This window comes from Streptomyces sp. NBC_00663, assembly GCF_036226885.1.
Classification (GTDB): domain Bacteria; phylum Actinomycetota; class Actinomycetes; order Streptomycetales; family Streptomycetaceae; genus Streptomyces.
On the sequence record NZ_CP109027.1, the window covers coordinates 7647911 to 7704253 of the forward strand.

54 protein-coding genes (2 of these 54 only partly in view) are annotated in these 56343 nt (G+C 71.4%); 29 read left to right on the plus strand and 25 right to left on the minus strand.

The annotated features are described in order from the left end of the window. From OG866_RS34665 to OG866_RS34675, 3 genes are all read right to left on the minus strand, one after another. Nucleotides 1–1388, minus strand: the 5' portion of a protein-coding gene (locus tag OG866_RS34665) for a nickel/cobalt transporter (RefSeq protein ID WP_329340926.1). 160 nt of this gene lie to the left of the window's left edge; 1388 of the gene's 1548 nt are visible here — the first part of the coding sequence; its start codon is at nt 1386–1388; its stop codon lies off the left edge, out of view. Further along, a complete protein-coding gene (locus OG866_RS34670; RefSeq protein WP_443063671.1) occupies nt 1385–2809 on the minus strand; it encodes a tetratricopeptide repeat protein in 1425 nt (474 codons plus the stop codon). The genes OG866_RS34665 and OG866_RS34670 overlap by 4 nt, the downstream gene beginning before the upstream one ends. 107 nt (nt 2810–2916) lie before the next feature. Then, entirely contained in the window at nt 2917–4452 is a 1536-nt protein-coding gene (locus OG866_RS34675; RefSeq protein ID WP_329340929.1) for a DUF4331 domain-containing protein, read from the minus strand. Nucleotides 4453–4660: 208 nt separating this feature from the next. Between OG866_RS34675 and OG866_RS34680 the strand changes: the two genes are divergently transcribed. The 3 genes from OG866_RS34680 (at nt 4661) to OG866_RS34690 (ending at nt 6426) form a co-directional block, all read left to right on the plus strand. Next, nucleotides 4661–5203 carry a sigma-70 family RNA polymerase sigma factor gene (locus OG866_RS34680; protein ID WP_329340932.1) on the plus strand — a complete coding sequence of 181 codons (543 nt, stop codon included), beginning with the start codon at nt 4661–4663 and terminating at the stop codon, nt 5201–5203. Further along, the gene (locus OG866_RS34685) at nt 5200–6030 is read left to right on the plus strand and encodes an anti-sigma factor (RefSeq protein ID WP_329340934.1); all 831 of its coding nucleotides are present in this window, start codon (nt 5200–5202) and stop codon (nt 6028–6030) included. Before OG866_RS34680 ends, OG866_RS34685 begins: the two co-directional genes overlap by 4 nt. Before the next feature lie 126 nt (nt 6031–6156). Next, nucleotides 6157–6426 (plus strand): hypothetical protein, encoded by a 270-nt coding sequence (locus tag OG866_RS34690; protein ID WP_329340936.1) that lies wholly within the window; start codon nt 6157–6159, stop codon nt 6424–6426. Nucleotides 6427–6675: 249 nt separating this feature from the next. Here the strand turns inward: OG866_RS34690 and OG866_RS34695 are convergent, their stop codons facing one another. Beyond that, on the minus strand, nt 6676–7458 hold the full coding sequence (locus tag OG866_RS34695) for an ABC transporter permease (RefSeq protein ID WP_329340938.1): 783 nt from the start codon (nt 7456–7458) through the stop codon (nt 6676–6678). Further along, entirely contained in the window at nt 7455–8405 is a 951-nt protein-coding gene (locus tag OG866_RS34700) for an ATP-binding cassette domain-containing protein (RefSeq protein WP_329340940.1), read from the minus strand. Before OG866_RS34700 ends, OG866_RS34695 begins: the two co-directional genes overlap by 4 nt. A 63-nt stretch (nt 8406–8468) precedes the next feature. Here OG866_RS34700 and OG866_RS34705 point away from each other — a divergent pair, with 63 nt between their 5' ends. Further along, nucleotides 8469–9185, plus strand: a complete 717-nt coding sequence (locus OG866_RS34705) for a TetR/AcrR family transcriptional regulator (protein WP_329340941.1) — start codon at nt 8469–8471, stop codon at nt 9183–9185. Nucleotides 9186–9273: 88 nt separating this feature from the next. Here OG866_RS34705 and OG866_RS34710 read toward each other — a convergent pair whose 3' ends face one another. The 3 genes from OG866_RS34710 to hmgA are packed head-to-tail and all read right to left on the minus strand — an operon-like array spanning nt 9274 to nt 12552. Further along, nucleotides 9274–10425, minus strand: coding sequence for a type ISP restriction/modification enzyme (locus tag OG866_RS34710; RefSeq protein WP_329340943.1), 1152 nt, complete (start codon nt 10423–10425; stop codon nt 9274–9276). A 33-nt stretch (nt 10426–10458) separates the two neighbouring features. Then, entirely contained in the window at nt 10459–11208 is a 750-nt protein-coding gene (locus tag OG866_RS34715; protein WP_329340945.1) for a GntR family transcriptional regulator, read from the minus strand. A 27-nt stretch (nt 11209–11235) separates the two neighbouring features. Further along, nucleotides 11236–12552 (minus strand): homogentisate 1,2-dioxygenase, encoded by a 1317-nt coding sequence (gene hmgA / locus OG866_RS34720; RefSeq protein ID WP_329340947.1) that lies wholly within the window; start codon nt 12550–12552, stop codon nt 11236–11238. A 192-nt stretch (nt 12553–12744) separates the two neighbouring features. Here hmgA and OG866_RS34725 point away from each other — a divergent pair, with 192 nt between their 5' ends. From OG866_RS34725 to OG866_RS34780, 12 genes are all read left to right on the plus strand, one after another. After that, a complete protein-coding gene (locus tag OG866_RS34725) occupies nt 12745–13350 on the plus strand; it encodes a hypothetical protein (RefSeq protein ID WP_329340948.1) in 606 nt (201 codons plus the stop codon). Continuing rightward, nucleotides 13347–13976, plus strand: coding sequence for a TetR/AcrR family transcriptional regulator (locus tag OG866_RS34730; protein ID WP_329340949.1), 630 nt, complete (start codon nt 13347–13349; stop codon nt 13974–13976). The genes OG866_RS34725 and OG866_RS34730 overlap by 4 nt, the downstream gene beginning before the upstream one ends. A 75-nt stretch (nt 13977–14051) precedes the next feature. After that, complete coding sequence (locus tag OG866_RS34735; protein WP_329340951.1) at nt 14052–16283, plus strand: molybdopterin oxidoreductase family protein; 2232 nt, start codon at nt 14052–14054, stop codon at nt 16281–16283. 122 nt (nt 16284–16405) lie between these two features. Further along, nucleotides 16406–17806 (plus strand): CitMHS family transporter, encoded by a 1401-nt coding sequence (locus OG866_RS34740; RefSeq protein WP_329340953.1) that lies wholly within the window; start codon nt 16406–16408, stop codon nt 17804–17806. A 32-nt stretch (nt 17807–17838) separates the two neighbouring features. After that, on the plus strand, nt 17839–19113 hold the full coding sequence (locus OG866_RS34745; protein WP_329340955.1) for an MFS transporter: 1275 nt from the start codon (nt 17839–17841) through the stop codon (nt 19111–19113). Nucleotides 19114–19215: 102 nt separating this feature from the next. Further along, complete coding sequence (locus OG866_RS34750; protein WP_329340957.1) at nt 19216–19863, plus strand: hypothetical protein; 648 nt, start codon at nt 19216–19218, stop codon at nt 19861–19863. Between the two features lie 55 nt (nt 19864–19918). Beyond that, complete coding sequence (locus OG866_RS34755) at nt 19919–20878, plus strand: class F sortase (protein ID WP_443063598.1); 960 nt, start codon at nt 19919–19921, stop codon at nt 20876–20878. A gap of 206 nt (nt 20879–21084) precedes the next feature. Then, a complete protein-coding gene (locus tag OG866_RS34760) occupies nt 21085–22428 on the plus strand; it encodes an ABC transporter ATP-binding protein (RefSeq protein WP_329340958.1) in 1344 nt (447 codons plus the stop codon). Nucleotides 22429–22481: 53 nt separating this feature from the next. After that, on the plus strand, nt 22482–22925 hold the full coding sequence (locus tag OG866_RS34765) for a DUF3574 domain-containing protein (RefSeq protein ID WP_329340959.1): 444 nt from the start codon (nt 22482–22484) through the stop codon (nt 22923–22925). 108 nt (nt 22926–23033) lie between these two features. Beyond that, the gene (locus OG866_RS34770) at nt 23034–24422 is read left to right on the plus strand and encodes an aldehyde dehydrogenase family protein (protein WP_329340960.1); all 1389 of its coding nucleotides are present in this window, start codon (nt 23034–23036) and stop codon (nt 24420–24422) included. Nucleotides 24423–24433: 11 nt separating this feature from the next. Then, nucleotides 24434–25513 (plus strand): Zn-dependent alcohol dehydrogenase, encoded by a 1080-nt coding sequence (locus OG866_RS34775; RefSeq protein ID WP_329340962.1) that lies wholly within the window; start codon nt 24434–24436, stop codon nt 25511–25513. A gap of 203 nt (nt 25514–25716) precedes the next feature. Further along, the gene (locus OG866_RS34780) at nt 25717–27039 is read left to right on the plus strand and encodes an MFS transporter (protein WP_329340964.1); all 1323 of its coding nucleotides are present in this window, start codon (nt 25717–25719) and stop codon (nt 27037–27039) included. Here the strand turns inward: OG866_RS34780 and OG866_RS34785 are convergent. From OG866_RS34785 to OG866_RS34795, 3 genes are all read right to left on the minus strand, one after another. Then, nucleotides 27031–27948: a DMT family transporter gene (locus OG866_RS34785; protein WP_329344431.1), complete on the minus strand. Its 918-nt coding sequence runs from the start codon at nt 27946–27948 to the stop codon at nt 27031–27033. The two genes, OG866_RS34780 and OG866_RS34785, sit on opposite strands and share 9 nt — an antisense overlap. Nucleotides 27949–28087: 139 nt before the next feature. Further along, entirely contained in the window at nt 28088–28819 is a 732-nt protein-coding gene (locus OG866_RS34790; protein WP_329340966.1) for an ArsR/SmtB family transcription factor, read from the minus strand. A 34-nt stretch (nt 28820–28853) separates the two neighbouring features. Continuing rightward, complete coding sequence (locus OG866_RS34795; RefSeq protein WP_329340968.1) at nt 28854–29495, minus strand: TetR/AcrR family transcriptional regulator; 642 nt, start codon at nt 29493–29495, stop codon at nt 28854–28856. Between the two features lie 78 nt (nt 29496–29573). Here OG866_RS34795 and OG866_RS34800 point away from each other — a divergent pair, with 78 nt between their 5' ends. The 3 genes from OG866_RS34800 to OG866_RS34810 all read left to right on the plus strand — a co-directional run bounded on the left by OG866_RS34800 (nt 29574) and on the right by OG866_RS34810 (nt 31820). Further along, nucleotides 29574–30725: an acyl-CoA dehydrogenase family protein gene (locus tag OG866_RS34800; protein ID WP_329344432.1), complete on the plus strand. Its 1152-nt coding sequence runs from the start codon at nt 29574–29576 to the stop codon at nt 30723–30725. An 87-nt stretch (nt 30726–30812) separates the two neighbouring features. Beyond that, a complete protein-coding gene (locus OG866_RS34805; protein ID WP_329340969.1) occupies nt 30813–31100 on the plus strand; it encodes a YiaA/YiaB family inner membrane protein in 288 nt (95 codons plus the stop codon). Nucleotides 31101–31196: 96 nt separating this feature from the next. Further along, entirely contained in the window at nt 31197–31820 is a 624-nt protein-coding gene (locus tag OG866_RS34810; protein WP_329340971.1) for a TetR/AcrR family transcriptional regulator, read from the plus strand. 19 nt (nt 31821–31839) lie between these two features. Here OG866_RS34810 and OG866_RS34815 read toward each other — a convergent pair whose 3' ends face one another. Beyond that, entirely contained in the window at nt 31840–32301 is a 462-nt protein-coding gene (locus OG866_RS34815; RefSeq protein ID WP_329340973.1) for a MaoC family dehydratase, read from the minus strand. A gap of 95 nt (nt 32302–32396) precedes the next feature. Here OG866_RS34815 and soxR point away from each other — a divergent pair, with 95 nt between their 5' ends. Beyond that, the gene (gene soxR / locus OG866_RS34820; RefSeq protein WP_329340975.1) at nt 32397–32900 is read left to right on the plus strand and encodes a redox-sensitive transcriptional activator SoxR; all 504 of its coding nucleotides are present in this window, start codon (nt 32397–32399) and stop codon (nt 32898–32900) included. 89 nt (nt 32901–32989) lie between these two features. Here soxR and OG866_RS34825 read toward each other — a convergent pair whose 3' ends face one another. The 3 genes from OG866_RS34825 to OG866_RS34835 all read right to left on the minus strand — a co-directional run bounded on the left by OG866_RS34825 (nt 32990) and on the right by OG866_RS34835 (nt 35893). Further along, nucleotides 32990–34057, minus strand: a complete 1068-nt coding sequence (locus tag OG866_RS34825) for an RNA ligase (ATP) (protein ID WP_329340977.1) — start codon at nt 34055–34057, stop codon at nt 32990–32992. 105 nt (nt 34058–34162) lie between these two features. Further along, nucleotides 34163–34894: a 3-keto-5-aminohexanoate cleavage protein gene (locus OG866_RS34830; protein ID WP_329340978.1), complete on the minus strand. Its 732-nt coding sequence runs from the start codon at nt 34892–34894 to the stop codon at nt 34163–34165. Between the two features lie 396 nt (nt 34895–35290). Further along, complete coding sequence (locus tag OG866_RS34835; RefSeq protein ID WP_329340979.1) at nt 35291–35893, minus strand: hypothetical protein; 603 nt, start codon at nt 35891–35893, stop codon at nt 35291–35293. A 221-nt stretch (nt 35894–36114) separates the two neighbouring features. On the opposite strand from OG866_RS34835, the gene OG866_RS34840 reads away from it, so the two are divergent. Next, nucleotides 36115–38913: a penicillin acylase family protein gene (locus tag OG866_RS34840; RefSeq protein WP_329340980.1), complete on the plus strand. Its 2799-nt coding sequence runs from the start codon at nt 36115–36117 to the stop codon at nt 38911–38913. Nucleotides 38914–38956: 43 nt separating this feature from the next. Here OG866_RS34840 and OG866_RS34845 read toward each other — a convergent pair whose 3' ends face one another. Together OG866_RS34845 and OG866_RS34850 are read right to left on the minus strand one after the other, a co-directional pair. Next, entirely contained in the window at nt 38957–40276 is a 1320-nt protein-coding gene (locus tag OG866_RS34845) for a serine-threonine protein kinase (protein ID WP_329340982.1), read from the minus strand. Nucleotides 40277–40384: 108 nt separating this feature from the next. After that, nucleotides 40385–41620, minus strand: coding sequence for an exo-beta-N-acetylmuramidase NamZ family protein (locus tag OG866_RS34850; protein WP_329340984.1), 1236 nt, complete (start codon nt 41618–41620; stop codon nt 40385–40387). 164 nt (nt 41621–41784) lie between these two features. On the opposite strand from OG866_RS34850, the gene OG866_RS34855 reads away from it, so the two are divergent. Genes OG866_RS34855 through OG866_RS34865 form a run of 3 tightly spaced genes read left to right on the plus strand, consistent with a single transcriptional unit; the run spans nt 41785 to nt 44856 of the window. Continuing rightward, a complete protein-coding gene (locus OG866_RS34855) occupies nt 41785–42558 on the plus strand; it encodes an SDR family oxidoreductase (protein ID WP_329340986.1) in 774 nt (257 codons plus the stop codon). Beyond that, entirely contained in the window at nt 42555–44222 is a 1668-nt protein-coding gene (locus tag OG866_RS34860; protein ID WP_329340988.1) for a class I adenylate-forming enzyme family protein, read from the plus strand. Before OG866_RS34855 ends, OG866_RS34860 begins: the two co-directional genes overlap by 4 nt. A gap of 40 nt (nt 44223–44262) precedes the next feature. Then, nucleotides 44263–44856 (plus strand): TetR/AcrR family transcriptional regulator, encoded by a 594-nt coding sequence (locus OG866_RS34865; RefSeq protein WP_329340990.1) that lies wholly within the window; start codon nt 44263–44265, stop codon nt 44854–44856. On the opposite strand, the gene OG866_RS34870 is transcribed toward OG866_RS34865, so the two are convergent. The 4 genes from OG866_RS34870 to OG866_RS34885 form a co-directional block, all read right to left on the minus strand. Then, entirely contained in the window at nt 44792–45715 is a 924-nt protein-coding gene (locus OG866_RS34870; protein ID WP_329340992.1) for a LysR family transcriptional regulator, read from the minus strand. The two genes, OG866_RS34865 and OG866_RS34870, sit on opposite strands and share 65 nt — an antisense overlap. A gap of 182 nt (nt 45716–45897) precedes the next feature. After that, nucleotides 45898–47112 (minus strand): acyl-CoA dehydrogenase, encoded by a 1215-nt coding sequence (locus tag OG866_RS34875; RefSeq protein ID WP_329340994.1) that lies wholly within the window; start codon nt 47110–47112, stop codon nt 45898–45900. Between the two features lie 6 nt (nt 47113–47118). After that, nucleotides 47119–48141 (minus strand): phosphotransferase family protein, encoded by a 1023-nt coding sequence (locus OG866_RS34880; protein ID WP_329340995.1) that lies wholly within the window; start codon nt 48139–48141, stop codon nt 47119–47121. A 159-nt stretch (nt 48142–48300) separates the two neighbouring features. Continuing rightward, nucleotides 48301–48597 carry a hypothetical protein gene (locus OG866_RS34885; RefSeq protein ID WP_329340996.1) on the minus strand — a complete coding sequence of 99 codons (297 nt, stop codon included), beginning with the start codon at nt 48595–48597 and terminating at the stop codon, nt 48301–48303. A 119-nt stretch (nt 48598–48716) separates the two neighbouring features. Here OG866_RS34885 and OG866_RS34890 point away from each other — a divergent pair, with 119 nt between their 5' ends. Then, entirely contained in the window at nt 48717–49727 is a 1011-nt protein-coding gene (locus tag OG866_RS34890) for an NADP-dependent oxidoreductase (RefSeq protein ID WP_329340997.1), read from the plus strand. On the opposite strand, the gene OG866_RS34895 is transcribed toward OG866_RS34890, so the two are convergent. The 4 genes from OG866_RS34895 to OG866_RS34910 form a co-directional block, all read right to left on the minus strand. Then, nucleotides 49724–50050 carry a DUF202 domain-containing protein gene (locus OG866_RS34895; protein WP_329340998.1) on the minus strand — a complete coding sequence of 109 codons (327 nt, stop codon included), beginning with the start codon at nt 50048–50050 and terminating at the stop codon, nt 49724–49726. The genes OG866_RS34890 and OG866_RS34895 overlap by 4 nt on opposite strands. After that, nucleotides 50047–50439: a YidH family protein gene (locus OG866_RS34900; RefSeq protein ID WP_329340999.1), complete on the minus strand. Its 393-nt coding sequence runs from the start codon at nt 50437–50439 to the stop codon at nt 50047–50049. The genes OG866_RS34895 and OG866_RS34900 overlap by 4 nt, the downstream gene beginning before the upstream one ends. A gap of 135 nt (nt 50440–50574) precedes the next feature. Beyond that, nucleotides 50575–51090, minus strand: a complete 516-nt coding sequence (locus OG866_RS34905) for an NUDIX hydrolase (RefSeq protein ID WP_329341001.1) — start codon at nt 51088–51090, stop codon at nt 50575–50577. A gap of 47 nt (nt 51091–51137) precedes the next feature. Next, nucleotides 51138–52031: a DMT family transporter gene (locus OG866_RS34910; protein ID WP_329341003.1), complete on the minus strand. Its 894-nt coding sequence runs from the start codon at nt 52029–52031 to the stop codon at nt 51138–51140. A gap of 432 nt (nt 52032–52463) precedes the next feature. On the opposite strand from OG866_RS34910, the gene OG866_RS34915 reads away from it, so the two are divergent. From OG866_RS34915 to OG866_RS34930, 4 genes are all read left to right on the plus strand, one after another. Next, on the plus strand, nt 52464–53414 hold the full coding sequence (locus tag OG866_RS34915; RefSeq protein WP_329341005.1) for a hypothetical protein: 951 nt from the start codon (nt 52464–52466) through the stop codon (nt 53412–53414). Between the two features lie 30 nt (nt 53415–53444). Further along, complete coding sequence (locus OG866_RS34920) at nt 53445–54968, plus strand: APC family permease (protein WP_329341006.1); 1524 nt, start codon at nt 53445–53447, stop codon at nt 54966–54968. A gap of 74 nt (nt 54969–55042) precedes the next feature. Then, complete coding sequence (locus OG866_RS34925) at nt 55043–55768, plus strand: molybdopterin-dependent oxidoreductase (protein WP_329341008.1); 726 nt, start codon at nt 55043–55045, stop codon at nt 55766–55768. Then, nucleotides 55752–56343: the 5' portion of a cytochrome b/b6 domain-containing protein gene (locus OG866_RS34930; protein WP_329341010.1), read on the plus strand. 29 nt of this gene lie beyond the right edge of the window; 592 of the gene's 621 nt are visible here — the first part of the coding sequence; it begins with the start codon at nt 55752–55754; its stop codon lies off the right edge, out of view. The genes OG866_RS34925 and OG866_RS34930 overlap by 17 nt, the downstream gene beginning before the upstream one ends.

Genomic DNA, 56343 nt, shown 5'->3' on the forward strand with positions numbered 1-56343 from the left:
AGCCTGACGACGGCGAACCCCGCCGCGGTGAGCGTGAGGGCGAGCCCGACGCCGTACGCCACGACGAGCAGGAACCCGAACCACGCCTGCCCGAGCGCCATCGCGCCCACGAGCACGACGACCGCGGAGGGGCTGGGGACGAGCCCGCCCGCGAAGCCGAGGAGGATCGTGCCGCGGAGGGTGGGGGCGGTGGAGTGGGTGTGGGTGAAGCCGCCGTGCGTGTGTGCATGCGTGTGAGAGTGACCGTGGTCATGGTCATGGTCATGGGAGTGGCCGTGCTGCTGCGTGTGGGCGCCCACCAGCGCCAACTCGCGCTTGGGGGCCGTGGCGGGCACGTGCGCGTGCCCATGTCCGCGCTGGTGCCAGGCCCGCCGTACAAGGGTCACTCCCGCCCCCGTCACCAGTACGCCGCTCGCGACGCCCAGCCAGGTGATCACGGAGGGCGCCGCCCCTGAACCGGCCGTGACGAGCAGGCCCAGGGCGACCACGCCGAGGGTGTGGGTGACCGTGACCGACGCGGCCAGGGGCATGACGTCCTTGAGACGGGCCTTGCCGCCGCGGGCGGTCGCCACCGCGGCCATCAGGGTCTTGCCGTGGCCCGGGGCGAGCGCGTGGAGGGCGCCGAGGGCCACGGCGATGAGGAGGGCGAGGGCGGCGAAGCCCACGGTGAGGTCGTGGCGGGCGACCAGGGAGTCCAGCGCCCGCGTCCAGCGGTCGGCGCCGCGGGGCAGCACGGAGGCGGCCGGGGCGGCGTCGCGGTCCTCGGTGAGGGCGGGGCCGCCGGGCCGGACGCGCAGGGACGCGGTGGTGGTGTCGGCGGGGGAGGAGAGCAACTGCCCGGGGTAGGTGGTCAGTTCGTGGGAGACCGAGGTCTTCGGTACGTCCGATGCCGTCAGCGTCGTCCGGTCGGCGCGCGCGGTGATCTCCCGCCAGCCGGGGCCGGAGTCCGCACCCGCGCTGCGGAAGCCCAGGGACACGGTCGCGGCCTCGGGGAGCGGCGCCGTCAGCTCGCACTCCACGCGCAGGGTGTCGAGCCCGGCCTGACCGGGCCGTACCGCCGCCTTGCCGCTCTTGACGCTCAGGGTCGCCGCGGTGCCGTCGACCGTGACCTCGCTGCCCTGCGCCGCCTTCTCACAGCGCTGCCGGGCCCATTCGCCCATGCCCAGCTTCTCGATGTCCGGCTCGGCCTGGGTCGCCGGGATCTCGGCGAGGTCCTCGACATGGTCGACGCGGAGCTGCCCGGGGGCGGCGACGAGTCCGTCGTAGCGGTTGACGGTGAAGTTGCCGAGGGGGTGCGCGCTCGCACCGCCCGAGGGGACGAGCACGAGCGCGCACACGGCCGTCAGGACGGCCGCGCCGGAGGCGAACAGGCGACGACGGGACTTCACTTGGCCGCCTCCAGTGCCTTCAGTGCCTTACGGGCCTCGGCGGCGCCCAGGGGCGAGAAGCCGGGGTTCAGTCTCAGGGCGGCCTTGAGGTGGGTGCGGGCATCTTCGGCGTGGCCCGTGGCGCGTTCGATCATGCCGCGGTGGTAGAGGAACGCGGCGTTGCGGTAGCCGGTGGCGGTGGCCTCGCGGGCGTAGGGGAGGGCTTCGGAGTCCTTGCCGTTGGCGTGCAGTGCCCAGGCGAGGGCGTCGGCGGTGTGCACGGTGTGGCGGCGGGCCCACTCGGCGCGGGCCGCGCGCAGCGCCGCGGTCTTGTCGCCGTGGTCGGCGGCGGCGAGGGCGGTGTCGAGGTCGGCGTTGACGCCGTTGGCGCGGGCGAGGGCGGTCCAGGCGTCGACGAGGGCGTACTGATCGTCGGCTTTCGCCCGCTCGCCTTCCTGCTCGTACAGCTCGCCCAGCTCGACGAGCGGTCCCGGCAGCGGATAGCGGGCGACGACGTCCTCCATGTTCTTGACCGCGGTGGCCCGGTCGCCGCTCGCGGCCTGGGCGCGGGCCCGGCCTTCGAGGGCGGGGATGTAGTCCTCGTCGGCGGCGAGCGCGCGGGCGTAGTAGGTGAGCGCCGACTCGTAGTCGCCCTGATTCCAGGCGAGTTGACCGAGCTGGGCGGCGACGTACGCCACGTCGCCGGGGGTGGTCGCGGAGCCGAGGGCCTGCTTCAGCACCCGCTCGGCGGCCGTGACGTCACCGCGCAGCTCCCGTACGTACGCGTACCGCGTGAAGACGGGGACGCCGGGCTTGCGGGCGTCGGCCGTGTCGGCGGCCTTCGCGGCGTCGGCGTAGCGGCCGAGCTCCACGAGGGCGTCGACGCGGGAGGACAGGGCGCGCTCGTTGTAGGGGTTCTGCCGCAGCACCTGGTCGGCGTACTTCAGGGCGTCGGCGAAGTCGTGCCGGGCCGCGGCGAGGGCGGCGCGCCCGGCGAGGGCCTGTTCGTTGTCCGGCTTCAGCTTCAGCGACCGGTCCAGGGCCTTGTCGGCCTGCGGATAGCGGGAGGGGTCGCCCTTGGTGCGGGCCTGCTCGACGTAGGCGAGTCCGAGGGTGGCCCAGCCGCCGAAGTCCTTCGGCTGGGACCGGAGATGGTCCTGGAGAGAGGCGATGCTCGTGTCGAGATCACCGTTGGACAGCAGCGCCGGCGACATGGCGCTCGGCGCGGCGGCGACGGCCGTACCGCCGCCGTCCCGCAGGGCGCCGAAGGCGATGGACCCGGCGGTCAGTGCGATGGCCAACAGTACGGCGGAGCCGCCGAGTTGAACGGCCCGCCCCCACCGCCCCTCGGGCGGCCTCTCCGGCGAGTCGTCGTGCGTTTGCGAGGCCATGCCCTCTCCTAGTCGGTCGAACAGTGCGGCGCGGCCCGCGCCGTGGGGGATGAGTACGCGCGGGCCGCGCCAGTTGAGGGGACGTCAGCTGCAAGGGCCTTTAGGGGCGCGGGGAACCGCGCGCTCAGCCACAGCGCACCCGCAGCCGAAGAACCGACCTAGTACGGCCGAGTCCTCATCCGCCGCCACCACATGAGACCGGCGCCAACAAGCGCGATCCCAGCCGCACCGGCACCGGCAGACGCGGCGATCAGCGTGGTGTCGTCCATACCGCCGGACGCACCCGCGGGCTGCAAGGCATCACCGAGCTGGTTACGAACGTCGTTGCCACCGCTCGTGCCCTTGGCCAGCGCACCCCGCGAACCCGCCGTCGGGTTGGCCAGGTACGGGAAGGACTTGCCGAACTTCTTGTCGTTCTTGTCGACCGCGTCGCCCAAGTCGTTCTTGGAACCGACCAGTTCACCCTCGACGACCTGGAGCGCGGAGTCGAGCACATCGTCGGAGAGCCGGCGCCCGTTCGGGAAGCCCGCGTTGTCGCCGTCGAGAACCCCGAGCCGCTTGGGATCATGCGTCGGCTTGATGGACGTGTTGAGGCGCAGCTCCTCCGCGGGGCGTACGTGCGGCGGCTGGTTGAGCCCCTCGACGCCCTTCAGGAAGACGTCGACGAGGTCGTTGCGAGGCTCGGCGGGCGCCTTGATCTTATAGATCGCCTCGATGAGCTTCGGCAGCTCCGGGTTGGTCACGTTGTCCAGGAAGTCGGCGTCGTTCCAGGGCGCGGACGCGTTGAACTTGTCCTTGTCCTCGATGGGGTTGACGACCTCGTTCACCAGCGGGTTGCCGAGGCGGGAGACCTGCGAGTAGTAGCCCTGGGCGTTCTTGCGCTGGGTCGTCGACCAGATGCCGACGATCGGCTGCTCCGCGGACTCCGTGATCATGTCGGTGGGTACCTGGAGGGCTATGGAGTTGACGTTGTAGCCCTTGAGGGTGTCCCGGCCGACCTCGGACAGGTTCCCGCCGTACAGCAGGTCGAAGACGCGCAGGTCCAGGAAGAACGGGTCGTCGGCCTGGCCGGCGAACGTCGTGGCGCCGCTGGACAGTTCGTGGATCGCCTCCTTGCGCAGCTTGCCGTAGTCCGGCATCGACGCCTTGCCGACGTTCGACGGGGCGACGGGCACGTCGTCGGCGAGCTTCGTCTTGGAGACGACCTTCTGGTCGTGCAGCTTGAACAGCTCCAGGTCGTACGACTGCGTGACGTTCAGGTCGGGGTCGTCGAGGCTCTCGACGGCACCCGTGTTGTAGAGGAACGTCTTCTTGTTCTTCGTATGGGTCTTGAAGGTGTAGCGGAAGAGGAGTTCGCCCTGCGCGTCACCGTTGTTGTCGACGTGGATGTCGTACTGGGCGTCCTCGGCGAACGTGTAGAAGTTCGGGCCGCCCGCCGGGTCCTCGAAGGGGATCCAGTTGGCGATGATCGTCGTCGTGTCCGGCTTGTCCGGGCTGACGAAGGCGTACACGTCCGTGTTGTCGTACTGCGGGTCGCCCGAGATCAGCGGGGCCTCCCGGTGACTGGAGGCGGAGGCCGCCCCCGGTTCCAGCGTGGCCACGCCGGCGGCTGCGAGCCCCCCGGCGGCCAGCGCACCACATACGAGGGTCACAAGGCTCCTGCGCCCCGCACCGCTCCTGGAGATAGGTGTCATGCCGTCCGTCCTCAGTCCAACTTCCCTGACGCTGGGGGATTCGGAGCAGCGGGCGGGCCGGATTGGTCGAACCTGAAAACTTATTTCCTCGCAGCTCGACCCGCGTTTTCGACGTTCTGATCCGTAACCCCATCCGGAGGTGTGTTCGTTGCGAATACCTCGTGGGACGGGAAGACCCAGATGCGGGCTCGCGGGAGGGGGAGACGAGTTGGAGGCGGACGAGCTTCTGGTACTCGTGGCCGGCGGTGACCAGAAGGCATTCGAGATGCTGTACGGACTGGTGTCCGGGCCGGTGTTCGGGCTCGTACGAAGGGTCGTGCGCGATCCGGCGCAGTCCGAGGAGGTGGCCCAGGAAGTGCTGCTCGAACTCTGGCGTTCCGCCGCGCGGTTCGACCCCGGCCGGGGCAGCGCCCTGTCCTGGGTCCTCACTCTCGCCCACCGGCGGGCCGTGGACCGGGTGCGCAGCGCCCGCGCGGCCGGCGAACGCGAGCAGCGGGAGGCCCGGCGGGCCCACCACACCGCCTTCGACCATGTGACCGAGGAGGTCGAGGCGGGACTCGAACGTGAGTGGGTGCGCCGCTGCCTGGAACGGCTGACCGACCTCCAGCGCCAGTCCGTCACCCTCGCCTACTACGACGGCTACACGTACCGTGAAGTGGCCGAGCGGCTCTCGCTGCCACTGGGCACCGTCAAGACCCGGATGCGCGACGGACTGACCCGGCTGCGCGAGTGCCTGGGAGGTGTGGCGTGAGCCTGCTCGACAAAGTGCTGCGCCGCGACGACCCGCACTCGCTGGCCGCCCCCTACGCCCTGGACGCCCTGGAGCGGGCCGAGCGGACCCGTTTCGAGAAGCACTTGAGGAACTGTCCGGTCTGCGCCGCCGAGGTCCGCGCCCTGTCCGAGGACGCCGTCCGGCTGGCCTGGTCGACGGCCGCCCCGCCGCCGCCCGCGATGCGCGACCGCGTGCTGGCCGCCGTACGCACCACGGCGCAGGAGCCGGTCAGGGCGCGCGAGCCCGAGGCACGCGCCCGGGCCACGCAACTGCCGCCGCACGTCTGGGGTACGCAACCACCGCCGTCGCGCTCCCACGCGCCCCGTGCGCGCCGCCCGCTGTTCGTGCCGTTCGCCACGGCCACGGCCGCCGCCGCGCTCGTCGTCGCCTCTCTGTTCGCCGTACAGGCGAACCAGACGCAGGACCAGCTGAACGCCGAGCGCGCCCAGGCACGTGAGATCGCCCACGTTCTCGCAGCTCCGGACGCCCGGGCCAGTACGGGAAAGGACGCGGACGGCCGCAGCATCGGCGTGATCGCCTCCGCGGCGGAGGGACGGGCGGTCGTCACGTTGAGCGGATACGGGGACGTACCGAGCGGCCGCGTGAACCAGTTGTGGCTCATGCGCCCCGGCGCGCAACCGCGCTCCCTGGGGCTCTTCGAGGGCGACACGCCCTTGGTCGCGACCGGTCTCGACAAGTCCTCCACATCACTCGCTGTAACCGTCGAGCCCGACGGAGGGTCACCGCAACCCACCAGCCAGCCAGTTGTCCAACTCGCCCTGAAATCGGTTGGATTCGGAGAGTAATCAAGGAGGGGTCGTCAACACCCTTACGGGGAAGGTGAATCCTGTGACCGCGATACACGAGTGCCCCGCAGGGGCGATAGGGTTACCCTGCCCGGGCCGGGTGGACTCGTACGGGTGGGGAGTGGCATGGAACAGATAACAGTGCGCAGCAGGGCCAGGGTCCCTGCGATCACCTGCGGGAGCAGCGCGACCAGTTCGCGTCTCGACCGCCATCTCGCGGTGCTCGGGGGTCCCGTGGTGCCGCAGCAGCAGGCCGCCGAGGCCACCACGCTGATGCGTGAGCTGACAGCGCGTGAGCCCGTACGCAACCAGAGCGACCAGAAGGCGCGGGTCCGTCGGGTCTCGCTCTTCGCGCCGCTGCGCCGACTGCGTCGATCGCTGTTCGGCGGGCGCTGAGCTCCCGACTCGCGCTCGGGCGGTCGCACCGGTCCGGCACGGTGCCGCGAACCCGTCGTCCGTCATTCCCACGGCATGCGGCACCCTCCAGGTGTCACCGCCCGGCGCGAGTACGCACGTTCTCCCACCCCGCTCGACCTCACCCCGCCTGAACTCGCCGATGAGGCCCACCCGTTGACGAAGAAGCCCCGGGGTGTCCCGGGGCTCTGGCAAACCTGGCCGTTCAACTCACCTCTCGCGCGCCGGAGTTCACCCCTCGCCGCGCGCGTACCGGCGCACCCCCAGCGGCACGAACATCGCCAGCAGCACCGCGCACCAGGCCAGCGACCCGGCGATCGGATGCGCCACCGGCCACGCGGCCCCCTCCGGGACGGGCGCGTTGCCGAACAGCTCCCGCAGGGCCGTGGTGAGCGCGCTGATCGGGTTCCACTCGGCGATCACACGCAGCCAGCCCGGCAGATTGCCGGTCGGGATGTAGGCGTTGGACAGCAGCGGCAGCATGAAGGTCGCGCTGCCCAGCTGGCCGGCCGCCTCCTCGCTCCGCGTGAGCAGCCCGAGGAAGATCCCGGCCCAGGTGCACGCGAACCGGAACAGCAGCAGCAAACCCACGGCCGCGACCGCCTCGGGTGCGGACCCCTCGATCCGCCACCCCACCGCGAGCCCGACCAGTAGGAACGGCACCGTGCCCACGGCCGTGACGACCACGTCGGCCACCGCCTGGCCCACCGGCACGGCGGCCCGGCTCACCGGCAGCGTCCGCAGCCGGTCGCTCACCCCCCGGTGCACGTCCTGCGCGGCCTGGAACATCCCGGTCATGATCCCGTTGGCGGCGGTCGCCACCAGCAGCCCCGGCACCAGGAACGAGCGGTACTCCGCGCCCGGCATCGCCAGCGCGCTGCCGAAGACATAGCCGAAGAACAACAGCATGCTGATCGGCATGGTCTGGGTCAGGATCACCAGCGCCGGGTTGTTGCGGACCCGCAGCAGCTGCCGGCCCAGCATGGCCGTGCCGTCGAAGGCGAGGGTGCTCATGCGGCGACCTCCTGCTCCTGAACGGCCGTCAGACGCAGGAACACGTCGTCCAGCGTGGGCGGCTTGAGACTCGCGTCCAGCAACGGCACCCCGGCCGCGTCCAGTTCGCGCACCAGCCGGGGGAGGGTGAGCGTGCTGTCCCGGGTGACCGCGCCGACGGCCACCCGCTCATGGTCGAACGAGGGTTCCCCGCCGGTGAGCCGGTCGAGCACGCCCGCCGCCTCCACCAGCACCTCCGGGTCCGCGACGACGACCTCGACGTAGGTGCCGATGACCGCCTTGAGCTGGGCCGGCGACCCGGTGTGCGCCACCCGGCCCCGGTCCACCAGGGCGATGTCGTCGGCGAGCTGGTCCGCCTCCTCCAGGTACTGGGTGGTCAGCAGGACCGTGGTGCCGTCCTGCTTCAGCTCGCGGACCGCGTCCCAGATGGCGCCGCGGCTCGCCGGGTCGAGGCCGGTCGTCGGCTCGTCCAGGAAGAGGATCTCGGGACGGCGGACCAGGCTGGCCGCGAGGTCGAGACGGCGGCGCATCCCGCCCGAGTAGGTGGACGCGGGCCGGTCGGCGGCCTCGGCCAGCCCGAAGCGCTCCAACAGCTCGCCCGCCCGCTCGTTCGGCGCCCGCATCCGGTGCAGCCGGGCGAACAGCCGCAGGTTCTGCCGGCCGGTGAGGTCCCCGTCGACCGACGCGTACTGCCCGGTCACGCCTATGGCGCGCCGCACCGCAGCGGCCTCACGGACGAGGTCGTGCCCCGCCACTCTCGCCGACCCCGCGTCCGGGCGCAGCAGCGTCGTCAGCAGCCGTACCGCCGTCGTCTTGCCCGCCCCGTTCGGTCCGAGCACCCCGCAGACCGTGCCCCGCGGAACGGCCAGGTCCAGCCCGCGCAGGGCACGCACCTCACCGAACCGCTTCTCCAGACCCTCACTAAGTACAGCGTACGTAGTAGTCATGGGTCGACCATAGCGCACTACGTACGCTGTACGTAACTAGGATGGTGGCCGAGGTGATGATCGATGGCGGGCCGAGCGGCCGTACCCGAAGTGATCTGGGCGCGCCCCGAGCGTGCGGGGCGTGGGCCGAAGCCGGCGTACACGCGGGCCGACATCGCGGCGGCAGCGGTGCGGGTCGCCGACGCGGAGGGCCTGGACGGGGTGTCGATGCGACGCGTCGCGGCCGAGCTGGGCTGCGGGACGATGTCGCTGTACAACTACGTCCCCCGTAAGGAGGACCTGTACGAGCTGATGATCGACGCGATCGGTGCGGAGCATGACATCCGGGAGCCGTCGGGCGACTGGCGTGCGGACATGCTCCGTAACGCGATGGAGACGCGCGACATCATGCACCGCCACACCTGGGTGCCGCGGCTGATGTCAGGGTTCTACGGCTTCAGTCCCAACAGCCTGCGCTATCTGGAGCACTGCCTGGAGTGTCTGGAGCCGCTCGATCTTCCGTACGCCGCCAAGACGGAGCTCGTCGCGCTGCTCAACGGGGTCGTGACGACGTACACCGCGAACGAGATCGCGACGGCTGAGCGTACGCGGTCGATGCCGTGGTCCGCGGAGGAGGAGAACGCGGTGCGGATCGCCTACCTCGGGAGTCAGGTGGCGACCGGGGCGTATCCGAGGCTGGCGGCGGCGTTCATGGAGCAGAGCGGGCCGATTGATCTGGAGGGGGTGTTCAGGAGGGCGTTGGAGCGGGTGTTGGACGCGTTTGATCCGGGGCGGGGGTGAAGGGTCGTTCAGGTGCGGCGCCGTTGTGGCTGGTCGCGCCCACGCGGCGGAGGCCGCAAATTGATACAGCCCCGCGCCCCTAAGGGCGTCAGATCAGGCCTAGTTGTCCTTCCGGGCCTTCCTCGTGGTGGTCGAGAACCGAGGCCGGGCGCCTTGCCGAGTCCGGTACCGGCAGGACGCCCGCCTTGCGCAACGCCGTCGTTGTCACCTGGGACGCCGACTCCCCCTGTACCGGCTCCACTTCCGCCAGCAGAGCCAACACCGTGATCAGCTCCAGGAGTTCCGACGTCCACGTCTGTGTCCACGTCGTCGGGCGGATCGCCGCCAAGGTGCCCGGCTCGGGCTCTGCCGTGCGGGTCGTGAACCAGTCCTCCAGGACGCGTACCCCACCCACCTCGTAGTCCCACGCCTCCGGTGGCACCGGGGAGATGCGGCCCTCGTCGAGGTGGAGGGTCTCCTCGTCGCGGTCGTAGTGGAGGGTGAGGGGGCGGGAGGGGAGAGGTGCCCTGACGTAGGGGCGGCGGCCGCCCGGCAGTTTGGGGCGGTCGCCGTTGCGGCGCATCAGCCACAGCAGGCGGTGGCCCGACTCGACGCCCCGCGCCCAGAGTCCGGGGTCGTCGGTGAGCGGGACGGTCAGGTCGGGGCGGACAGCCGTCATTACCCAGGCGAGGACGTCCAGGGGGGACGGGGTCAGGCCCAGGCGTTCGCTCAGCAGCGCCAACAGGCCCGGCGCCAGGTTCGGTTCGGTGGCTCCGGGGCGGCGGTAGAGGGGGCGGATGCGGCCGGGGCGGAGCAGCGGGAGCAGGGACGTGGCGACCAGCAGCGGGCCTGCACCGCCGGCCGTCTCCGCGACGAACACCTGGTCGTCGTCCGCCACCCGCCACAACTCCGGGCGGGCCGTGTCGATCAGCCGGTGGTCGGGGATCAGCCACTGTTCGTCGAAGGGGGCGGACAGGACACGGACGGGCTCAGGGCAGGGGCCGGCCGCCCGGACCAGCTTCTCCGTACCGCCGGTCCGGCCCGGCAGCTGCCCGACCGCGGAGCGCAGTGTGCGGGAGCGCGTCGGCTCGAACAGGGCCTCCCGGTCCGGTCCTTCGGCCTTCAGCAGGGCGTCCCAGCGGGCTTTCAGGGAGGCCGCGTCCGGACCCGCCGGCCACCCCCGGCCGAGCCGCGGCGGTGCGACGGACCACGGCATGAGGTCCGCGAGCAGCGGAGCGTCGTCGTGCGTCACGCTGGGCATCGTACGACTTCGAAACGACACCGGGGACAGGCCCTAGGTCGCCTCCAAGGTCACCGTGAAGGAGAAGCGGTCGCCCCGGTAGTGGATGACCGCCGCGTCCAGCACCCGGCCCTCCGTGTCGTAGGTGACGCCCGTGTAGTGCAGGATCGGGCTGAGCAGCGGCACTTGGAGCAGCTGGGCCGTCTCCGGGTCCGCGAGGCGGGCCTCCACGGTGTCCGTGATGCGGCTGATGTCCGCCCCGACGACATCCCGCAGCACCTTCGTCATCGGCCAGCGGACCAGGTCCTCCGGGTCGAGACGAGCGGCGAGTTCGGGGCGGACCCAGTTGCGCGCGTGGTTGGTCGGCTCGCCGGTCTTCTCGTCGGAGCGCAGCCGGTGGTACGTGCCCACCTCGTCCAGATCGGGGAAGTACTCGGCGAGTTCGGGCGGCACCGGACCCTTGCCGTGTTCGAGCAGCTCTGTGGTCATGCCCGACTGCTGGGCCACGATCGCGTCCACCGAGCCGAGCAGCCGCACGGGCGCGGTCCGCAGGGCGTTCGGCTCGATGAACGTGCCGCGCCGGCGATGGCGGGTGATCAGCCCCTCGTCCTCCAGCTCCTTGAGCGCCTGCCGCATGGTCAGCACGCTCACCCCGTAGTGCACGGCCAACTGCTCCTCGGTGGGCAGCCGCAGCGGGTCCTGGGGTGAGCGGCCCAGTATCGAGGCGCGCAGCGACTGCGACACCTGGTACCAGAGCGGCAGTTTGCGGTTCAGGACGATCGAGTCCGGGGCGAAGGAGGTCACCAGGTCATCCGTACCGGTCGGGGATCTTCAGTGCAAGGGGCGGAAGTGGCGCTCCAGGCCCTTCCAGACGTCGTCGTAGTGGCGTTGCAGATGGTCCGCCTGGGCCGCGTGCGCGGTGAGCGTCACCGGCCAGCGGGTCTCGAACATGAACGCCAGCCCGTCGTCCACCTTCCGCGGCTCCAGCTCCGCGGCGCTCGCCTTGTCGAAGGTGTCCCGGTCGGGGCCGTGCGCCGACATCATGTTGTGCAGCGAGCCGCCCCCGGGCACGAAGCCCTCCGCCTTCGCGTCGTAGGCGCCCTCGATGAGCCCCATGTACTCGCTCATCACGTTCCGGTGGAAGTACGGCGGCCGGAACGTGTCCTCGCCCACCAGCCAGCGCGGCGCGAAGACGACGAAGTCGACCCCGGCGAGCCCGGGGGTGTCGCTCGGCGACGTCAGCACCGTGAAGATCGACGGGTCCGGGTGGTCGTACGAGATCGACCCGATGACGTTGAAGCGGCGCAGGTCGTAGACGTACGGGACGTGGTTGCCGTGCCAGGCGACCACGTCCAGCGGGGAGTGGTCGTACGTCGCCGTCCAGAGGTTGCCGCAGAACTTGTTCACCACCTCCACCGGGCCCTCGACGTCCTCGTACGCGGCGACGGGCGCCTTGAAGTCGCGGGCGCCCGCGAGACCGTTGGCGCCGATCGGGCCGAGGTCGGGCAGGCGGAAGGGGGCGCCGTAGTTCTCGCAGACGTAGCCGCGGGCGGCGGTGTCGAGGAGTTCGACGCGGAAGCGGACACCGCGGGGGATCAGGGCGATCTGGCCGGGCTCGGCGTGCAGCAGCCCGAACTCGGTGCGCAGCAGGAGCCCGCCGCGCTCCGGGACGATCAGCAGCTCGCCGTCGGCGTCGCTGAAGACCCGGTCCATCGAGTCGGTGGCGTGGTAGAGGTGCACGGCCATGCCGGTGCGCTGGGCCACGTCGCCGTTGCCGCCGAGGGTCCACAGGCCGGCCAGGAAGTCGGTGCCCTCCGTGGGGTGGGGGAGGGGGTTCCAGCGCAGGCGGTTCGGGTCCGGGACGGACTCGGTGAAGGGGGCGGTGCGGATCCAGCCGTTGTGGGTGTGCGTGAACGCCGGATGGGCTGCCGACGGGCGGATGCGGTACAGCCAGGAGCGGCGGTTGTGGGCGCGGGGCTCGGTGAACGCCGTACCGCTCAGCTGTTCCGCGTAGAGGCCGAGGGGGGCGCGCTGCGGTGAGTTGCGCCCCTCGGGCAGTGCCCCCGGGACCGCCTCCGAGCTGTGCTCGTTGCCGAACCCGGAGAGGTAGGTCAGGCCCTCCGCGGTCTTCCGCGCGTCCCCGCTCATGATCGCTCCCTTGCGCTCTGATTCCTATGTAACACCGTAGGAATGCGATTTCGTCCGCGCAAGAGGGAGCGCCCGGCTCGGTGCTCTGCCCGGTGATCGGCCAGGTCCGGGGGCGGGCCTCCTCATCAGGGAGGATGAACAACCAGCCTTCAGGGGGATCCGACTTTCGGATGGCTGTTCTACGCTCCCGGCATGTCGTGGACGCGGGCCCTGCCGACCGCGCTCGCGGTCTGTGTCCTTGTGCTGACCGGAACCGCGAGCTGCGATTCGGACGACGGGCGACAGAAGGAGAGAGCGGTGTCGCCCTCACCGGTGGGCAAGGTGCTCAAGGACACCGACGAGGCGGGGCGGCACTACCGCGAGGTGGACGACAAGGACGCCCCCGAGGTCGGCATCGAGGTGCAGCCCGACACCGACGACAGCTGGGACGTCCGCCTGACCGTCAGAAACTTCCGCTTCTCGCCGGCCGGCACGAAACCGGAGGCCGTGGAGGGGCGCGGCATGGTCTACCTGTACGTCGACGGCGACCTCGTCTCCCGGCTGCGCACCCCGGACTGCCGCATCCCCGGCGACCTGGTCCCGCGCGGTACCCACACCGTCACCGCCCGCCTCTACGCCGACGACGGCACGGTGTGGGCGGTCGACGGCGACCCGGTGGAGAGCACGGCGGACATCACGGCGTCGGGCGCGGAGGCCTCGCCGAGCGCGGAGGTCTCCCCGGACGCGGTGAGTGCACCGGGCACCTATATGCGTACTGGGGGGCGAGGTTCACCGGACCGCGCCGGAAAGGCATCATGAAGCCCGTGCCCCACGCGACATCCGCGACATCGCTCCGCCGAGCGCCCGTGCAGCGGCGCAGCGCCGAACGGCTGACCAGGATCCTCGACGCCTGCGCCGACCTCCTCGACGAGGTCGGCTACGACGACCTGAGCACGCGGGCCGTCGCCCAGCGGGCCGGCGTCCCCATCGGCTCCGTCTACCGCTTCTTCGGCAACAAACGGCAGATGGCCGACGCCCTCGCCCAGCGCAACCTCGAACGCTTCACCGAGCAGGTCGGCGAGCGCCTCCAGGGCGCCGACGGGGGCTGGCGGGTCGCCCTGGACGCCGTACTGGACGAGTACCTCGCCATGAAGCGCACGGTGCCCGGCTTCTCCCTCGTCGACTTCGGCAACCAGATCCCCGTCGGCGCCCGCGTCGCCGAACCCAACCACCGGGTCGCCGACCGCCTCATCGCACTCCTCTCCGGCTACCTCGGCCGCGACGCCGACGAGGATCTGCGCCGCACCTTCCTCATCGCCGTGGAGACCGCGGACACCCTGGTCCACCTGGCGTTCCGGGTGGCCCCCGAGGGCGACGAGAAGATCATCGGCGAGATGCGGGAGCTGCTGCGGGCGTATCTGGCACGGGTGCTGGACAGGCCCTAGCGGCACAGGACTCCCCTCCATGCCTACTGGTCGGTATGCTCGGCCGGGACAGGCACCGCTGCCCCGGGAGGACCCGTGTCCCGCACCGCCCTGCGTATCTGCCCCCTGTGCGAGGCCACCTGCGGCCTGACCCTCACCATCGAGGGGACCCGGGTCACCGGCGCCCGCGGCGATCGCGACGACGTCTTCAGCCGGGGGTTCATCTGCCCCAAGGGCGCCTCCTTCGGTGCCGTCGACGGCGACCCCGACCGGCTGCGCACCCCGCTGGTGCGCCGGGACGGCGAGCTGCGCGAGGCCACCTGGGAGGAGGCCTTCGACGCGGTCGCCGCCGGCATCCGGCCGGCCGTCGAGCGGTACGGGCCGAACGCCGTCGGCGTCGTCCTCGGCAACCCCAACGTGCACACCATGGCCGGCGCCCTCTACCCGCCGGTCCTCCTCGCCGGCCTCGGCACCCGCAGCGTCTTCACCGCCTCGACGGTCGACCAGATGCCCAAGCACGTCTCCAGCGGGCTCCTCTTCGGCGACGCCAACGCGATCCCGGTGCCCGACCTCGACCACACCGACCATCTGCTGCTCATCGGCGCCAACCCCCTTGAGTCCAACGGCAGTCTGTGCACCGCCCCCGACTTCCCCGGCAAGCTCAAGGCGCTCAAGGCCCGCGGTGGCACCCTCACCGTCATCGACCCGCGCCGCACCCGTACCGCCAAGCTCGCCGACCGCCACCTCGCGATCCGTCCCGGCGCCGACGCGCTGCTGCTCGCGGCGATGACATACACGCTGTTCGAGGAAGACCTCGTCGAGACGGGGGAGTTGACTCCGCACCTCGAAGGACTGGACGAACTCCGGGGCGCGGTACGGGACTTCAGCCCCGAAGCCGTCGCCGACGCCTGCGACGTCGACGCCGGCACCATCCGTACCCTCGCCCGTGAGCTCGCCGCCGCGCCCACCGCCGCCGTCTACGCCCGCATCGGCAGCTGCACCGTCCCGCACGGCACGCTGGCCAGCTGGCTGGTCGACGTACTGAACATCCTGACGGGGAACCTCGACCGTCCCGGCGGCGCCCTCTTCCCGCAGGCCGCCACCGACCGCACACCCCGGCCCGCCGGACCCAGCCACGGCTTCGCGCTCGGGCGCTGGCACTCCCGGGTGAGCCGGTATCCGGAGGCCAAGGGCGAGCTGCCGATCTCCGCGCTCGCCGAGGAGATCGACACCGCGACGGACGAGGGCGAACCGATCCGGGTGGTCGTCACCGTCGCCGCCAACCCCGTTCTGTCGGTGCCCGACGGCGACCGGCTCGACAAGGCGCTCGGCGGGCTCGACTTCATGGTCAGCGTCGACCCCTACCTCAACGAGACCTCGCGCCACGCCGACGTCGTCCTGCCCCCGCCCCCGCCCTCGCAGAGCCCGCACCACGACTTCGCCTTCAACACCCTCGCCGTCCGCAACCAGGTCCGCTACAACCGCCCCGCCGTCCCGCTGGAGCCCGGCCGGATGGCCGAGACCGAGATCCTGGCCCGGCTGGTCCTCGCCGCGACCGGCATGCACGGCGCCGACCCGTCGGCCGTGGACGACCTGGTCATCGGACAGACCCTCGGCAAGGCGGTCAAGGAGCCGTACTCGCCGGTGCACGGCCGTGACCCCAAGGAGCTCGCCGGACAACTGGTCGGCGTCTTTGGCCCCGAGCGCCGGCTCGACATGATGCTGCGCCTCGGCCCCTACGGCGACGGCTTCGGCGTACGACCGGACGGACTGAGCCTGGAGAAGCTGCTGGCGCATCCGCACGGCATCGACCTGGGACCGCTCGCCTCCCGGCTGCCGCAGCCCCTGAAGACGCGCAGCGGAAAGGTGGAGCTGCTGCCGCAGCCGATCGCCGACGATCTGCCGCGCCTGCGGCAGGCCGCCTCCGAGCGGTCCGCCGGCCTGGTCCTCGTCGGCCGCCGCCATCTGCGCTCCAACAACAGCTGGATGCACAACGTCCCCGCCCTCACCGGCGGCACCAACCGCTGCACCCTGCACATCCACCCCGATGACGCCGACAGCCTCGGGCTCGTCGACGGACAGGCGGTCGGTGTGAAGGGCGCAGGGGGCGCGGTGACCGCCCCCGTCGAGATCACCGACAGCGTGCGCCGGGGCGTGGTGAGCCTCCCGCACGGCTGGGGCCACGACCGCCCCGGAACCCGTCTGAACCACGCGGCCAAGGACCCCGGCGTCAACGTGAACCAGCTGCTCGACGGCCGTCTCCTGGACCCGCTGTCAGGCAACGCGGTACTCAACGCGGTGCCGGTCGAATTGATCACGAAGCTGTGACCTGCAGTTTTGCGCTTATTGCTCGCACGTCAACGTCTTGTTAACACCGCTTGACGGCACCTAACGTCCATCGCACCGCCGGCCCTGGTGGGAGTTCAAGGGCGAACGTTAGGTATCCACTCATGTTGACCATCCTCGGCTTCGCCATGATCGCGACCTTCCTGGTCCTGATCATGATGAAGAAGATGTCGCCGATCGCGGCGCTCGTGCTGATTCCGGCACTGTTCTGTGTGTTCGTCGGAAAGGGCGCCAAGCTCGGTGACTACGTCATCGACGGCGTCACCAGCCTCGCCCCCACCGCGGCGATGCTCATGTTCGCGATCGTCTACTTCGGTGTGATGATCGACGTCGGCCTCTTCGACCCGATCGTGCGGGGCATCCTGAAGTTCGCGAAGGCCGACCCGATGCGGATCGTCGTCGGCACCGCGATCCTCGCCGCGATCGTCTCGCTCGACGGCGACGGCTCGACCACCTTCATGATCACCGTCTCGGCGATGTACCCGCTGTACAAGCGCCTGAAGATGAGCCTCGTCGTGATGACCGGTGTGGCCGCCATGGCCAACGGCGTCATGAACACCCTGCCCTGGGGCGGCCCGACCGCCCGTGCCGCCACCGCGCTCAAGCTCGACGCCAGCGACATCTTCGTGCCGATGATCCCGGCGCTCGCGGTCGGTCTGCTGGGTGTCTTCGTCCTCTCCTACTTCCTGGGGCTGAAGGAGCGCAGGCGCCTCGGTGTGCTGACGCTGGACGAGGTGCTCGTCGAGGAGAAGGAGTCCGAGACGGTTCTCGTGGGCGCCGGTTCCGGTTCCACGGGCAAGACGGTCACCGGCGGCTCGGGCTCGGGCTCCGGCACCGACGCCGAGGACGACGACGAGGAGCGCTTCACCGTCCTCGACCCCCACCGCGCCACCCTGCGTCCCAAGCTGTACTGGTTCAACGCCCTGGTCACCGTCACCCTGCTCACCTCCATGATCATGGAGTGGCTGCCGATCCCGGTGCTGTTCATCCTCGGTGCCGCGCTCGTGCTCACGGTCAACTTCCCGCACATCCCCGACCAGAAGGCCCGGCTCGCCGCCCACGCCGACAACGTCCTCAACGTCTCCGGCATGGTCTTCGCCGCCGCCGTCTTCACCGGCGTCCTCCAGGGCACCGGCATGGTCGACCACATGGCCCGCTGGATGGTCGACGTCATCCCCGACGGCATGGGCCCGCACATGGCCCTCGTCACCGGCGTCCTGAGCCTCCCGCTCACCTACTTCATGTCGAACGACGGCTTCTACTTCGGCGTCCTGCCGGTCCTCGCCGAGGCCGGCGCCGCCCACGGCGTCTCCCCGCTGGAGATGGCGCGCGCCTCCCTCGTCGGCCAGCCGCTGCACATGTCGAGCCCGCTCGTCCCGGCCGTGTACGTCCTGGTCGGCATGGCCAAGGTGGAGTTCGGCGACCACACCAAGTTCGTGGTCAAGTGGGCCGCGCTCACATGCCTGTTGATCCTCGGGGCAGGAATCCTCTTCGGAATCATCTGATCCGCTTCTTCGTGTCCACGGAGGACTCGCACATGGTGCCCGGCAGGAACCGCGGCTGGCTGCTCCGCCTCGTCATCGCCTTCAGCTTCGCGCAGGGGGCGGTGTCGATGGCCCGGCCCGCCGTCTCCTACCGGGCCCTCGCGCTGGGCGCCGACGAGCAGGCCATCGGCATCATCGCGGGGGTCTACGCCCTGCTCCCGCTGTTCGCGGCGGTCCCGCTGGGCCGGCGCACCGACCACGGCCGCTGCGCACCCCTGCTGCCCGTCGGCGTCATCCTGATATCCGGCGGCTGCGCGCTCAGCGGACTCGCCAACTCCCTGTGGGCGATGGCGATCTGGAGCGGGGTGATGGGCCTCGGCCATCTCTGCTTCGTGATCGGCGCGCAGTCCCTCGTCGCCCGCCAGTCCGCCCCGCACGAACAGGACCGCAACTTCGGCCACTTCACCATCGGCGCCTCCCTCGGCCAGCTCGTCGGCCCGATCGCGGCGGGCGCGCTGATCGGCGGCGAGGACATGGCCGGCACCAGCGCGCTCGCCCTGCTCGTCGCGGGGGCGGGCGCCGCGGTCGCGTTCAGCTCGCTGTGGCGCATCGAGGACCGTACGACGGTGAAGTCCCGTACGCAGCAAGGCGACCGGGTCCCCGTCGGGCGCATCCTGCGCGCCCGGGGTGTTCCGGCGGGCATCTTCATCAGCCTCGCCGTTCTCTCCGCGACCGACATCCTCACCGCCTATCTGCCGGTCGTCGGTGAGCACCGGGGCATCGCCCCTTCCGTGATCGGCCTGCTGCTCAGCCTCCGCGCGGCGGCCACGATCGCCTGCCGACTGGTGCTGACCCCGCTGCTGCGGCTGCTGGGCCGCGCCATGCTGCTGACCGTCACCTGTCTGCTGGCCGCCGTGGTGTGCGCGGGCATCGCGCTGCCGGTGCCGGTGTGGGCGCTCGCCCTGATGCTCGCCGTGCTCGGCTTCTGCCTCGGCGTCGGGCAGCCGCTGTCCATGACGACGGTCGTGCAGGCGGCTCCCGACGGCGCCCGCTCCACCGCCCTCGCCCTGCGCCTGACCGGCAACCGCCTCGGCCAGGTCGCCGCGCCGGCCACGGCCGGCCTGGTCGCGGGCGTCGTGGGCACGGCGGCGCCGTTCGTGATGCTCGGGGCGCTGTTGCTGCTGTCGGCGGGCGTCGCGCTGCGCTCCCCGGCGAAGCCGACCGAGGCGTCGGGGGTGTCGGGGGCGTCGGGGGCGTCGGGAGCTTCTGGGACGGCGCCGGGGCTGCGCCGTTCGGGAAGGGCTGTGGGCCGTAAGGAGGACGCCTGACGGAGTGTCGGGCCGTGATGCCCCGTCTGAGGTGGCGTGTGTGACAGAGAGTCAGGCGCGATGCGATTCGTATGAAAATCGCCAGACTCGGAGGAAACGCACATGCACATCGCCGTCCGTCCCCGCCGCTCCCGCGGCCGTACCGCAGCCCTCGCGGCGCTCACCGTCGCCGGCACCGTACTGATCGCCGGACCCGCCACCGCCGCACCGGGCGACAACGGAGACGTCAAGACCCACGAGGTCGGCACGGCATTCGACAACCCCAAGGACGAGCCGAAGGTCTGCGACTTCTACCTGGCGGCCTTCAACTTCGACGCGGGTGAGCACATCACCTGGACCATCGACCCGCAGTCCCAGGGGCCGAACGCGGGCACCGGCCATCTCTCGGACGACATCACCGCCGACAGCCAGGGCGCCGCGCACACAGTGCCGTTGTCACTGCCCAACGGGCTGTACAAGCTCGTCTGGAAGGGCGACAGCTGGCAGGGCACGGGCAAGCAGAAGGTGTTCACCGTCGACTGCGCGAGCCCGAAGCCGACGCCGACGTCGACGTCGACCATGCCGGGCGGCGGTCCGGGTGGTCCCGGTGGTGGCCCGGGCGGCCCCAACGGCGGCCCGCCGGCCGGTGGTGGCGGTCTCGCCCGGGACGCGGCGATGGGGCCGGTCGCCGGTGCCGCCGCGGTGGGGTTGGCCGCGGCCGGCGGCGCGGTGTGGCTGCGACTTCGCCGTCGCCCGCATGGCGCGTCCTAGCCAGAGGCGCGGGCCCCGGCGTCGGACGCGCGGCTACCGGCTGACGAGGACGGTCGTGGCGGCCGTCGGTCTTGTGGTGGCCGGTGTGCTCTGGACGCACGACGCGGATCCCGGCGGAGCAGCGGTGCCCGGCACGGCGGTCGACGCCGCCGCGCCGGGCACCGCCGGGGCCCCGGCCGACCGTGCGGAGGGGCGGGCGGGACCGGCGGGGCAGGCGGAGACGCGAGCGGAACAGCAGGAGCGGCCCGCGAGGGGTACCGGCCTGCACATCCCGCAGCCCACCCCGGCAAGCGGCGGCGCGGCGGCCGACGCACGGCGCCCGGCCACCGCGCCGGGCGGGGACAAGGCCCGCCGCCCCCAGCCGACCGACGCCAACAGAGCCCCACGACCCGGTGCCGCACGACCCGATGCCGCCGGTGCCGCACGACCCGATGCCGCCGGCGCCGCACGACCCGGCGCCAACAGCGCCGCACGACCCGGTGGCAACAGTGCCGCACGGCCCGCCCGCCCGCCGGCCCCCACGCTTCGCCCCCTGCCGCCCTCGCGGGCCACCCGTATCGCCATCCCCTATCTGGACGTCGACGCCCCGGTCACTGACCTGCGCCTGGACCGGCACCGGCGTCTGGAGGCGCCGCCGGGCGACGATCCGAACCTCGTGGGCTGGTACAAGGACGGCCCGGCCCCCGGCGCACAGGGGACCGCCGTGGCCGTGGGCCACCTGGACACCGACACCGGCGGCGCGGTCTTCGCGGGCCTGTCCGAGCTGAAACCCGGCCGTCTGATCGAGGTACGGCGAGCGGACGGACGGACCGCCGTCTACACCGTCGACGCCGTACGGGAGTACGAGAAGGCGCACTTCCCCGACCGGCAGGTCTACGGCTCCCGAGGCCGCCCCGAACTACGCCTCATCACCTGCGGCGGCAACTACGACCGCAGAACCGGCTACTCGGGCAACCTGGTCGTCTTCGCCCATCTGACAGCAACCCGGGCGGCACCGGCGGCCCCCCGGCACTGAGGCCACCCTTTCCGGTCCAGCCGCCCGGGGCTGAATATGGCCGTCCGGTTTCTCACTTGCTGGACCGTGGCGTCCGATCCTGCCCATTCTCTTCCCCCTGCCGCGCACATTCCGTTAACTTCCGTGACCCATAGGCCCCGTGCGACTCGCCCGGGGTATTCGGCCACGGAGCAACAGCGCTCAGTCAGCCCCCGGGGGCACCTGCCATGACACGCGCCATCTCTCTGCACGACGTGAGCAAGAGCTATACGCGAGGCACCCGGGTGGTGGACCGGCTGACGCTGGACATCGCGCCCGGTGAGTTCCTCGTGCTGCTCGGTCCCTCCGGGTGCGGCAAGTCCACCGTCCTCAGGATGATCGCCGGCCTGGAGGACATCGACGAGGGCGAGCTGAGGCTCGACGGGGAGTACGCCAACGATCTCCCGCCGTCGGGCCGGGACATCGCGATGGTCTTCCAGAACTTCGCCCTGTACCCGAGCATGACCAGCCGCGACAACATCGGCTTCCCGCTGCGCATCGAGACCCCCGGCGCGGACCCGCGTCCGCGCGTGGACGCCACCGCCCGGATGCTCGGCATCGAGGAACTCCTCGACCGCTTCCCCGCCCAGCTCTCCGGCGGTGAACGCCAGCGCGTCGCCATGGGCCGGGCCATCGCCCGCCACCCCTCCGCGTTCCTGATGGACGAGCCGCTGTCCAACCTCGACGCCAAGCTCCGCAATCACCTGCGCGCCGAAATATCCGCGCTCACCCGTGAGTTGGGCGTCACCACGGTCTATGTCACCCACGACCAGGCCGAGGCCATGTCACTCGGTGACCGCGTCGCCGTGCTGCGCGGCGGCGTCCTCCAGCAGGTCGGCAGCCCGCGCGAGGTCTACGCCCTGCCCCGCAACGTCTTCGTCGCCGCCTTCATCGGCACCCCGCGGATCAACCTCCTCCAGGGCCTGGTCCGCGCCCCGCTCGACGGCGCGATGACCATCAGCCTCGGCAAGCAGTACCTCCGGCTGCCCGAACCCCTGTCCCTGGACCACCAGTTGCTCCGCGTCCAGCAGGGCCGCGAGGTCATCGTCGGCCTCCGCTCGGAGGCGGTGCGTATCGCCAAGCCGTCCGCCGCCCGCCCGGGCGAGATGCCGCTCACCGGCCTGGTCGAGCATGTGGAGTTCCAGGGCCACGAGAACCTCGTCCACTTCAATACCGGCTCCCGCCCGGCCGTCGTACCCGATCTGGAGGCCCCGCGCCCCGCGGCCCGCCCGGCCAGGCGCCGCCGCCGCGAGGGAGGTCCTGGCGTTCTGGACCGACTCCGGCAGCGCGCCGACGCCCTGCGCGCCGGCCCGGTGGTGGTGCTGGACCAGCCGGCCGAGCCGATCCCGGCGCCGGTGCCCGCGGAGGGCCGCCTCCCCGGCGACCTGATCGTCCGCACCACTCCTGACCTTCAGCTCCGCCACGGCATGCACGTCCCCCTCCTCGTCGACCTCGCCCATCTGTTCGTCTTCGACCAGCACGGCGAACGCATCAGCCCTACCCCGGCCCGCCTGCCCGACCTGGAGGAGTGAATCCCGGCGCGGTGTCCGGGTGCGGACGCGGTCGTACCGCTAGGCATACGCCCATGAACGTGCACCTCACCCGAACCCGCGCCACCCTCACCGCCGTCGGCCTCCTCCTGGCCGTCGGCGCCCCCGCGGCGTACGCCACGCTCGACGACGGCACCTCGCAGCGCGGCGAGCCCTACATCGAGACCTCCCTCTTCTTCGGTACCGAGCGCCCCGACGGCGGCCCCGCCGTCACCGACAAGCAGTTCACGCGCTTCGTCGACCAGGAGGTCACCCCGGACTTCCCGGACGGGCTGACCGTGCAGAACGGCCGCGGACAGTGGCGGGACGCGAGCGGGACGATCGAGAAGGAGCGGTCGTACGAGCTGATCCTGCTGTACCCGGTGGCGCAGGCGGGCGCGAGCGACCGGAAGATCGAGGAGATCCGGCGGGCGTACGAGAAGGCCTTCGGCCAGGAGGCGGTGGGCAGGGTCGACGACCGGGCCAGGGTCAGCTTCTGATGGCATGGGGGCCTGACACAGGCTCTGCGCGTCTGGCATTCGAAAACTAACATCGCTAGTTTATGAGCCGGACGACGACATGGTCACGCCCCGCCGGGAGGACGCACGATGAAGGCACATGACGGCATGTACATCGACGGCACATGGCGGCCCGCCGCGGGCCGGGACGCGATCGAGGTCGTGAACCCGGTCGACGAGCAGGTCATCGGCCGGGTCCCGGCCGGTACCGCCGAGGACGTCGACACCGCCGTACGGGCCGCCCGTGCCGCCCTCCCGGCCTGGGCGGCGACCCCGCCCGTCGAGCGGGCCGCCCGGCTGGCCGCTCTCCGGGACGTCCTCGTGGCCCGCAAGGACGAGATCGCCGAGACGGTCACCGCGGAGCTGGGCTCGCCCCTGAAGTTCTCCGAGAACGTGCACGCCGCCGTTCCGATCGCGGTCGCCGGCTCGTACGCCGAACTCGCCGCGACCCACGCCTTCGAGGAGAAGGTCGGCAACTCGACCGTCTTCCACGAGCCGGTCGGTGTGGTCGGCGCGATCACGCCCTGGAACTACCCCCTGCACCAGATCGTCGCCAAGGTCGCCCCGGCCCTCGCGGCCGGCTGCACGGTGGTCCTCAAGCCCGCCGAGGACACCCCGCTCGTCGCCCAGCTCTTCGCCGAGGCGGTCCACGAGGCCGGCGTGCCGGCCGGTGTCTTCAACCTCGTCACCGGCCTCGGCCCGGTCGCGGGCCAGGCCCTCGCCGAGCACCCGGGCGTCGACCTGGTCTCCTTCACCGGCTCCACGGCGGTCGGCCGCCAGATCGCCGTCACCGCCGGTGCCGCGATCAAGAAGGTCGCCCTCGAACTCGGCGGCAAGTCCGCCAACGTCATCCTCCCCAGCGCCGACCTGGCCAAGGCCGTCAACGTCGGCGTCGCCAACGTGATGTCCAACTCCGGCCAGACGTGCAGCGCCTGGACCCGGATGCTGGTGCACCGGGACCAGTACGACGAGGCCGTGGCGCTCGCCGCGACCGCCGCCGCCAAGTACGGCGACCGCATCGGCCCCGTCGTCAACGCCAAGCAGCAGGCACGGGTGCGGGGTTACATCGACAAGGGCCTCGCCGAGGGTGCGCGGGTCGTCGCCGGGGGACCCGAATCCCCGCACGAACAGGGCTACTTCATCGCTCCGACCGTCTTCGCCGACGTCACCCCCGAGATGACGATCGCCCAGGAGGAGATCTTCGGCCCGGTCCTGTCGATCCTCCGCTACGACGACGAGGACGACGCCCTGCGCATCGCCAACGGCACGGTCTACGGCCTCGCGGGCGCCGTCTGGGCCGGCGACGAGACGGAGGCGGTGGCCTTCGCCCGCCGGCTGGACACCGGGCAGGTCGACATCAACGGCGGCCGCTTCAACCCCCTTGCCCCCTTCGGTGGTTACAAGCAGTCCGGCGTCGGCCGGGAGCTCGGCTCGCACGGCCTCGCCGAGTACCTCCAGACCAAGTCCCTTCAGTTCTGAGGAGCGCATCCATGGTTCGCGCAGCAGTCCTTCCCGCCGTGGGCGCCCCGCTGGAGATCACCGACATCGAGCTCCCGGACCCCGGCCCCGGCCAGGTCCGCGTCCGGCTCGCCGCCGCCGGCGTCTGCCACTCCGACCTGTCCCTGTCCAACGGCACCATGCGGGTCCCGGTCCCGGCGGTCCTCGGCCATGAGGGCGCGGGCACGGTGGTCGCCGTGGGCGAGGGCGTCTCGGGGGTGGCTCCGGGCGATGATGTCGTCCTCAACTGGGCTCCCTCCTGCGGAAGTTGCCACCCCTGCTCGCTCGGCGAGGTCTGGCTGTGCGTCAACGCCCTCAACGGCGCCGCCGACGTCTACGCCCGCACCGCGGACGGCGCCGACCTCCACCCCGGCCTGAACGTCGCCGCGTTCGCCGAGGAGACGGTCGTGTCGGCCTCCTGCGTCCTGCCGCTCCCCGACGGCATCCCGCTCACCGACGCGGCCCTCCTCGGCTGTGCCGTCCTCACCGGCTACGGCGCCGTCCATCACGCGGCACGGGTCCGTGAGGGCGAGACGGTCGCGGTGTACGGCGTCGGGGGAGTGGGCCTGGCCACCCTCCAGGCGGCCCGGATCGCGGGGGCGTCGAAGATCGTCGCGGTCGATGTCTCCCCGGAGAAGGAGGAGTTGGCGCGCGCGGCCGGGGCCACGGACTATGTGATCGCCTCCGAGAACACCGCCCGCGAGATCAGGGGCCTCACCGGCAAGCAGGGCGTGGACGTGGCCGTGGAGTGCGTGGGCCGCGCCTCGACCATCCGCACCGCCTGGGACTCCACCCGCCGCGGCGGCCGTACGACGGTCGTCGGCATCGGCGGCAAGGACCAGCAGGTCACCTTCAACGCCCTGGAGATCTTCCACTGGGGCCGGACCCTGGCGGGCTGCGTCTACGGCAACTCCGACCCGGCCCGGGACCTGCCGGTGCTCGCCGAGCACGTCCGCGCGGGCCGCCTGGACCTCGGCGCCCTGGTGACGGAACGGATCGCCCTCGACGGTATCCCGGCCGCGTTCGAGAACATGATCGCGGGCAAGGGTGGCCGGGCGCTGGTCGTCTTCTAGCGCGCCACGCCTGTGACCCCGGCCTGGCCCGAGGCGGGCGCCTCGCCTGTGACCCCGGCCTGACCCCCAGGCCGGGGTCACAGACGTGTCCACCGGCCCCTTGAGTGCTCCGGGCAACCTTCCCGCACGGCCATTGCCTCCATACCGTCCGGTTAGTATGTTCGCCGCCAACGTCCCCACCGCACCCATCGGAGTGTGCACGCATGGACATGGCCCCCTCCGCTCCCTCCCTCCCCACGACCGCCCTCCCCACGGTCAACCGCCGCCGCGTAGCCACGGCGGCCGCCCTCGCCTCCGCCGTCGAGTGGTACGACTACTTCGTCTTCGGCATAGCCGCCGCCCTCGTCCTCGGCGATCTGTACTTCCCGGCGGGCAGCTCCACCGCCGGCGTCCTCGCCTCCTTCGCGACCTTCGCCGTGGGCTTCCTGGCCCGCCCGATCGGCGGCATCGTCGCCGGTCACCTCGGCGACAAGCGTGGCCGCAAGCCGATGCTGGTCCTGGCGCTCACGCTCATGGGCCTGGCCACGACAGGCATCGGCCTGCTCCCGACGTACGACACGATCGGCGTCGCCGCCCCGGTCCTGCTGGTCGCCCTCCGTGTCGTCCAGGGCATCGCGGTCGGCGCGCAGTGGGGCGGCGCGATGCTGCTGGCCACCGAGTACGCCCCCGAGGGCAAGCGCGGCATCTACGGCAGCGTCGTCCAACTCGGCGTCCCCATCGGCGTGGTGACCGCCAACACCGTCTTCCTGCTGGCCGGTGCGTTCACCACGGACGCCGGGTTCGCGGCCTGGGGCTGGCGAGTTCCGTTCCTCATCGGCCTGTTCGTCCTCGCGCTGGCCTGGTACATCCACGCCAAGGTCGAGGAGACCCCCGAATTCCGTGCGGCAGAACGGCAGTTGGCGGAGAGGGAGAAGTCGGAGCAGAGCTCCCCGCTCCGCACGATCCTGCGCGGCCACCTCGGCACGGTCCTCCTCGCGGGCGGCTCCTTCGCCGTGAACACCGCGACCTTCTACATCCTGATCACCGGCGTCCTCGACTACACGACCCGTGAACTCGACATGAAGAAGAGCGCGGTCCTCACCGTCTCGCTCTGTGTCAGCCTCACCCAGCTCGTCCTGATCCCGGCCGCGGCGGCACTCTCCGACCGCTACGGCCGCATCCGGATCTACACCATCGGCGCGATCGGCATCGCCGCGTGGGCGATCCCGCTGTTCCTGCTCATCGACACCGGCTCACTGCTCTGGCTGGCGGTCGCCACCTTCGTCGCCAGCTGCTTCCTGAGCATCATGTACGGCCCCCAGGCCGCCCTGTTCGCCGAGCTGTTCACACCGGAGATGCGCTACACCGGCGCCTCCCTCGGCTACCAGATCGCGGCGGTGGCGGGCGGCGGACTCGCGCCCTTCCTGATGGTCCTGCTCCTGGAGGCGACCGGCACCTCGCTGGCGGTCTCCGGCTACATCATCGCCCTCTCCGCCATCGCCCTGATCTCCATCAAGGTCCTTGCGGGCAGGGCACGTTCACACTGAGTCGGGAACCTTCGCGGGCCGCGCCGCTTCGACCGTCGCGGCCCGCGACCGGGACACCGCCACCCCCGCCAGACACAGCACCCCGCCCGCCAGCGTGAGCGGCCCCGGCACCTCACCGAGCACCACCCAGGACATGACCACGACCAGCGCGGGCACCGCGTAGGTGGTCGCGCCCATCCGGCCGGCGGTCGTCCGGGCGAGAGCGTACGCCCAGGTGGTGAAGGCGAGCGCGGTCGGAAAGACGCCCAGATACACCATGTTGAGCGTCGCGGAGACGGGCGCGTCGGCCGCCTGGTGGACGAGCTGCCCGGCGAACGGCAGACACACGACGGCCCCCACGAGACAGCCGTAGGTGGTCACCTGCAAGGCGCCGGCCGCGCCGAGGGCGGGCTTCTGCGCGACGACCCCACCGGCGTAGGCGACCGCCGCCAGCAGACACAACACCACCCCGAGCAGCGACGACCCGTCCCCGCCCGACATCGACAGCCCCACGGTGACGGCCCCCGCGAACGACACCGCCATCCCGGCCACCAGCCGAGGCGGCATGGCGTCCCCGAGCAACCGCGAGCCGAGCAGCGCGATGAGGATCGGCCCGACGTTCACGACAAGGGCGGCGGTCCCGGCGTCCACCTGCTGCTCACCCCAGTTCAGGACGACCATGTAGACCCCGAACCAGAGCAGCCCGGATATGCCGATCCCGGGCCAGGTGGACCGGGGTGGGGCCCCTACACGTCGTACGACACACAGGACCCCCAGCGCCACGACCCCGGAGAGCAGCCGCCCGAGCGCGAGCGCACCGGGGGAGTAGGCGTCCCCCGCACTCCGGATGGAGACAAAGGCGGAGGCCCAGAGCAGAACAGTGACGACGGCGGCACCGGTGGCGAGGAGGGCGGGGCGACGGAGGTTCATCATGCTCCCGAGGCTAGGTAGGGGGTGGCTGAGGGGCTCGCGGATTTCGGACACGGTGCTGTCGATGCCGCCAAGGGGCGCGGGGGACTGCGTGACCAGCCCGAACGGACCCGCAGACGAACACCGACCGGCGCAGGCGTCACCTCAACACCGCCGCCTCGATACCCAACAGCTCCTCCAAGGCCCGCTCACCCGACGCCGTCACCTTCACCGCCCGCTCCGTACCGATCCGCACACACCACCCCACCTCCAACGCATGCCGACACAACGCCGCCCCCGCCACCCCGGCAAGATGAGGCCGCCGCTCGGTCCAGTCCAGGCAACCCCGCACCAGCGGCCGTCGGCTCGTACGGTCAAGAGCGATACCCGCGCTGTCGAACCACTCCAGCCCCGAGCCCGTCAGAGCAAACCCCGTGTCCTGACTGATGAGTCGACGCTCCGTCATCGCGTCCGTGACCGCGATCCCGAGTCGCCCCGCGAGGTGGTCGTAACAGGTACGCCCCCGCGCCATCGCGGACCCCGCACTGGACTCCCGCAGACTCCGTGGACGTACGACCTCATCCACCCCCACCTGCGCCGACAGCTCCTCCACCAACTGCGCCACCCGCGCGTCAGCGATCCGCACATACCGGTGCCGACCCTGCCGCTCCTCCGCGAGCAGGCCGCCCGCGACGAGCTTGCCCAGATGCTCGCTCAGCGTCGACGCGGCGACACCGGCATGCCGGGCGAGCTCACTCGCCGTCCACGCCCGCCCGTCGAGCAGCGCCAGCAGACACGCGGCCCGTGTCTCGTCGGCGATGAGCCCGGCGAGCCGGGCCAGCTGGGTCGCCCGGCGGTTTCTGGGGTCCCTGGAGGTCATGCCTCCCAGCATGGGACACGAACACTTCGGCGCCCACCGAAGCGTGCTACGCGGGCCGCCCGACCTGCGCGTACTGCCCCGCCAACCCGTCCAGCAGCGCGGCGAGCCCCGTCTCGAAGGCCCGCTCGTCGATCTTCTCCTGCTGCTCGGCGAGGAGGTGGGCCTGGCCGAGGTGCGGATAGTCGGCGGGGTCGTACGCGCTCTGGTCGTCCACGAAACCCCCGGCGAACGAGCCGAGCGCGGAGCCCATGATGAAGTACCGCATCAGCGCGCCGATGGACGTGGCCTGCGCGGGCGGCCAGCCGGCGTCGACCATCGCGCCGTACACCGCGTCCGCGACCCGCAGTCCGGCGGGCCGTCGGCCGGGCCCCTGGGCGAGGACCGGAACGATGTTCGGATGGTCCCGCATCGCGGACCGGTAGGAGACGGCCCAGTCGTGCAGCGCGGTCCGCCAGTCGCGGCCGTCCTCGAACATCGACAGGTCGACCTGGGCGCTGACCGAGTCGGCCACGGCCTCCAGGATCTCGTCCTTCGTGCGGAAGTGGTTGTAGAGCGAGGGCCCGCTGACCCCCAGCTCGGCGGCGAGCCGCCGGGTGGAGACGGCCGCGAGGCCCTCCGCGTCCACGAGGGCCCGAGCCGTCTCGACGATCCGGTCGGTGCTGAGGAGGGGCTTGCGCGGTCGGGCCATGGCGCACATAGTAGGGCTGCCCAAAGAAACTAGCAGTGCTAATTTAAATGTACGCCTTTCAAGTGGGGTGATCTCGTGGTGAACCTGGGACTCAGCGAGGAGCAGGAGGCCGTACGGCGGCTCGCCCGCGACTTCGTGGAGCGCGAGATCGCCCCGCATGTCATCGCCTGGGACCGCGCCGAGGAGGTCGACCGGGGCATCGTGAAGAAGCTCGGCGAGGTCGGCTTCCTGGGGCTGACGATCGACGAGGAGTACGGCGGCTCCGGCGGCGACCATCTCGCGTACTGCCTGGTGACCGAGGAGCTCGGCCGCGGTGACTCCTCCGTGCGCGGGATCGTCTCCGTCTCCCTCGGCCTGGTCGCCAAGACGATCGCCGCCTGGGGGAGCGAGGAGCAGAAGCGGCGGTGGCTGCCCGGGCTCACCGCCGGCGACCGGGTCGGCTGCTTCGGCCTCACCGAGCCCGGCACCGGCTCCGACGCCGGCAACCTGGTCACCCGCGCGGTGCGCGACGGCGACGACTACGTCATCAACGGCACCAAGATGTTCATCACCAACGGCACCTGGGCCGACGTGGTGCTGCTGTTCGCCCGCTCCACCGACGCGCCCGGCCACAAGGGCGTCTCCGCCTTCCTCGTCCCGACCGACACCCCCGGCCTGAGCCGCCGCACCATCCACGGCAAGCTCGGCCTGCGCGGCCAGGCCACCGCCGAACTGGTCCTGGAGGACGTCCGCGTCCCCGCCTCCGCGCTGCTGGGCGAGGAGGGCAAGGGGTTCACGGTCGCCATGTCGGCGCTCGCCAAGGGGCGGATGTCGGTCGCGGCGGGCTGCGTCGGCATCGCGCAGGCGGCCCTGGACGCGGCCGTGCGGTACGCCGGTGAGCGGGAACAGTTCGGCAAGCCGATCGCGAGCCACCAACTCGTCCAGGAACTGATCAGCGACATCGCCGTGGACGTCGACGCCGCCCGGCTGCTGACCTGGCGGGTCGCCGACCTGATCGACCGCGGCCTGCCTTTCGCCACCGAGTCCTCCAAGGCCAAGCTCTTCGCCTCGGAGGCCGCGGTCCGGGCCGCCAACAACGCCCTCCAGGTCTTCGGCGGCTACGGCTACATCGACGAGTACCCGGCGGGCAAGCTGCTGCGCGACGCCCGCGTGATGACCCTGTACGAAGGCACCAGCCAGATCCAGAAGCTGGTCATCGGCCGGGCGCTGACCGGGGTTTCGGCCTTCTGAGCGCCCCGCCGTCCTGAGTACCCGGGACGGCGGGCCTGAGTATCTCGGCGGATGTGGCGCGCGCCGCGTCCGCCGAAGCTGGTCCCCATGAGCGACACACCGGTCAAGCAGCAGAGCACGGCGGCCTTCTACGGCCAGGCCGTCGCCTCCTTCGGCGTCGCCATGGCGGCGACCGCCATCGGCATCTTCCGTCTGGACGCCAACGCCTGGGTGCGGGGCTTCCTCGCCATCGCCGTCCTGTATCTCGTCACCTCCGCCTTCACCCTCGCCAAGGTCATCCGGGACCGCCAGGAGGCCGGGCAGATCGTCAGCCGGGTCGACCAGGCCCGCCTGGAGAAGCTCCTCGCCGAGCACGACCCGTTCGAGAAGCTCTGAGCCGTGTTGCTGAACTGCGGCGGCCTCAGGACTAAGCGCTCGCTCACCTGGGGCGGTATGGTGGTGCCTCTGTACGTGGAGAGGGGCGAGCAAGCGATGAGTACGGCGGAGGACACGGCCGGCGGCGACACGTCGGCGTGGGGCGAGGTCACGCCCGACGCGGCACGGCGCCTGCTGATCGCGGCGGTGGAGGCCTTCGCCGAGCGCGGCTACCACGCCACGACGACGCGGGACATCGCGGGCCGCGCGGGGATGAGCCCCGCCGCGCTCTACATCCACTACAAGACCAAGGAGGAGCTCCTCCACCGCATCAGCCGGATCGGCCACGCGAAGGCCCTGGAGATCCTGCGGACCGCGGCCCGCCGCGAGGGCACCGCCACCGAGCGGCTCGCCGACGCGGTCGGCTCCTTCGTCCGCTGGCACGCGGGCGGCCGTACGACGGCCCGGGTCGTCCAGTACGAGCTGGACTCCCTCGGCCCGGACGCCCGCGCCGAGATCCTCGACCTGCGCCGGCAGTGCGACGCCGAGGTGCGGGCGATCATCGAGGACGGGGTCGCCTCCGGAGAGTTCGACGTCCTGGACGTCAAGGGCACGACCCTCGCCGTGATGTCGCTCTGCATCGACGTCGCCCGTTGGTTCAACGTCGACGGCCCCTGGACGCCCGACGAGGTCGGCGCGCTCGACGCCGACCTCGTGCTGCGGATGGTGGGAGCCAAGTAGCTCGCGGGGGCCGTGGCGCTCAGAGGTAGTAGCGCGACACCGACTCGGCGACACACACCGGCTTGTCGCCGCCCTCGCGCTCGACGCTGAAGGCGACGGTCACCTGGACGCCGCCCGGCACGTCGTCGACCCCGGTGATCACCGCGGTGGCCCGCAGTCGCGAGCCGACCGGCACGGGCGCGGGGAAACGCACCTTGTTGGTGCCGTAGTTGACGCCCATCTTCACGCCCTCGACCTTGATCAGCTGCGGCCCGAACAGCGGCAGCAGGGAGAGGGTGAGGTACCCGTGCGCGATGGTCGTCCCGAACGGGCCCGCGGCGGCCTTCTCCGGGTCGATGTGGATCCACTGGTGGTCACCGGTGGCGTCGGCGAACAGGTCGATCCGCTTCTGGTCGACCTCCAGCCAGTCCGTGTACCCCAGCTGCTCGCCCACCGCCGCCTTCAGGTCGTCGGCGCCCGTGAAGATCCTCGGCTCTGCCATGTTCCGCCTCCTCGTCCCAGACTCACTCTAAGCGACTGCTTAGCATGGTCGGCCTCGGGGGCCGTGTCAACGGAAGCCTGGGTAGGGTTCGAGGGGTGCCCCAGATTCCCGAGAAGATCCACGAGCTCACGGTCGGCCAGCTCGCCGCGCGCAGCGGTGCCGCCGTCTCCGCCCTGCACTTCTACGAGGCCAAGGGTCTGATCAGCAGCCGCCGCACCACGGGCAACCAGCGCCGCTACGCCCGTGACGCCCTGCGCCGGGTGGCCTTCGTACGGGCCGCGCAACGCGTCGGCATTCCGCTGGCGACGATTCGCGAGGCGCTGGCCGAACTGCCGGAGGAGCGGACGCCCACGCGGGAGGACTGGGCGCGGCTGTCGGAGGCGTGGCGGTCCGAACTCGACGAGCGCATCAAGCAGTTGAACCGGCTGCGGGATCACCTCACGGACTGCATCGGGTGCGGGTGTCTGTCGTTGGAGTCGTGTGTGCTGTCCAACCCGGACGACGTGTTCGGGGAGCGGCAGGGGGCGGGGTCGCGGTTGCTGGTGGAGAAGCGGCGCGACAAGGAGGAGCGGTGCGTTCCCCAGGAGCGGTGCGGCTGAGGGGCGGGGGGTTGTGTGCGTTGCCGGGTGCGGGTGGGTTGTGGCTTGGCGCGCAGTTCCCCGCGCCCCTCAGGGCGTTGCGGTCATCGTCACTCGAATTCTGTGCCGCCCTTTCTCGTCAGATACGCGGGACTCACCGCCTTCGCTATCGCCCTTCCCCCTGTCACCTCGCTGTAGCGCTCGGCGGCCGGGCGAATGACCACGCCCTCGCGGAGATGCAGTTCGCGTCCCGACACCGTCTCCCTCCCGCTCGCGACCTCCAGCACCTTCTCGATGTCGTACGGCCCCTCGAAGAGCCGGGGCACCAACGGCAGCTCCCCGTCCAGGAGTTCCGCCGCGTCCAGCCAGCGCACCTCGCCGTCGATCTCCGCGGACACGTCGAAGACCGCGTAACCGAGGGTCTCCCGGCGGCCGTCCGCGCCGTAGGTGAGGTCCTGCACCCCCGCGCCGTAGACCTCGGCGAAGATGCCGACCCGGGTGGCGCCGAGCCGGCCGGCCAGGCGGGCCGCGGCTTCGGGGACGCCATGGCCGTGCACCGCCCGCCAGTACAGGTTCCGCGGATCCTCCTTCAGCGCCAGCGACTTCGCGCCGAAGCCCTTCGAGGAGACGTACACCCGCTCCTCGTCCGCGATGTATGTGAGCAGGCACGCCGAGCCGTGCAGCTTCTCGGTCAGGACCACCGGCTCGCCCGGGGTGAAGACGTCCGGGTAGCGCTGGATGTTCTCGATGTCGACCCAGGGCAGCAGGTCGGGCGCGGACTCCACCTCGCCGCTCATCGTGGGCGGGATCGGGGGCACCCACTTGGTGATGCCGAGCCGCTCCGCGAAGTCGGTGCCGTCCACGGCGGCGCGCGTCAGGTCGACGCCGGCCAGTGCCGCGGGTCGGCACACGATGCCCTGGGAGAGCTCACCGCGCAGCCGTACCGCCTTGACCCGGTCCGCGTTGCCGCCGGCCAGCCGTCCGGTCAGCCCCAGCTCGGCGATCAGACCGGCGGGCAGCACGGACTGCTCGGGGATGTACACGGCCGCGTCGCCGGTCCGATAGGCGCCCTTGGCGACGACGGCCCGGTACAGGCCCACCTGGGCCAGTTCGAGCGCGTCGGCGTTGGGGTGTTCATGGACGGTCAGCACTTCGGCGGTGACGCGCAGCGTCGACATCGGGGCTCCTCGTTCGTGTGCTCAGGTGTGTTTCATCGCCTCCAACTGTCCGTACGCGAAAAGGGTGGAGCGAGCGGATTTGTGACTGCTACCGTCGCCGGTCGGCTACGGAGAGCGCCCGGCCCAGCCGTACTGGACCAGCCCGGCCGCCACCAACTCGGCGTTGGACGCCGCCGGTTCGCCGTCCGGGAGCAGCAGCGTGTCCTCCAGGCCGATCCGGGTCGCCAGATGCAGGCGTCCGGCCAGCCGCAGGACCGGCCACGCCCCGCCGTCCTCGCCGTGCAGCAGCACCGGGCGGCCGTGCGGTGCCGTGCCGAGGTCGGCCAGCAGGGCGCGTGCCGTGTCCTGGGCGGTGTCCGGTGAGGTGTCCGTCACCTCGGCCAGCACCCGCAGCACCCTCGGCCCGAGCGGTGATCTCACGAACCGCGCCGCCGTGTCCGTACCGGACCAGATCCCGGCCTCCACGCCCACGCCCCGCTCGATCAGCGCGGCGGCCAGCTCCTCCGCGCCCGGTTCGTGCCAGTTGACCGAGGCGTGGTCGGGCAGGACCGTCCAGCTCCGTATCCGCTCCAGGCGCGCCTGGGGGTCCGGTTCCGCCCAGGCGCCCGTGGTGACGCCGACCGGGACCGTCACCCGGGCCCGGATCGCCGTCAGGGTCGGTGCGAGGACCCGGGGCGACAAGGTGTCGGCACCGCAAGGGGACTTGGGGTGGACATGGATGTCCGTGGCCCCGGCCGCGACCGCCGCGGCCGCGGAGTCGGCCAGCGCCTTCGGCGACAGCGGGACCACGGCGCCGTCGGCCGCCCCTCGGGGCCCGTTGAGACACACCTGAACCATGACTCGATGGTGCCAGCCGGCACCGACATCGGCCCGGGCGAGAGCCGTTCCTGTGGACGACCCGCCCGATGTGGAAAACCCGGGCACCGCTCACGGCCGTCACGCGCCGTCGAAGAACGGCTGTCACGCGCGGTCAAACAACGGCCGTCGCGCACCGCCGAAGAACGGCCGTCACGCGCCGTCGAAGAACGGCTGTCACGCACCGCCGAAGAACGGCTGTCACGCGCGGCCGAAGAACGGCTGTCACGCGCCGTCGAAGAACGGCTGTCACGCGCGGCCGAAGAACGGCTGTCACGCGCGGCCGAAGAACGGCCGTCGCGCGCGGCCGAAGAACGGCCGTCACACGCCGTCAAAGAGGGGGTGCGGCATCCCCGGCGCACCCCCGGGTCGCGCTGCTCAGGCGGACACCAGCAGCCGTCCACTCCGGGACGCCGCCAGGGCCTCGGGCGTCAGCACCGGACGCGGCACCACGATCCCGCAGTCCGTGCACACCGGGCCCGACGAGGGTTCGTGGGCCAGGTCGTACATCCAGGTCAACCGCTCTCCGCCGCACACCGGGCAGAGCGAACCCGGTTCGCGTTCCAGCGCGGAGATCAGTTTGCGCAGCACGTCGGCCAGCGGTTCACGGGGGTGGAGCCGCGGGTCGTCGCACCAGGCGACACCGAAACCGCCCCAGGTCAGCCGGTGCCAGTCGTCGACACTGCCCGGCCTGCGCAGCCCGTCGTGCTTCTCCTTCTTGCGCCGCTCGGCGAACTCGACCTCGTAGGCCAGCCAGACCGAACGCGCCTCTTCCAGCTCGTCCAACGCGGCCACGAGCCGCGCCGGATCCGGGGAGCGGTCCTCGGGACCGAATCCCGCCCGGGAGCACAAGTGGTCCCAGGTCGCCCTGTGCCCGTACGGAGCGAACCGCTCAAGGCACTTGCGCAGTGAGTAGCGTCGCAGCGCCAGATCGCACCGCGGATCTCGCACCTGTCTCGCCAGACTCCGGAAACCGGCCATCGCCCTGCACCTCCGTCACACCTGCACCTGTACTTCGGTCACTTCGGCGTCGTCGAACGGACGTCGCCGAATAGACGTATCGACAAGCGATTTGGCTCCATCCGATTTCCGATGACCCCCATTCGCCTCCGGGTCGGGTACCAAAACTTGACGCATGTTCATCTTCAATCCCGGGGATACCGGCGGTAACGTCCGGCCCACCCCCGTCGGTAGGAGCTGCCATGCCTCGGCGCACCTCATGCACCGCCCTCGACAGACTGAGAACTCCCGGCAGACTCACCGGGTTCCTGAAGACCGCATCCGTATGCGCCCTGATTGCCGGTCTTTTGTCCCCTCTTGGCCAAGCAGCGGCGGCAGCCGAGGCGACGGCCGAGGCCGCGACCGCCAACGACTACTGCGGCAGCCAGTGCTCCGACATCCTGCCGCCCGGCGAGAACGGCAACGCCACCCTCGCCCAGATCCTCCTCAACCAGGCCTTCGGCACCCAGCCCGACCACGCCGAGGACCAGCTCGGCCCCTATGCCAACCTGGCCAAGGGCTACTCCTCGCTCACCAACGCCACGATCAACACCTTCTTCAACGACGCCTCGTTCGGCGTGGCCTCCGATCAAGTCGCCTCCACCCTCAGCCCGGCCGGCCGCAGTGATGTGACGATCGTCCGCGACAAGAAGACGGGTGTGCCGCACATCACAGGTACCACCAGATACGGCACCGAGTTCGGCGCCGGCTATGCGGCGGCCCAGGACCGGCTGTGGCTGATGGACGTGTTCCGCCACGTCGGACGCGGCCAGCTGACCACCTTCGCGGGCGGCGCCCCCTCCAACCAGGGCCTTGAACAGCAGTTCTGGCGCAACGCCCCCTACAGCGAGGCCGATCTCCAGACCCAGATCGACAACGCCGTCGCGAACAACGGCACCCGCGGCCAGCAGGCGCTCGCCGACGCCAACGCCTACCTCGCCGGCATCAACGCCTACATCGACGCCTCCGACAGCGGCCGCTACTTCCCCGGCGAGTACGTCCTGACCGGCCACAAGGACTCCGTCACCAACGCCGGCACCATCGACCACTTCAAGCTCACCGACCTGGTCGCGCTGGCCTCCGTCATCGGCGCCCTGTTCGGCTCCGGCGGCGGTGGCGAGGTCAACAACGCGATATCGCTGATGGCCGCCCAGGAGCAGTACGGCGTGACGAAGGGCACCGAGGTCTGGGAGTCCTTCCGCGAGCGCAACGACCCCGAGGCGGTCCTCACCGTCCACAACGGCGAGAGCTTCCCGTACGCCACCAAGCCCGCCACCCCGCAGGGCGAGGCGCTGCCCGACGCCGACACGGTGTCCACCGAACCGCTGGTCTACGACCCGACCGGCACCGGCGGCGACCAGAGCGCCTCGACGGCAGCCGCCACGGCCACCGCGAACGCCCTCACCTCCGCGAAGCGCGGCATGTCCAACGCCCTGGTGGTCAGCGGCGCCCACACCGCGAGCGGCCACCCGGTCGCCGTCTTCGGCCCGCAGACCGGCTACTTCGCCCCCCAGCTGCTCATGCTCCAGGAGATCCAGGGCCCGGGCATCAGCGCCCGCGGCGCCTCCTTCGCGGGCCTGAGCATGTACGTCGAACTCGGTCGCGGCCAGGACTACGCGTGGTCCGCCACGACCTCCGGCCAGGACATCATCGACAGCTACGCCGTCGAGCTGTGCCAGGACGACTACCACTACCTGTACCACGGCACCTGCACGGCCATGGAGAAGATCGAACAGAAGAACTCCTGGGCCCCGACCACGGCCGACGGCACCGCCGCCGGCTCGTACACCATGCGGGTCTGGCGCACCAAGTACGGCCCCGTGGAGTACCGGGCGACCGTCGGCGGCAAGAAGGTCGCCTACACCACCCTGCGCTCGTCGTACATGCACGAGGCCGACTCGATCATCGGCTTCCAGATGCTGAACGACCCGGACTACGTCAAGAGCCCGCAGACCTTCCAGAGCGCGGTGCAGCACATCAACTACACGTTCAACTGGTTCTACGCCGACTCCACGCACACCGCGTACTACAACAGCGGCGACAACCCGGTGCGCGCGAGCGGCGTCGACGCGGAGTTCCCGGTGTGGGCGCGGTCGGCGTACGAGTGGAAGAACTGGAACCCGACGACCAACACCGCGGACTACACGGCGGCCTCGGCCCACCCCAACTCCATCGACCAGGACTACTACATCTCCTGGAACAACAAACAGGCGAAGGACTACACCACCGCGCCCTGGGGCGACGGCTCGGTGCATCGCGGCAACCTCCTGGAGGACCGCGTGAAGAAGCTCGTCGCCGCGGGCGGCGTCACCCGGGCCGCGCTGGTGAAGGCGATGGCCGACGCGGCCCTCGCCGATCTGCGCGCGGAGGACGTGCTGCCGGACCTGCTGAAGGTCATCAACAGCAGTACGGTCACCGACTCCACGGCCGCTGCGGCGGTGACCAAGCTCCAGACCTGGCTCACGGCGGGCGGCAAGCGCACGGAGACGTCGGCGGGTTCGAAGGCGTACGCCAACGCGGACGCGATCCGCATCCTGGACGCGTGGTGGCCGCTCCTGGTGGAGGGCGAGTTCAAACCCGGCCTCGGCGGTGACCTGTTCACCGCCTTCCAGGCCAACCTGCCCGTCGACGAGTCCCCTTCGGCCGCGCACGGCCCGACCGGCGCGCACGCGGGCAGCTCCTTCCAGTACGGCTGGTGGTCCTACGTCGACAAGGACATCCGCGCGGTGCTCGGCGAGACCGTGCAGGGGCCGCTGGCGAACAAGTACTGCGGCGGCGGCAGCCTCAGCGCCTGCCGGGACATCCTGATCAGCACCCTGAAGACAGCGGCCGGCAAGACCGCGGCGCAGGTCTACCCGGGTGACGACCTGTGTTCCGCGGGCGACCAGTGGTGCGCCGACTCGATCGTCCAGCGCACCCTCGGCGGCATCAAGCACTACAACATCAGCTGGCAGAACCGGCCGACCTTCCAGCAGGTCGTGGAGTTCACCTCACACCGGTGAACTGAGGCGAGCTGAGGTGAACTGAGCGGACGGTGGCGGCGGGTCAGCGGATACGGCCCGCCGCCACCACCAGCTGCGCCAGCTCGCGGTGCACGATGTCGCTGTGCGCGCCGGCCGGCGCCGCGCCGTCCTTCACCACCGCCGCGGCGTCGATGTTCACGCACCCCGAGGCCGGCAGCGTCGCCGTCAGCGCGTCGGCGAGCTTCCACGCGCGCGTGCCCGGCACCGCCTGCACCCCGTCATGGCCCATCGCCCCCCACTTGGCGCCCAGCATCCGCCCGAGGTCCACCCCGGCGGCGCTCGCGGCGTCCCCGGCCATGCGCGAGGCCAGCGGATACATGGTGCTCAACGCCTGGTCGAAGCGGGAGAAGCAGCACACGAGGGGGCCGTCGATGCGGTTCTGCTGCCCCTGCAACACCCCTCCCGCGCGCGCGTCGTGCGGCAGCCGGGCCGCGAACGCGTAGTGCGAGAAGGCCCCTTGGAGCAGCGTCACCGACTTCACGGTGTGCACCCCCTCGGGCAGGCCGCGCAGCGCGAACGACACCAGACGCCCGCCGAAGCTGTGCCCGACGAGATGCACCCGCATCTGCGGCCGCTTGGCCGCGAGCTGCCCGATCACCCGCCCGAGCCCCCGCTCACCGACCGTCCCCGCGCGCCGCTTCATCGCGTAGTACGTCGCCTGCCGCAGCAACTCGTGCGCCCCGTCCCAGGGATTGGGGATCGTGAACCCCTCCGTCACACCGTCCGGCGACTCGACCCGGGCGAGCGCCTGCGCGAAGTCCTCGCACACCCCCGCCACCGGTCCGGAGAACATGTCCGGCTCGCTCTGCGGCACGCCCTCCGCGAGGGTGTCCGCCCCGAACAGCGCCTGCGGCCCCGCCGGGACCACCTCGACCAGCATCCGCACCAGCCGCCCGAACTCCTCCAACTCGGGCTCCTCGCGGGGCTGCTGGTCCAGCAGGCGCGCGATCTGGTCGATCACGGTGGCCCGGCCCGGGAAGGTCTCCAGCAACGCGTGCCGGGTGTCCTTGTCCAGCGCCGGACGCCGGGTGGTCTCGGCCGCCACCGACCGAGGGAAGTCCGGGATCGGCTCGTCGCAGAACCGCATCGACGGCCACACCACCCCGACGTACCCGAGCTTCGCCTTCGGGGCGAGTTCCGGGATCGGCGCGAAGAAGCGGCTGTAGAGCCTCGTCGCGCCCGAGCGGTCGTTGTTCCAGCCGTGCGCGAAGACGATCAGATCCTTGACACCGCGCTCCGCGACACCGGCCAGCAGCCGGTCCCGCCGTCCGCCGTCAGGGTCGCCGTCCGCGTCGAAGGTCAGCTCCCAGTACGGGCTCACGCTCATCGCCGGATCCGCCATGACAGGCCCCCTTGTCCCCCGAAGTGGTGCGATGCCGTCGCATCGTCCTCCTGTGGGGCGAAGTTGGCCATACTTCGCGAGTCAACTGCCCGGGTTCGGCCCAGGGGATCATCTGTACAGCAGGTACTCCTTGCGGATCCGGCGGAACGCCACCAGCTCCTCCCGCCACCCCGCCACCACCTCGTCGGGGCCCGCGCCCGCGTCGATCGCGGTCCGCACCTGGGTGGAGCCGGTGAGTTTGTCGATCCAGTTGTCGGACCGCCAGGCGAAGCCGGGCCACACGCGCTTCGCGGTCACGAGCAGCGCGACCCCGGTGCGGACGGGGTCGTACGCGGCCCGGTCGTGCACATGGATCTGCACCCCGCCGACCGTCTTCCCCTGGAACTTGGAGAACGTCGGCGCGAAGTACGCCTCCCTGAAGTGCACGCCCGGCAGCCCGAGTTCGTTGGCGGCAGCCGCCCACCGCCCGTCGATCCCCTCCGCGCCGAGCAGCTCGAAGGGACGGGTGGTGCCACGCCCCTCGGACAGGTTCGTCCCCTCGAAGAGACAGGTCCCCGGGTACACCAACGCCGTGTCCGGCGTAGGCATGTTGGGACTCGGCGGCACCCACGGCAGCCCCGAGGCGTCGTAGAACTCCGACCGCTTCCACCCGGTCATCAGTACGGTGCCCAGCGCCACGGGCGTCGTCAGGAACTCCCCGTTGAACAACCGCGCCAGCTCGGCGACCGTCATGCCGTGCGCCTGCGAGATCGGCTGCCGTCCGACGAACGTCGCGAACTCCTTGTGCAGGACGGGGCCTTCGGCGGAGCGGCCGGTGACGGGGTTCGGGCGGTCGAGCACCACGAACCGTTTCCCGGCGAGCTGGGCCGCCTCCATGCAGTCGTAGAGCGTCCAGATGTACGTGTAGAAGCGCGCGCCCACGTCCTGGATGTCGAAGACGACGGTGTCGACGCCGGACGCGGTGAAGACGTCGGCGAGAGGCCGGCCGCTCTTCAGGTACGTGTCGTAGACCGGGAGCCCGGTGGCGGGGTCGTCGTAGCGGCCCTCGGAACCGCCGGCCTGCGCGGTGCCGCGGAAGCCGTGCTCCGGGCCGAAGACGGCCCGCAGGTCCACCTTTGGGTCAGCGTGCATGACGTCGACGATGTGGCGGGCGTCCGGGGTGATGCCGGTGGGGTTGGTGACGATTCCTACGCGTTGGCCGTTCAGGAGGGAGTAGGCGTCTGCGGCCAGGCGTTCGAAGCCGGTGTGCAGGCGGCGGTGTGGGGCCGCGGAGGCGGGGGGTGCGCAGGAGAGTGCGGTTGCTGCCGTGGTCGCTGCGAGGAGTGCTCGTCTGGATGGGCGCATGGTGTGCACGTTAGGGGCTCCCGCGGGTTGTGTGGAGGGTGCGGGCCGCCAGTGGCTGGTCGCGCAGTTCCCGCACCCCTCAGCGGCATCAGCGCGACCCTTCCTTGATACATACCGACCGGTTAGTCTGGCCAAAGCCTGGAGCCGCAGTCCTAAGGAGATCGATGGTGGAAGCCCTGCGAGACGCCGGAGTCGTCGTCACCGGAGCCGGGGGAGGGATCGGGGCCGCCCTTGCCCGGCGGTTCGCCGCCGAAGGGGCCCGGGTCGTGGTCAATGATCTCGACGCCGATCGGGCCAAGGCCGTCGCCGAGGAGATCGGTGGCATCGCCGTGCCCGGGGACGCCTCCACCGTCGTCGCCGACGCCCGTGCCGCGCTCGGTGGGGACGTCGACGTGTACTGCGCCAACGCCGGTGTCGCCTTCGGCGGGCCCGAGGTGGACGACCTCGCCGACGTCAGGGCCTGGGAGCTGTCCTGGGACGTCAACGTCATGGCACACGTGCGTGCCGCCCATGAACTGCTGCCGGGGTGGCTGGAGCGGGGGAGCGGGCGGTTCGTGTCGACCGTGTCCGCGGCCGGGCTGCTGACCATGATCGGGGCCGCCCCGTACGCCGTCACCAAGCACGGGGCGTACGCCTTCGCCGAGTATCTGTCGCTGACCTACCGGCACCGGGGCGTCAAGGTCCACGCCATCTGTCCGCAGGGCGTGCGCACCGACATGCTGGCCGCCACCGGCACCGCGGGCGACCTGGTGCTCAAGCCGACCGCGGTCGAGCCGGAGGACGTGGCCGAGGCGCTGTTCCAGGGCATCGAGGAGGACCGCTTCCTGATCCTTCCGCACCCGGAGGTCGCCGCGTACTACCAGGCCCGGGCCGCCGAGCCCGACCGCTGGCTGGCCGGCATGAACCACATCCAGCAGAAGTGGGAGGAGGCGCGGTGACCGGCTCCCGGTACGCCGCCAAGCCCTGGGTGGCACTGCTCAACGAGGCCCAGCGCGGGCCCATCAGCCCTCTCGACTCGCCGGTGCACGCTCTGCGCCGGGCCGTCGCGGACACCCCGGACCGCACCTTCCTTGCCTACTTCGACGGGCGGCTCAGCTATCGCGAGGTCGACGAACTGAGTGACTCGGTCGCCGGCCATCTCGCCGCAAGCGGCGTGGCGCGCGGCGACCGGGTCGCGGTCCTGCTCCAGAACTCCCCGCACTTCGTGCTCGCCGTCCTCGGCGCGTGGAAGGCCGGCGCGACCGTCGTGCCCGTCAACCCGATGTACAAGGCGGGGGAGGTCGGCCACGTGCTGCGGGACGGCTCGGTGGCCGCGTTGATCTGCTCCGACCGGGCGTGGGAGTCGTATCTGCGTGAAGCCGCCGCCGACTCGCCGGTGCGCGTCGCGCTCACCGCGTGCGAGTTGGATTTCCAAACGCGTAACGATGCGCGCGTGCTGACCTTCGAGCGGCTGCCCCAGGCCCCGGACGCCGACGACCTGGTGACCGTCGCACGGGCGGGCCACAAGGCTCCCCCGGAACGCGAACTCGGCCCCTCCGACATCGCGCTGATCAGCTACACCTCGGGGACGAGCGGCACGCCCAAGGGCGCCACCAACACGCACGGCAACATCATGGGCAACGCCGAACGGCAGCGGGTCGGCGTGGACCTCGGCGACGCGCCCGTCTACTTCGCGCTGGCCCCGCTCTTCCACATCACCGGCATGGTCTGCGAGTTCGTCGCCTGCCTCAACAGCCAGGGCACGCTCGTCCTCGCCTACCGCTTCGAGGCGGGCGTCGTCCTGGACGCGTTCGCCGAGCACCACCCGGTGTACACGGTCGGCCCGTCCACGGCCTTCATGGCGCTGGCGGCGCAGCCGTCCGTCACCCGCGACCACTTCTCGTCCTTCCGGATGATCTCCTCCGGCGGCGCCCCCTTGCCGCCCGCCCTGGTGGAGAAGTTCCGGGCGAGCTTCGGTCCGTACATCCACAACGGTTACGGGCTCACCGAGTGCACCGCCCCCTGTGCCTCCGTACCGCAGGGCATGGACGCGCCCGTCGACCCGGTCTCCGGGACGCTCGCGGTCGGCCTGCCCGGTCCCCACACCGTCGTACGGATCGTCGACGACCAGGGCGCGGAAGTGCCCTTCGGTGAGCAGGGCGAGATCCTCGTACGCGGCCCGCAGGTCGTGCCCGGCTACTGGCGCCGTCCGGATGCCACCGCCGAGACCTTCCCCGACGGGGAGCTGCGCACCGGCGACATCGGGTTCATGGACGAACAGGGCTGGCTGTACGTCGTCGACCGCAAGAAGGACATGATCAACGCGTCCGGCTTCAAGGTCTGGCCGCGCGAGGTCGAGGACGTGCTGTACACCCACCCGGCGGTGCGCGAGGCGGCGGTCGTCGGCGTGCCGGACGGGTACCGCGGCGAGACCGTGAAGGCGTACATCAGCCTGCGTCCGGGTGTCGACACGGACCCGGATGAACTCGCGGTGTACTGCAAGGAGAGACTGGCCGCCTACAAATACCCGAGGCACGTGGAGATCCTGCCCGACCTGCCGAAGACGGCGAGTGGGAAGATCCTCCGACGGGAACTGCGCTCCCGCAGGCAGGACGAGCGGTAGCGAACGAGCGGTAGTGAACGGAAGGGCAGGTGGCGACAGAGTGGCCAGGACGAACGACGGGGACGGTACGCCCGTCCCGCAGCGGCTGCTGGCCGCCGCCACCCGGCTCTTCGCCGAACAGGGCTACGACCGCACCTCCGTGCAGGAGATCGTCGAGGCGGCCGGCGTCACCAAGGGGGCGCTGTACCACTACTTCGGCTCCAAGGACGACCTCCTGCACGAGGTGTACGCGCGCGTGCTGCGCGTCCAGCAGGAGCGCCTGGACGCCTTCGCGAACGCGGACGAGCCCATCGAGAAGCGGCTCAGAGGCGCGGCGGCGGACGTCGTCGTGACGACCATCGAGAACCTCGACGACGCGTCGATCTTCTTCCGCTCCATGCACCATCTGAGCCCGGAGAAGAACAAGCAGGTGCGCGCCGAGCGCCGGCGCTACCACGAACGCTTCCGTGCGCTGGTCGAGGAAGGCCAGCAGGCGGGCGTCTTCTCCACCGCCACCCCGGCCGACCTGGTCGTGGACTACCACTTCGGCTCGGTCCACCACCTGTCGACCTGGTACCGCCCCGACGGCCCTATGGCCCCGCAGGAGGTCGCCGACCACCTGGCCGACCTGCTGCTGCGGGCGCTGCGCCCGTGAGGTGACCGAGGAGGGCCCCGGCCGCCGGATTGCGCGGCCTGGCCCCCCGCCCGGCCAGCACCACCGTCCGGCCCGGCTCCGGCTGCCGGATCTCCACGCACGGCAGCCCGGCCCGCTCCCCGATCGGCCGCGGCACGAACGCCACCCCGATCCCGGCCCGCACCAGCTCGACCAGCAGCCCGGCCTGGGTGACGTCACAGGTGATCCGGCGCTCCAGGCCGCAGTGGGCCGCCAGCCGCCGTACGGCCGTCTCCAGGCCCGTTCCCGCCCGGAAGTCGACGAACGGCTCCTCGGCGAGGTCCTTGATGAGTGTGCGGCCCGCCCTGGCCAGCGGATGGCCCGGCGCGGTGATCAGCACCAGCTCCTCGTGCCAGGTCGCGTACGCCGTGAGCCCCTCGGGCACCTCCCGGGCGTCCGGCGCCAGATACGCCAGATCCAGCTCCCCGGCGCGCAGCGCCTCCGTCAGCTCGGTCACCGTCGCGTCCCGTACGGACACCTGGATGCCGGGGAAGTCCTGGTGGAAGGCGGCGAGTTCGGCGGGGAGGTCGACGCAGGTCAGGGTCTGGATCGTGCCGATCGCCACCCGTCCGGCGGCCAGCCCCGCCACGGCGGCGACGGCGTCGCGCGCGGCGTCCGCGCCGGCCAGCAGCGCGCGGGCCTGCGGGAGCAACGCCCGGCCCGCCTCGGTGAGCACCACCCGCCGCCCCGTGCGGTCGAAGAGATCGGCGCCCAGCTCCCGCTCCAGATTGCGGATCGAGGTGCTGAGCGCCGACTGGACGATGAGTTCGGCCCGGGCGGCGGCCGTGAAGCCGCCCTCGGTGACGACCGCCATGAAGTGGCGGAGCTGGCGCATCTCCATCCATCTATCCTAGAGATGGCACCGAGCGAATCCATCTGTTGGACCGCTGGACGGCCCGCGAGCCAGGCTGGACGCATGACTCGCAGACCGACTCTCTGGCTCCGCCTCGCCTCCTTCGTCCGCGCCCTCGCGCGCGCGGACCACCACTACTCGGGCGGCTACTAAGGCCTGTCCGAGATGCCTCAGAGGTACTTCTTCAACTCCCGCCGCGCCAGCGACCGCTGGTGCACCTCGTCCGGACCGTCCGCGATCATCAGCGTCCGCGCCCCGGCGTACAGCTCGGCCAGCGGGAAGTCCTGGCTGACGCCGCCCGCGCCGTGCAGCTGGATCGCGCGGTCGATGATGTCGACCACCGCGCGCGGCGTGGCGATCTTGATGGACTGGATCTCGGTGTGGGCGCCCCGGTTGCCGACGGTGTCCATCAGCCAGGCGGTCTTCAGGACCAGCAGCCGCAGCTGTTCGACCGTCACGCGGGCGTCGGCGATCCAGTTGTGGACCACGCCCTGCTGGGCCAGCGCCTTGCCGAAGGCGTCGCGGGACACGGCCCGTCGGCACATCAGCTCGATCGCCCGCTCGGCCATGCCGATCAGCCGCATGCAGTGGTGGATACGTCCCGGACCGAGGCGGGCCTGGGCGATGGCGAAGCCGCCGCCCTCCTCGCCGATCAGGTTCGCGACCGGCACGCGCGCGTGGTCGAAGATCACCTCGGCGTGACCGCCGTGGTAGTGGTCCTCGTACCCGAAGACCTTCATGGCGCGCTTGACCGTCACACCCGGGGTGTCGCGGGGGACCAGGACCATGGACTGCTGACGCCGGATGTCGGCGCCGTCCGGGTCCGTCTTGCCCATCACGATGAAGATCTTGCAGTCCGGGTTCATCGCCCCGGAGATGTACCACTTGCGGCCCGTGATGACGTAGTCGTCGCCGTCGCGCTCGATGTACGTCGTGATGTTGGTGGCGTCCGAGGAGGCCACCTCCGGCTCGGTCATCGCGAACGCCGAGCGGATCTCACCGGCGAGCAGCGGCTCAAGCCACTGCTTCTTCTGCTGCTCGTCGCCGAACTGGGAGAGCACCTCCATGTTGCCGGTGTCCGGCGCCGCGCAGTTCAGCGCGGTCGGCGCCAGCTGCGGGGAACGGCCGGTGATCTCGGCCAGCGGTGCGTACTGGAGGTTGGTGAGCCCGGCGCCGTACTCGGCGTCGGGCAGGAAGAGGTTCCACAGGCCCTGCCTGCGTGCCTCCGCCTTCAGCTCCTCCACCACGGCGGGCGTGTCCCACGGGGACGCGAGCGCGGCCCGCTGCTCCTCCGCCACCGCCTCGGCCGGGTAGACGTACTCGTCCATGAAGGCGAGCAGCTTGGCGCGCAGTTCCTCGGTGCGCGCGTCGAACGCGAAGTCCATGGCGGGTCAGCCTTCCTGAAGGGTGGTGAGGCCGTGCTGGATGAAGACGGGGACGAGGTCGCCGATGCGGTCGAAGCCGCGGCCGACCGTCTGGCCCAGGGTGTAGCGGTAGTGGATGCCCTCCAGGATCACGGCGAGCTTGAACCACGCGAACGCCGTGTACCAGGAGACCTGGGAGACATCGCGCCCCGAGCGGGCCGCGTAGCGCTCGACGAGCTCCGTCGGCTCCGGATGCCCCGGCGCCTCGGCGGTCGTGGAGACCGGGGAGTCGGGCATGCCCAGCGGCAGGCTGTACATGACCAGCAGGCCCAGGTCGGTGAGCGGGTCGCCGAGCGTGGACATCTCCCAGTCGAGGATGGCCTTGATCCGGTCGTCGTCCCCGATGAGGACGTTGTCGAGCCGGTAGTCGCCGTGGATCACCGTGGCGGCGGGGGAGTTCGGCAACCGGCGTCCCAGCGTCGCGTGCAGCTCGTCGATGCCGGCCAGCTCGCGGTTGCGGGAGGCGTCCAGCTGCTTGCCCCAGCGGCGCAGCTGACGGTCCAGGAAGCCCTCGGGCCGGCCGAAGTCGGCGAGGCCCACCTCGGCGGGGTCCACCGCGTGCAGCTCGACGAGGGTGTCCACGAGCGCCAGCACCGCGTCACGCGTGCGTGCCGGGCCGAGCGGGGCCAGCTGGTCGGCGGTGCGGTACGGGGTGCCCTCGACGAACTCCATGACGTAGAACGGCGCCCCGAGCACCTCCTCGTCCTCACACAGCAGCAGCGGCTCCGGCACCGGCACGTTCGTCGGGTGCAGCGCGCTGATCACCCGGTGCTCGCGCTTCATGTCGTGCGCGGTGGCCAGGACATGGCCGAGCGGAGGCCGGCGTACGACCCAGCGCGAGGCGCCGTCGGAGACCGTGTAGGTGAGGTTCGAGCGTCCGCCCTCGATCAGCCGGCCGGTCAGGGGGCCGTGGACCAGACCGGGCCGCTCGCGGTCGAGCAGGCCGCGCAGCCGGTCGAGGTCGAGTCCGGGCGGATGGTCGGGGCTCATGCATCGCTCCTACGGGCAGGTGAACGGTGTCCGAGGACCATGATGCCGACCGGTCGGTATGCCGTCCAGTGTGTAGGGCGAACGTGATTCGGGCCACGATAGGCCGACGGCTCCCCGCAGGGTGCGACGGGGAGCCGTGAGGGTGTCTTCCCGGACCGGTCAGTGATCGTCCCAGTGCCCGTTGTGCGCGGCGTGCCGGTGGCCGTCGTGGAGATAGTCGACATGGTCGCCGTGCAGGACGCTCTCATGGCCGCAGCCGTCCCCGTGCCGGTGTTCGTGCCCCTCGTGGGCGACATGGTCGCCCGGCTCGCACTCGTCCCAGTGGCCGCCGTGCTCGCGGTGCAGATGCCCGCCGTGGGCGTAGTCGACGTGGTCCCCGTGCGGCACCTCGGCGTGTCCGCAGTCGGGGCCGTGGGCGTGCGTGTGGGAGGCGTGTTCCTGGTGGAGGGTGCTCATGTGCTCACCTTCGGAGAGGCCTGGGTCTTGCCGATGACGTCGGACAGGCTGCCACGCGAACGCCGCATATCCGGGCATCCCGCTTGCGTGGCGTCCGGCCACCCCGGAGGGTCGGTGCCATGAAGGCCATCAGCTACTCACACTACGGCGGCCCCGAGGTCCTCGCGTACGGCGATGTGCGCGACCCCAAGGTCGGGGTCGACGCGGTGCTGGTCAAGGTCCGCGCGGCGGCCGTCAACCCGGTCGACTGGCACTGCCGCGAGGGGCACCTCGACCAGATCCTCGACCCCGTCTTCCCGGTGGTTCCCGGCTGGGACGTCTCCGGGGTGGTCGTCCAGCTCGGCGTCTCCGTCACGGAGTTCGAGGTCGGCGACGAGGTCGTCGGCTATGTCCGCGAGGACTTCCTGTCCCGCGGCACCTTCGCCCAGTACGTGGCCGCCCCCGTGCGCACCCTGGCCCGCAAGCCCCGCAACCTCTCCTTCGAGGAGGCGGCCGGCCTGCCGCTGACCGGTCTGACCGCCTACCAGGTGCTCGTCAAGGCGCTCCAGGTCAAACGCGGTGAGACGGTCCTCGTGCACGCCGCGGCCGGCGGGGTCGGCTCGATCGCGGTGCAGCTCGCCCGGCACATCGGCGCCCGGGTCATCGGTACGGCGAGCCCGGCCAACCACGACTTCGTACGCGGCCTCGGCGGCGAACCGGTCGAGTACGGCGAGGGCCTGGCCGAGCGGGTGCGCGGGCTGGCCCCCGAGGGCGTGGACGCGGCGTTCGACACGATCGGCGGCGAGACGCTGACGGTCTCCGCCAACCTCCTGGCCCCCGAGGGCCGCCTGGTCTCCATCGCGGACGGCGAGGTCGTCGCCTACGGCGGCCGCTACTACTGGGTCCGCCCCGACGCCGACGACCTCCAGCGCCTGTCCGAACTCGCGGAACAAGGCGTGGTCTCGGTGCATGTCTCGGAGACCTTCCCGCTGGAACGGGCGGCGGAGGCACAGCGGCTGAACCAGGAGGGGCGGACCAGGGGGAAGATCGTGGTCACGGTGGACTGGGAGACGGAGGACGAGGGGGAAGGGGAGGAGGGCGAGGGTGAGAGCGAGGGGGAGGCGGGAAGCCAGGGCGCCGGTCGGCCCTAGAAGACCAACGCCGCCCCGCACACCGCCACCGCCACCGTGCACAGCGCCGCGGCCGTGGCGTGCCGCGGCGTGAGCGCCGACGGGCTCGTGTCCGCGGCGAGCACGCGGATGCGCCGGTGCGCGAGCAGCAGGAAGCCCAGCCACAGCACGGTGCACAGGGCGCACGCCACGACGCCGACCGCGGACAGCCCGCCGTGCAGCGCGGTCTTCACGGCGAGGACGGCGGAGACGGTGCCGGACAGCGTCGTACGACGCCACGCGAGCCGCGTGCGCTCCGGCTGGAGCCCCGGATCGCGTCCGGCGTCGGTGACCGCCGCGCTCACCCCTCCCACCCGACGAGCACGACGAAGACCATCGCGAGGGCGACGACCGCGACGACCACGCTCAGCAGCGCCGGGAACCGTGACACCGGCAGATCCTCGCCCCGGCGCATCGCCCGTTCGCACCGCATCCAGTGATTGACCGCCCGCAGGGAGCACAGCACACCGGCGCCGAGCAGCGCGAGTGCCAGCCCGACCCGCCAGCCCCAGCGCAGGTCCGGCAGGAACTGGTCCACGGCGAAGCCCCCGCCGATCAGCGCGAGCGCGGTGCGCAGCCAGGCGAGGAAGGTGCGCTCGTTGGCGAGCGAGAACCGGTAGTCGGGCGTACCGCCTTCCTCCCGGATCTCCTCGGGCGCGAACCAGAGCCGGACGTTCCGTGCGAATTCGATCACGCGCAGGACCCTACCCGGCGGGAGTTCGCGGACGAGCCCGAGGTGTTCGGCTGCTCTCGGCGTTCGCGGACGCGGAGGTACCGGGCGACGAGGGTGCCGGGTGGCCCACCCCCGGCCCCGCGGGCACGCTCCGCCTCAGCTCCCCTTCCGGTGCTCCCTGAGCCGTGCGTACGCGTCCACCCCGTCCGGCACCCACTCCCACTCCGTCAGCCGCCGCTCCACCTCGTCCTCGGTCAGGAAGTCGTGCCAGGCGACCTCCTCGACCTGCGGACTGACCGGCAGCTCGCAGCGCACCTCGTACACCGCCGACCACCAGGTCTGCCCGGCCCCGTCGTCGTACAGGAACTTGAAGAGAAAGGCCGGCCTCGGCAGTCCGGCGACCCCCAGCTCCTCCTCGGCCTCGCGCAGCGCCGCGTCGTCGTAGGACTCACCCGCGCCTACCACCCCGCCGACCCACATGTCGTACAGGGACGGGAAGACCAGCTTGGTCGGGGTGCGACGGTGCACGAAGAGCCGGCCTTGCGCGTCCCGCGCCTGGATGAAGACGCAGCGGTGCCGCAGGCCACGGGCGTAGGCCTCACCGCGCGGGGACTGTCCGACGACCTGGTCGTGCTCGTCGACGATGTCGAGGATCTCGTCAGCAGCGCTCATGGAGCCATCCAAGCAGTCCGATCAAGCGCGCCGCCGGGTGAGCGGCCTCAGTTCGGCTGAAGCCTGCGCGCCCGAACCGCCTCCGCCGCCCCGCTCGGCATGGCCGGGTGCAGCCCGAGCAGCATGATGCCCACCACGACCGCCGCGAGCCCCGCCGCCTCCCACGCCAGTGCCCCCGTGTCGGTGCGGAGCCGGTCGCCGAGGAAGCCGACGCCGCAGATGATGCCGGCGAGGGGCTGGGCGGCGGTCAGGGCGGGCAGGGACATACGGAGGGAGGCCGTCTCGAAGGCGCTCTGGACGAGGACCAGACCGGTCACGCCGAGCGCGAGGACGGCGTACGGCTGCCAGCCGGTGAGGACCTCCATGAGGCCGCCCTCGGAGAAGCGCTGGCCGGTGACGCGGGTGAGGGCGTCCTGGACGCCGTAGAGGAGTCCGGCCGCGACGGCCAGCAGGGCCGGGCCCGAGCTGAGGCGCGAGCGCTTGGCGTACGTCGTCAGCAGCAGCGCGAACCCGATCATGGCGCCGATGATCAGCCAGTGGCGGAAGGGGTCGGCCACGGCGGAGCCGCCGCGCGGCTCGCCCGCCACGATGAACGCCGTCACCCCGCCCGCGAGCAGCAGCAGCCCCGCCCAGCCCTGGCGGCCGAGGGACTGCTTGGTCTGGTGCCGGGAGAGGGCCATCGCGAACAGGAGGTTGGTCGCCAGCAGCGGCTCCACCAGGGAGATCTCGCCCTGTCCCAGCGCGATCGCGCCGAGGACCATGCCGACCACCATCAGTCCGATGCCGCCGAGCCAGCGCGGTACCCGCACCAGGTCGAGGAGCAGCCGGGGCGAGAGGAAGTCGTTCAGGGGCGCACGCTGGGCCGCGTTCTGCTGGAGGACGAAGCCGATGCCCAAGCAGCAGGCCGCGCTCACGGCGAGAACCAAGACCAGAACCGACACGCTGCGTACCTCGATCACTCGGCCGGGCCACGGGGCGGGTTAGGGGCCGACTGTAGCGCCGTTGACCCCGGCCTGCTCCCGGGAGTACCCGGATCCGGGCGGTTGACTCGGCCACGCATCGGGACGGCGCGGCCTTTCCGTCATGGTGGGCGCCCTAGTCGCGCGGCGCCATGGCGTGCGCCACATCCGGGGCACATCCGGGCGATGTCCAGGCACGGAGTACCGCCGTGAATATTCACAACTGCCCCACCAGTCCCACAAGTTGACGCGTGTAACGCCCGTTCGAACCTTGACGGGAACCATTGGCTGCGGGTTTGCTGTCCGTGATCAGTTGCCCACGCCCTGATGATCGGTTCCGCCGGTCAGCCCCGTGGGCCAGTTGCCCCTGCCGACAGTCGACGTCGCGCCACGTCGCACGAGGAAGTCTCCGCGGTGTCCCCACCCCCGCCACCCCTCGGCCGCAGCCGCCGACGCGCGGCCCAGGCCTTCGACGCCGCCCTCGACGACGCCGAACTCGTCGCCGCCCGCTCCGCCCTCGCCCAGGGCCGCTGGCAGGCCGCCCGCTCACTCCTCGCCCACACGGGCGACGACTGGGACCTGCGCGGTCACCGCGTCACCGGCCTCGCCCAGGAGCCCTACAGCGCCGCCTGGACGCGCGACTGGCAGCTCGCCGAACCCGAGTCCGCCGACGCCGCCGTCCTGCTCGCCCTCGCCCAGGTCCAGCGCGCCCTGCGCGGCAAGGAGAAGCCGGACCGCGCCCGCGAGGCCTGCCGTGCCGCCGCCGACCGGGCGCCCGCGGATCCCACGCCCTGGCTGGGCCTGCTCCTGCTGGAGCAGGGCTCTACCGCCGCCGAGAACGCGGTCCGGCTCTTCGAGCAGATCCGCGCGCGCTTCGCCGACCACCACCACGCCCACCACCTGATGGTCGCCCGCCTCGCCGAGCACCGCGCCGCTTCCGGCCCCGACCCGCTCCACGAGGTCTACGACTTCGCCACCTGGGCCGCCGAGCAGGCCCCCGCCGACTCGCCGCTCGCGATCCTCCCGGTCATCGCCCACGCCGAGCGCTACCGCGTCCTCGCCACCGCCGGACACGAGCCCCCCGACCCGGCCGCCTCGGGACACTGGGTCGGCCGCCGGGCCCGCCAGGTGATGAAGTCCGCGTTCGACTGGTGGCTGGAGTGGGAGCACGAGGGCCACCCCCGCCGACTGGTCGACCTCAACTTCCTCGCCCACGCCAAGGTCTGCGAGGGCCGCGGCGCCGAGGCCGCCGCCCTCTTCCACCGCATCGGCGAGCACGCCACCCCGGCCCCCTGGTCGTACCCCGACCGGGACCCGCACTCCGCCTTCCGTGCCGCACGCGACAGCGCGCTCGGCACGGCGTAACGCCCCCGAACCCAACTAAGGACGGTCCCGATGACCACGAGCAGAGCCAGCGCCGGCGACGGCATCAGTACCTACAAGGGCCAGGAGCGGGCCCTGCGCGCCGACCGCCTGGGCACCGGCGGCCTGCTCCTCTCCGTCCTCGCCGCGACCGCCCCCCTCATGGTCGTCGCGGGTGTCATGCCCACCACATTCGCGGTGATGGGCATCGTCGGCCAGCCGCTGCTCTTCGTCGTCCTCGGCGTGATCCTCATCCTCTTCAGCGTCGGCTACGCCGAGATGAGCCGGCACGTCCACAACGCGGGCGCCTTCTACGCGTACATCTCCCGCGGCCTCGGCGGCACCGCCGGCGCGAGCGCGGCCCTGGTCGCCCTGGTCGCCTACAACGCCCTCCAGGTCGGCATCTACGGCATCTTCGGCTTCGAGGTCTCCGGCCTCTTCGCCACCTACGCCGACCTGGAGATCGCCTGGTGGATACCGGCGCTCGCGGCGGTGGCCGCCGTCGGCGCGCTGGGCTGGCTGAAGATCGACGTCAACGCGAAGGTGCTCGGCGTCCTGCTGGTCATCGAGGTCGCCCTGGTCGTCATCTTCGACATCGCCGCCGTCGCCGACCCCGCCAAGGAGGGCCTGTCCCTGCACGCCTTCAACCCGGACACCCTCACCGGCGCGGGCGTCGGCACCGCGCTCTGCTTCTGCATCGCCGCCTTCCTCGGCTTCGAGCAGGCGCCCGTGTACGCCGAGGAGACCAGCCGCCCGCACGTCCTGGTGCCGCGCGTGATGTTCCTCGCGGTCGGCGGGGTCGCCGTCTTCTTCGCGCTCAGCAGCTGGGCCCTCACCGTCGCCACCGGCCCCTCCGCGATCGTCGGCGAGTCCCAGCAACAGAGCGCCGGACTCCTCTTCGGCCTCACCGAGTCCCGCCTCGGCGGCACCTTCACCGACGTCCTGCACGTGCTCTTCGTGACCGGCATGTTCGCGGCCATGGTCAGCTTCCACAACGTCGTCGCCCGCTACGCCTTCGCCATGGGCCGCGAGGGCCTGCTGCCGCGCGCCTTCGGCCGTACGACGGATTCGAGCGGCGCACCCGGCACGGGTTCGCTCCTCCAGACCGCCGTCTCCGCGCTGGTCGTGATCGCCTTCGCGGTCGCCGACGACAAGCCGACTGGCGACCCGACCGAGCCCGTCCTGCATCTGTTCACCTGGGGCGGCAACATCGGCGCCCTCGGCGTGATCCTGCTGATGGCCGCGGCCTCCTTCTCGGTCGTCGTCTTCTTCGCCCGCCGCGGCGCCGCCGGCGCCCAGGCCTGGCGGCTGGTCACCTCCGCCGTCGCGGGCACCGCCCTCCTCGTCATCGCCGGCTACACGGTCAAGGACTTCGACGTCCTGGTCGGCGCGGGCCCCGGCTCGTCCCTGAGCTGGCTCCTGCCCGGCATCATCGGCGCGGCCGTGCTCGTCGGCCTCGCCCAGGGCCTGTACCTGCGCTCCCGCTCACCGGAGGCCCACGCCCGCATCGGCCTGGGCAACGAGGCGTTCCAGCTGGAGAAGGCGGCGTCGTCGTAAGAAGTCCTTACGAATCGCTGACCGGCACCCGCGAACCCTGGTCCGCCGGGGTCCGCGGGTGTTCGAATGACTACGTGAATCCGGAACAACCCGAGGCGACAGGCAGGCCCATCGGCCGCCGCGTCCTCCTCGGCACCCTCGGCCTGGGCGCCGTCGGCGTGGTCACCGCGCCCACCCTGCAACGCGGTCTGGAGGCCTTCCTCGGCAGCGCCGCGGACAAGGACCCCACCGGCCTCACCGGACTGCTCCCCAACGGCGGCGGCTTCCGCTACTACTCGGTCGCCTCCTCCGTCCCCCACAAGAACGCCGCGAACTACCGCCTGAGAATCGACGGCCTCGTCGACCGCCCGGCCACCTACACCCTCAACGACCTGCGCGCGCTGCCCCAGACCCGGATGGTCAAGGACGTCCAGTGCGTCACCGGCTGGCGGGTCCCGGACACCCCGTTCGAGGGCGTACGCCTCTCGCACCTGCTCGACACCGCCGGCGTCCGGGCCGAGGGCACCGCCATCCGCTTCTCCTGCTTCGACGGCACCTACACCGAGAGCCTCACCCTCGACCAGGCCCGCCGCGCCGACGTCCTGGTCGCCCTGCGCATGCAGGACAAGGACATCGGCCACTCCCACGGCGGCCCGGTCCGCCTCTATGTGGCCCCCATGTACTTCTACAAGTCCGCCAAGTGGCTCTCCGGCATCACCGTCACCAAGGACGTGGAGCCCGGCTACTGGGAGGGGCGCGGCTACGACGTCGACGCCTGGGTGGGCCGTTCGAACGGGCGGGACGATGACCCTACGAGCTGACGCCCCGCCCGCGACGAGGATCCGCCGCTTCGGACGCGCGCAACGCTGGGTCCACCGCACGACGGCCGCCCTGATGGGCGTCTGCGTGGCCACGGCTGCCTGTCTCTACATCCCCCAGTTCGCCGAACTCGTCGGCCGCCGCGAACTGGTGGTCCGTATCCACGAGTGGGCGGGCCTCGCCCTGCCCGTGCCGGTGCTCGCGGGCCTCGCCTCCCGCGCCTTCCGTGCCGACCTCGGCTTCCTCAACCGCTTCGGCCCGCACGACCGCCGCTGGCTCCACGCCGCCCTGCACCGCGACAAGCGCCCCTCCTCACGCCCCGCGGGCAAGTTCAACGCCGGGCAGAAGATCTACGCCTCCTGGATCGCCGGCGCCACCCTGGTCATGCTCGGCACGGGCCTGCTGATGTGGTTCACCCACCTCACCCCGATCCAGTGGCGCACCAGCGCGACCTTCGTCCACGACTGGCTGGCCCTGACCATCGGCATCGTCCTCGCGGGCCACATCGGCATGGCCCTCGGCGACCCGGAGGCCCGCCGCGGCCTGCGCACGGGCCTGGTCAGCAAGGAGTGGGCCG

Bases quoted from the DNA above. Each gene is read 5' to 3' on its own strand.
- OG866_RS34700 (WP_329340940.1), bottom strand. From the start codon at position 8,405: ATGACTACTACGTACGCTGTACTTAGTGAGGGTCTGGAGAAGCGGTTC.
- OG866_RS34890 (WP_329340997.1), top strand. From the start codon at position 48,717: ATGAAGGCCATCAGCTACTCACACTACGGCGGCCCCGAGGTCCTCGCG.
- OG866_RS34905 (WP_329341001.1), bottom strand. From the start codon at position 51,090: ATGAGCGCTGCTGACGAGATCCTCGACATCGTCGACGAGCACGACCAG.
- OG866_RS34840 (WP_329340980.1), top strand. From the start codon at position 36,115: ATGCCTCGGCGCACCTCATGCACCGCCCTCGACAGACTGAGAACTCCC.
- OG866_RS34920 (WP_329341006.1), top strand. From the start codon at position 53,445: ATGACCACGAGCAGAGCCAGCGCCGGCGACGGCATCAGTACCTACAAG.
- OG866_RS34815 (WP_329340973.1), bottom strand. From the start codon at position 32,301: ATGGCAGAGCCGAGGATCTTCACGGGCGCCGACGACCTGAAGGCGGCG.
- OG866_RS34805 (WP_329340969.1), top strand. From the start codon at position 30,813: ATGAGCGACACACCGGTCAAGCAGCAGAGCACGGCGGCCTTCTACGGC.
- OG866_RS34870 (WP_329340992.1), bottom strand. From the start codon at position 45,715: ATGGAGATGCGCCAGCTCCGCCACTTCATGGCGGTCGTCACCGAGGGC.
- OG866_RS34675 (WP_329340929.1), bottom strand. From the start codon at position 4,452: ATGACACCTATCTCCAGGAGCGGTGCGGGGCGCAGGAGCCTTGTGACC.
- OG866_RS34705 (WP_329340941.1), top strand. From the start codon at position 8,469: ATGGCGGGCCGAGCGGCCGTACCCGAAGTGATCTGGGCGCGCCCCGAG.
- OG866_RS34725 (WP_329340948.1), top strand. From the start codon at position 12,745: ATGTCGTGGACGCGGGCCCTGCCGACCGCGCTCGCGGTCTGTGTCCTT.
- OG866_RS34830 (WP_329340978.1), bottom strand. From the start codon at position 34,894: ATGGTTCAGGTGTGTCTCAACGGGCCCCGAGGGGCGGCCGACGGCGCC.
- OG866_RS34770 (WP_329340960.1), top strand. From the start codon at position 23,034: ATGAAGGCACATGACGGCATGTACATCGACGGCACATGGCGGCCCGCC.
- OG866_RS34790 (WP_329340966.1), bottom strand. From the start codon at position 28,819: ATGCTGGGAGGCATGACCTCCAGGGACCCCAGAAACCGCCGGGCGACC.
- OG866_RS34760 (WP_329340958.1), top strand. From the start codon at position 21,085: ATGACACGCGCCATCTCTCTGCACGACGTGAGCAAGAGCTATACGCGA.
- OG866_RS34810 (WP_329340971.1), top strand. From the start codon at position 31,197: ATGAGTACGGCGGAGGACACGGCCGGCGGCGACACGTCGGCGTGGGGC.
- OG866_RS34880 (WP_329340995.1), bottom strand. From the start codon at position 48,141: ATGAGCCCCGACCATCCGCCCGGACTCGACCTCGACCGGCTGCGCGGC.
- OG866_RS34765 (WP_329340959.1), top strand. From the start codon at position 22,482: ATGAACGTGCACCTCACCCGAACCCGCGCCACCCTCACCGCCGTCGGC.
- OG866_RS34750 (WP_329340957.1), top strand. From the start codon at position 19,216: ATGCACATCGCCGTCCGTCCCCGCCGCTCCCGCGGCCGTACCGCAGCC.
- OG866_RS34850 (WP_329340984.1), bottom strand. From the start codon at position 41,620: ATGCGCCCATCCAGACGAGCACTCCTCGCAGCGACCACGGCAGCAACC.
- OG866_RS34845 (WP_329340982.1), bottom strand. From the start codon at position 40,276: ATGGCGGATCCGGCGATGAGCGTGAGCCCGTACTGGGAGCTGACCTTC.
- OG866_RS34785 (WP_329344431.1), bottom strand. From the start codon at position 27,948: ATGAACCTCCGTCGCCCCGCCCTCCTCGCCACCGGTGCCGCCGTCGTC.
- OG866_RS34875 (WP_329340994.1), bottom strand. From the start codon at position 47,112: ATGGACTTCGCGTTCGACGCGCGCACCGAGGAACTGCGCGCCAAGCTG.
- OG866_RS34775 (WP_329340962.1), top strand. From the start codon at position 24,434: ATGGTTCGCGCAGCAGTCCTTCCCGCCGTGGGCGCCCCGCTGGAGATC.
- OG866_RS34730 (WP_329340949.1), top strand. From the start codon at position 13,347: ATGAAGCCCGTGCCCCACGCGACATCCGCGACATCGCTCCGCCGAGCG.
- OG866_RS34795 (WP_329340968.1), bottom strand. From the start codon at position 29,495: ATGGCCCGACCGCGCAAGCCCCTCCTCAGCACCGACCGGATCGTCGAG.
- OG866_RS34695 (WP_329340938.1), bottom strand. From the start codon at position 7,458: ATGAGCACCCTCGCCTTCGACGGCACGGCCATGCTGGGCCGGCAGCTG.
- OG866_RS34710 (WP_329340943.1), bottom strand. From the start codon at position 10,425: ATGCCCAGCGTGACGCACGACGACGCTCCGCTGCTCGCGGACCTCATG.
- OG866_RS34825 (WP_329340977.1), bottom strand. From the start codon at position 34,057: ATGTCGACGCTGCGCGTCACCGCCGAAGTGCTGACCGTCCATGAACAC.
- OG866_RS34745 (WP_329340955.1), top strand. From the start codon at position 17,839: ATGGTGCCCGGCAGGAACCGCGGCTGGCTGCTCCGCCTCGTCATCGCC.
- OG866_RS34690 (WP_329340936.1), top strand. From the start codon at position 6,157: ATGGAACAGATAACAGTGCGCAGCAGGGCCAGGGTCCCTGCGATCACC.
- OG866_RS34885 (WP_329340996.1), bottom strand. From the start codon at position 48,597: ATGAGCACCCTCCACCAGGAACACGCCTCCCACACGCACGCCCACGGC.
- hmgA (WP_329340947.1), bottom strand. From the start codon at position 12,552: ATGAGCGGGGACGCGCGGAAGACCGCGGAGGGCCTGACCTACCTCTCC.
- OG866_RS34740 (WP_329340953.1), top strand. From the start codon at position 16,406: ATGTTGACCATCCTCGGCTTCGCCATGATCGCGACCTTCCTGGTCCTG.
- OG866_RS34855 (WP_329340986.1), top strand. From the start codon at position 41,785: ATGGTGGAAGCCCTGCGAGACGCCGGAGTCGTCGTCACCGGAGCCGGG.
- OG866_RS34780 (WP_329340964.1), top strand. From the start codon at position 25,717: ATGGACATGGCCCCCTCCGCTCCCTCCCTCCCCACGACCGCCCTCCCC.
- OG866_RS34835 (WP_329340979.1), bottom strand. From the start codon at position 35,893: ATGGCCGGTTTCCGGAGTCTGGCGAGACAGGTGCGAGATCCGCGGTGC.